Source organism: Pseudanabaena sp. UWO311 (assembly GCF_006937785.1).
GTDB lineage: Bacteria > Cyanobacteriota > Cyanobacteriia > Pseudanabaenales > Pseudanabaenaceae > Pseudanabaena.
Genome location: NZ_SJEE01000037.1, coordinates 1 through 53961 on the forward strand (window position 1 = coordinate 1; position 53961 = coordinate 53961).

Genomic DNA, 53961 nt, shown 5'->3' on the forward strand with positions numbered 1-53961 from the left:
CCATCCGAAATGGCTTTGCTGGCGCTCCTTGTCCTTCGCTAAATTGTTCTGCATATTCACTTTCAAATTGTTCCCACGGTACTAGTTCCGCTAATCTTACCCATCGATTTTCTCCTGACAATTTCCCGCCAAATGGTAAGTAGAAATTCTCGAATGATAGCTGTCCCATGGCAGATTGTCGGTACATGAAATTTTATTGGTGCAAGGGTTTTACTTGCTTTTCCTACTTTTCCTTGCATTTTATCAGTTTTCGATCTCCTTGGAAACCATTGCTTGTATGCTTTTCTTGCTTTTTCAGTAAGCCCTAATTAAGCAAAAACTATAAGTTTGTAAAAATTACGAGCGGAATGTGGGCTGTAACATAATCGTTTGCGCTGGTTAATTTGAGCGATCGCCAATCAATTGTAGCACTACAACTTTGTTGTGAGATTAGAGGCGATCACTAGATTTATCCTCCTTTTATCTATGGATACGCCAGTGTCTTAGAGCCAGTTACCTAGTAACACAAAAGGAGCCCAAAAATAAGGATGATTATATTTGCGATCTTTGAGTAAAGCCTGTTGTGCTGTTCTTAAAGAGGCGGCTCTAGTAACATTCGCAGAAGATAAACTTTGATAGAGTGCAATCATAAACTTTGAAGTAGCTGCATCATCAACTGACCATAGCGAAGCGATCGTACTTCTCGCGCCAGCCCTTACCGCCATTCCCGCTAAGCCTAGTGCAGCCCGTTTATCACCTACCGCAGTTTGACAAGCGCTCAAAATCAATAACTCCACAGGCTCAAGATTACTACGGTCAGTGGAGCGCAATAATTGATAGAGATTCTCAATCGTCAACTTACCATCGTAGGTAAGTAGATAGGTGTTTTCAGCTTCAGAACTGAAATTGCCATGAGTTGCAAGATGAATGATCGGAAAGGGAAGGGAGACAAGTGTTTGAGCGAGATTTTGTTTAGTAAAGTTAGCGTTAAGAAAAATAGAACTTAAGGGAACTTGGTTTTTGATTTCCTGTAACTCGCTTTTTACATTGGGTAGAGCCGAAAACCCTTGCCTTGACTCTGTCAAGCCTCCTATTAAAGCGGAAACTTTTTGTTTTGCGATCGGCTTCGGATCGATTAGCTGTAGGCTCGGCGTGAGAGCAATGTCGTAATTCTCGATTAGAAATTGCTTTCCATCATGTAAAACTGACATGGGAATATTTCTTAAAGAGCCATCTAAGACAAAGATAATGGTTTTGATTTGGCTTTGCGCGATCGCACTAGCCGCAGGGCGAATTAACCAATCATAAATGCGTAGAGCACTGGAGAGATAATCTTCAGAAGAGGCATCTTTAAGATTTACTCGCAAGTCGATCACCATATCGTCGATTTGGGCTGATGTGACTTTGCTAGCATAGTGACTGAGCGGTTGATTGGGTAAGCTGAGAATAACTTCTAAACGGTCTTCGAGAATAATCGGATAAATGACAGCAGCAGTTTTGTCTACTTGGCTAATATCAACTTGAGCAGCATTGAGACAATCGGAACGGAAGAAATTAACTAGTTCAGCAATTTGCAGCGATTCGATCGCCTCTTGAGCTTTGACTAGGTTTTTCTGCTTATCCCCTGCTTCGCCTTGGAGTAATAAGCTCACAAGTTGCCGATAGACAGGCTCAACGGTTTCTCGAAATGAAAACTGTACATTGGGGTTTACAAATACAAGATCACTGCGTAATTGCCGCAAACCATTGACAGCTTCTGTATAGGCGAGAATGGCATTTTTTGCATCCCCCTTTGCATTAAGCAGTCTACCTAGCTGCCATTGCCAACGATAAGCAATATCGGTCGCGTTGATGCTTTGAGCGATCGCTAAAGCCTGTTGAGTTAGATTTTGAGCTGATTCAATTTGCTTACTTTGTTCATAGGCATTTCCTAGAGCTCCAAGCGCATAGGAGAGAGTCCGACTATCGTTAATGGATTTAGCTTGTTGTGCGGAAATAGCTAATATTTTTGCCGCTTCAGCTAATAGATCATCAGCGACATTTTGACGGGTAACCTTAGCTAGTCGTAGTAAGCTCTCGCCATAATTGATTCGCGCAAAGATTTCCTCTCGACTGTTTTCTAACTTGGCTAACTCTAAAGCAATTTGCGATCGCATTTCTAGAGCCTCTGTCAAGTTCTCAGAAGAGCTATCAGCTTCAATTAGCAAACTAAATAAGTTCAATTGGGCTTGTAAATTTGTCAGTGACTGTCTTGCAACCTGTCCAGATTTTTTATAAAATTCGGCTGCATTTTCCGTTTTTCCTTCGAGCCTAGCCAGATTACCCATTCTTAATAGGACGATACTTTTTTGCTCTTTATTAGTTTGATCTTTATAAGAAAGGCGATTGAGAATTTCCAAACTTTTATCTAAAGGTTGATGTGCCAGTTTGAGATCTCCGACAGTGGTCAACATATCGCCGTAGTTATGAAGTGCGATCGCCGTCAGCAGCTCGTCAGATATTTTTGGCAATAATGATTGAATTGATTCTAAGGTTTTTAGCGATCGCCGATAAAAGCCTTGATTCTTGAGAGCTTGAGCTTGATTAAGAACATTGCGAATTTGAGGATCAAGATCGCCAAGTTTAGCGTGCAAAATGGCAGCTTCTTGCCAGACAATGACAGCATCCTCGATTTTCCCTAAACCTATATTCAAATTTCCTTGGGTATCTAGTGCTTGGGCGATCGCTCTTTGACTTGCGGGATTAACTTGCAGCGATCGCGAAATTTGTATGCTTTGGGCGCTCGTGCGATCGGCTTCTTGCCATTGTCCTAATTTTTGATGAGCTAGGGATAGATTGCTTAAAGTTATCGATAAATCCAAGGAATTATTTTGCTGTTGATAGATTTTTACAGCCTGCTCCCAAACTTTAATTGCTTCTTGCCATTGTCCTAATTGATAAAAAGACTTGCCGCGACTAAATAAAGTGTTTGATTGCTGAGAATTTGCTTGGACTATTTGAGAAACCTGCTGCGAAGTAATACTGGTTGCCAAGCTGGGTTGAACAAGTGCTGTCAGAAAAAACAACAGAAAAACTAAACCTAGATTTTTGATATAAGCTGAACGAAACTTTGCTTTTATCAGAAATCTAGTGATTTGCTTTTTTGTAAAACGTGATGGAAATCGTTTCATAGATTTATTGTCTCTACTGGTTAACGGCATTGTAGTTGTCTAGCCCAACTTGGCGCAGGTATTGCTTGAGGAATTTCAGCCACAAGAGAAACTTCGCCATAGGGATTAATTGTCCATCCTTGCGCCTCAACAATGCGATCGGGTAATGACTCATTAACTTGGTTAGATTGTATCTGCTTAGCCCAAGATGGAGTCGGCACAATATGGGAAGAGTCCCTTACCAATGCAACTTCACCATAAGGATTAACCGCTCTCGTAATCACCTCAGCAATCCGACCAGAATCATTCGTCACACCCAAATTCTCTTGGAACTTATTGCCACTAATCACATCAGCAGGACTGACAGGAATACCACCTCGACCAGAGATAATAAAGGCACTATCTTGGCGATCGGCTAAACATTTCTGAGCAACCAGTTTACTGGCATCACCAATATCAACAGGTAAATTAGTTAACCCTTTACTGGGATCAACCCCTGGAGTATTGATATTCACAGTTCCATTCACCCCAAATTGAGAACTAGCAGTAATATCACTCAACGATGTGAGGACAGGTCGAAATTCTAGACCAAAGATACCATTAGTAGTGAGATTGATATTGCCGCCATTACCAGTAAAGGCATTGGCAAAGATGTCACTATTTTCTTTAGGTAGAGCAACAATGAAACCAGCGGTAATATTTATATTTCCTCCGTTACCACCTGCAAGGGCTGTACCTGCGGTAGTACTGATCTGACTACCAGAGCGTAACAGCAAGATAGATGGAATGTTAAGGGTAATATTACCTCCATTAGCACTGGCTGTTTCGGCAGTAATTGAAGAACCATTGAGCAACGTTAGGAAGTTCGATATGAGAGTGATATTGCCACCAACACCAGCACCGAGACTACCAACAGCAATCTGCGCACCATCCCGAAGAGTAACAGATACAGGGTCAATAAAGATATCACCACCCCGTCCTGTGGAATTGGCTAAAGTATTCGCAAACAAGCCTGTTTTTGAGCCTGAGAGATTGAATTGATTCACTACCCTCACATCGATTGTGCCTGAGTCGCCAATACTAGATGTCGCAGTTTGGATCTGTGCGCCGTTGGAGATGGTAAAGTCATCGGCTCTCACGAAGATATCCCCTGCTTTACCTCTTCCAGATGTGGAAGCTGATACTAAAACTCCATCGCTGAGAGTAAGTTGTTTAGTTGTAAATGTGATATTTCCTGCTTTGCCTGCATTGTCCATCAGCCCTGTTGTTTCGACCGCGAGTTTTCCTTGTCCTGCGATCGCAATTGATTGGGGAGCAGTGACAAACAAGTCACCACCATTGCCAATGCTAGAAGTGGAAGCTGAGATTTGAGAATTAGGTGCTAAGGCAATGTTGAGATAGCCAAGATTGTTATAGGGATTGAGTCTTAAAGTTCCTGCGGGGGATATGCCTTGGGTTTCAGCAAATATGCCGACTGTGCCGAAAAGATTCATTTGGGAGGCATTGAGGGTAATACTACCGCCGCCGTCTAGATTGGTCGCAGTGGCGCTAGCAGTAGCAGTAATCCTTGCCCTATCTGTGAGGGTGAGGGTTGGTGTATTAATGATGATGCTCCCTGCTTTGCCTGCGCTATTAGTTTGGACTGAGAGGACTGGGAACGCATTAAGAATGCGTGTTAAATCAACTGATGTGGGAGCATTAATTGTAATATTGCCACCTGTTCCTGAGCCATTGGTTTCAGCTAATACTTTGGAATTGTCGTTAATTTTGACTATAGGAGCATTAATAGATATGTCTCCTGCTTTACCTTGAGCATTGGTTGTGGCAATGACATTACTATTGTTTTGGAAGGTTATCATCGTGGGGCTGGAGATGATGATGTTACCCGCAGGATCTTTACTTTGAGTGACGGTGTTGATCGTAGTTTGGTTAAAGGTGAGACTGCCTACTGAATTAGCGATCGCTACATCTCCCGATCTCCCACTTTTCCCAACTTCAAAGGTAATTCTTCCAGTAAAGGGAGCATCAAAACTTACATCCTGACTAGTACTAATCCGCACATTAGTAATAGCCAGATCTCCCAATCCATCAATTTTTACTGCACCTGCTTTTCCCGTAGAAGATTGAGTCAAGATTTCAAAATTACGGATTTGGTCTTTAGCTACTATTTCAATGTCACCACCAGATCCACTTTCTCCCAGTTCTGATATTGCGGTGGCAAGCAAGTAACGTGAAAAAGAACTATTTGTAACATGTGTGATGCTGCCATTGGATGCAGACAAAGAAATCTTTCCTGCATTTCCCACATTGCCATTAGTCGATTTGGTGAAGGAAAATAAGGATGATCTTGTAAGCGAGATATTACCGTTAGAGGTAAAGAAAGAAATTGCCCCTCCATTTCCCGCATTGCTAGTATCTGAGATCGAGTATGCAAATGATCCTGAGTTAAAGAGCGAGATATTACCGATAGAGGTATTAAAAGAAATCTTCCCCCCATTTCCTGCATTGCCAAACGATGATTGTGAGTCAGCTTGCGAGTATGAGCCTAGGGTGAGTGAAATATTACCGTTAGAAGTAACAAATGAGATTGCCCCAGCATTGCCTGCATTGCCAGAGTTAGATCTTGAATATGATGATGGGCTTGAACTTTCTAGTAAAATATTACCATTGGTGTTAGAGAAAGATATCGCACCACCATTTCCTGCATTGCCTGAGTCAGCTTGCGAGTATGAGGATATGGATATTGACCTATTGAGCGAAATATTACCATTGGTGTTAGAGAAGGATATCGCACCACCATTTCCTGCGTTGCCTGAGTTAGAGCTTGAATTTGATGACAACATAGAGTTATCAAGTGAGATATTACCGTTGGTGTTAGATAAAGAAATCGCACCTCCATTTCCAGAATTAGAAGAGGTCGAGTTAGTAGTCACCCCAGTAAGAGAGATATTACCATTAGAGTTAGTGAAAGAAATTGCTCCTCCATCTCCCCCATTGCTAGAGGTCGAATCAGAGCGTAAAATCAATCCAGAGAGTAGGATATTACCATTAGAGTTGGTGAAAGAAATCGATCCCCCATTATGACCGTCTGTGAACATCCCCGATCTAGTGAGCGAGATATTTCCGTCGGAGTTAGTGAAAGAGATTACTCCCCCATTTCCCGCATTACCTGAATTTGACTGCGAGATCGCTAATGATGTCGAATTATCAAGAGTAATATTGCCATTTGAGTTAAAGAAAGAAATTGCACCTCCGTTTCCCGCATCACCTGACCTAGACTGCGAGTTCGCAATCGATGTCGAATTATTAAATGTAATATTGCCGTTGGAGGATGAAAAAGAGATTGCACCAGCATTACTTGCTTTACCAGAGCCAACCTCAACAAGCGATTGAGTAATTGTTGTTGAATTAATTAGTGAGATATTACCATTGGTCGTAGCGAAGAAAACAACACCTCCATTCCCTGCGTTGCCTATTGTTGATCTTGAATATGAAGAAGGGTTGGAGTTGTTAAGCGATATGTTGCCGTTAGTAGCTGTTAAGGAGATCGCGCCTCCGTTGCCAGCATTGTCATAGATTGATTGTGCGTAAGATTTTAAATTAGAGTTAGTAAGGGAGATATTCCCGTTAGATGTGGATAAGGCGATCGCACCACCGACTTTAGTGCTGTTGCCGATGACTGAGGACGAGAATGAAGATAAGAATGAGTTAGTTAATGAGATATCACCATTTAAAGCGTAAAGGGAAATAGCTCCTCCATTTCCCGTATTGGAGTTGACAGATGAGTATGAATCCACGTTTGAGTTAGTTAGCGAAATATTGCCGTTAGAAGTAGAGAGATAGATAGCTCCACTATTTCCAGCATTAGCAAAAACCGAAGCGGACGATCGCAAAGTGGCATTATCAATTTCAATATCTCCCCGCCCATCCACACGAATATCACCACCATTTACCCCAGCCAAATTAGTACTAGTATCAATACCTATGGCTGAGATTATCCCCGTTAAGGTGTTCGGCAGAAATTGGTTAGTCAACAACACCAATCCATTGGGCTGTGATACCCGAATATTGCCATTTATCGTAATATTTGCATTACTAGGAGTCGCCGCATAAGTTGGGGCTGTATTTGGTAGCGCAAAAGTTCCCAGAACCTGACTAGTTGACAACCCTCCCAACTGTGCCCAATCTACTCCTGCCCGTACATCCAAAGTCGCCTGCTGACTACCATCAATTGTTATAGAAGGTACACCTAAAGCGCCCCCATAAGTTGCAAGATCTGCATAAGTATTCGTAGCATTAAATAGCGTTGTATTATTCGGATTAATTGTAGTCGCAACATTGCCAGTACTATCAATCGTGACATTACCAAGCGTAACACTTCCCCCTGCTAAAATATGTAGTGACGATCCTGTGTAGTCTCCTAAGGACACGTCACCATTTGCCAAAATCACTGGGTCGTTAGGACTAATTAAATTACCTAAACTTCCATTTAGCTTCTCGATCTTTAAGTTCTTACCTGCATAAAAATGAGTATCGCCAATCACTGGATTTTGCGATCGCAACAGCATATTTCCACCCGACCAAAAACCACTATTGCGATGGTTTAAAGTAAAGATATCGACCGATTGATTACCATGAATTAGTAAATCGCGCCCAGCAACAGCCAAAAAAGGAGTAGTAGAAGTATCACGAATCTTTACCACATCCTGAGCTTGAAGCGTTAAATCTCGCTGCGATCGCAAAGTCCCCTGTAAATCCAACTTATCGGCATTTAGAACTAAGTCCTGCCCTGCCGAGAGATTACTCAGATTACTAATCGTTGCTCCTGCGTTGCTATTGCCATACTGCAAACCTAGAGGAACATTTACATTCAATAAAGGCGGTGCTTGGGGATTAGTCGCACTAAATTCGCTACCGTCAGAAAATTTAATGCTATTGGCTGTACTAGCGCTAAATGAGCCAGCAATATCGAGCTTGGCATTTGCTCCAAAAATAATTCCATTAGGATTAACTAAATATAAATTCGTTGTTCCATTGGTTCTCAAGATCCCGTCAATATTAGAGACATTTGAGCCAGTTACCCGCCCGATCGCATTAACTATAGTTGGTGCAGTATCAAAATGCGCAGTATTACCAGTCGGCACTGAAAAATCTTGAAAGCTATGAAACTGATTTGCTCCAACCTGAGTACCACCTGTGATCGTGTAGGTCTTATTTGCGCTGTTGAAATTAACTGATGTGTTGACTGGGAGGGTATTGTCAGGCGCGATCGCATTTTGAGCAAAAATCGCTTGGGCGAAAAGATTAAAGCTCATCATTGAAAAAGCTGAAGCGATCGTCATGACTTTAAGCTTGTCTTTGCTCACGCTTTCTCTCCTACAATACGGTTGTTTTGGCTTTTGTTTTTGGGAGTATAACATTGGAGAATAATTAAAAAAGCCGCAAAATTACTAATATTGATTAATGACATTTTAATTATCTAGCCCAAGTTGGTGCAGGTGTTACTTGTGCTTAAGAATATAAGTTGAACGCAGAAATCAAAAACAACAAGTCCATCGTCAAATTCTTGACGATGGACTTGTTGAGAATAATTTGAACAACCTAATGATAGAGTCAAAAGCGAGACTAAGAAAACAATAAAGGACAGACAAGTGAATAGCCTGAGTATAAAGAGGTAACTTTACATAACTAAACTTGTGCTGGTTTATTGCAAGAGAATCAAGAATTGAGAACCTAGATTAGATATCACCCTTATTCTTTAGTTATCATTGATGTAAAGGATTATTGCCAGAAATACCAGCGCCTTGGTATAAAGGATTGCTCTGTACCATTACAACACCTCCTGTTCCGGCTGCTCCTACAGGCGCTGCAATGGGAGGATTACCACCAAAAAATGCGAGAAGCATAGAAATAATAAGCATTAGTTTAACCTCAAAAATAAGTGATATTTATTGTAAATTACAACAATACAAAAAAAGTAGTTTTAATTACATTTTCTATTCAGTTATGTCTCACTCAATAATTGAAATATCACTTGATTTCACGATAATTAAGCTGCTAAACCGCTAGCTAAGATAAGAAGTGTAACGCCTAGCAATCTTTTTAGCACAAGAAATGTGCAAGAATATTCTAATGTTGACAAAAAGTTGATTTTCATGTCAGCGCATAGTTCCATAACATCGCTGATATCGGATTATTTGCTAGAGATAGATAAGCATTTTGATTGAGATAATTAATTCTGTCTAATTTCTGAGTGCATTACGGAAGATATTTGCTGCTTCTAATCGTGAGTTTTGCGCCATTAAGACACAGCGAGTTAATAACTCTATGTCTAAGCCTGTAAGCTCTGGAATTTCACTATGGGAAATAGACTCATAGTTGCGATCGCGTAAATGATAGAGACTAAATACGCCATCTTGCCAAAAACACACCTCAGGAATCTCCAAAGCTTGATAACGTTGTAGTTTTTTTTGGCTGCCGCTAGTAAATACTACTTCAAATACTAAATCAGGAGTAGGCTTTGATGTACCAAAACAATATGACTCGTCTGGTTCAACAGAAACCTCGCCTTCACGCTGTTGAGTCATAGAACCTGTTGGCTCAAATTCGATATCGGTTTCTAAACAAAACAGTTCAATTAGAAAACCTATAATTGTTTTATAGAATTAGTGGGCGTATCCTAGCATGAGAATTTCGATTGTATCTTGGTAATAAAAAAGCCTGACTCTATTTGACTCGGCTAAACCTGCTTGGATTAGCTTAAACTGCTCCCAAGTAATACCCGAATACACTAGACGTTGATCTTTATCTTTCTCTTGTTTGCTAAAGATCTCTGTGCTAATTGGGGTTTGAGTCATAGTGACACCTTTATAACTCTCACTAACATGACATTACTATATCTTAAAACCCAGAAAAATTTTTGAAAGCGTCACTTAGCGACGCTTTCAAAAATTTTTCTAAAATAGGCTCTACACTTAGAAACCTGTGAAATTGAGGTTGAAATACAGACCATTTTCTTGGGCTGTATTTCGACTATTTGGCACAGAAATTAAAGGGATACCATAATCGAGCCGAAGATCTAAAGTATTGCCAACTCGCCAACGTAAGCCCAAGCCAGTACCTAACAATGTATTAGAACTAGAGTTTGCTTCTCCAGAACTTGTCCATACGGCAGCCGCATCAACGAATGGGACAAGCTGCAATAGTCCTTCCCATTCAGGAACACGCAAGATCGGTAATCGCAACTCTGCGGATAGATTTATCCCATTATCTCCTAGCAACACATCCTGACGATAGCCGCGTAGGGTATCTTGTCCTCCAAACCCAATTTGCTCTGAAGGTAGCAAAGCGCGATCGCCAAATTGTAGATCGCCTCGTAGTAACAGAAAAGTATCAGGTGCTAGTAGATTTACATACTGCGACTGTCCACGCCATGAAACAAAGCGGCTATCAGGAAAGCTAGTATTTATATTAGAACCTAATACACCACCTAGTCCTAGACTAAACTGCGATCGCAAGGAGAGCACCGACTGACTAGAGCGCTGTGTGAATTCTTGAAAAGCTCGTAAAACCGCAATCTTAGTCACTCCATTATCATCGGCTCCTGCGGACAATGGAAAGGGAATTTTTAACAAACTAGTTAGACTTTCGCGATAGGAAGCTGTGAAGCCTAGCGCCAATTCTTGACTAGGAGTTTGCTCAATTGGCTGCCGAAAAGTAAAGTCATAGGATGTGGAATTCGCATAGATATCCAATATATTAAAAGGTTTTTCTAGAACGTTGCTATTGCCATTGTTAAACGCAAATGCGATCGTGCCATTGTAAGGATTAATAGGCAATGTATAACTGAGATCATAGGAATTACTGCCATCAGTGTTGCTATATCCCACACTTAGGGTATCGCCCAATCCAGTTAAATTGGCTTCGCTAACTTGGACTTTGCGACGCAACGAACCAACACTAGGAGCACGGTTATTATCTAGCGATAGTTGCGCGTTCAAAGACTTTGCTTCTCGAATCCGCACTTCGAGAATATTTTGCCCAGCTCGCGTTCCTGCGGATAGCTCAGCGGATACACTCGCAATTAAGGGATTGATTTGGAGGACTTGTAAGGCTTGAATCAAGCGATCGCGGTTAAGTGGTGCGCCTGTAGCAATATTCATCCGCGATCGCACATAGTCTGGACTTAAACGCTCAACCCCAGTAATTTTTATTTCTTCCAGCCCACCTTCAATTACTTGGATTTTGACTACACCATTCTGCAAATCTTGGGTAGGAATAAATGCTCCAGAAGTAATATATCCTCTATTTACGTACAAATCTGTAATCAGCGATCGGGCTTTTAACAGTTCTGAAAAAGTGATTGGGCGTTTCGTAAAGGGAAGTAGCACTTGATCTAGTTCTACTTGAGAAAATGCTGTACTACCTAAAACCTCAAACTTATTAACCGTGATCGTTCCAGTTACAGGTGTTTCGTTTTGAGGAGCGCGAGGCTCACGTGATGGATTTAATAATTCATCAGGAGAAGGTAGTGGTTTTGGCGTTTGGACAGGAGGCTGTGTCGAAGGCGATCGCAACGATGGCGTAATAATTTGTGGTGTTAGGGTATTAGCTCTTGTTTGCGCCAATATTGGCAAAGTAAACCCAATATAGCTAGTCAAGCCAAAGCTTAAATTGACAATTAGCCCCGCGATTTTTAATCGTCCATAACTCTCCGACATAAACACATGTACCTACATAACTGCAATATTGATTTGCTGGACTGTAATTTACTCGGATTATGTCATTTGAGCAAGTATAAACCCAAGATAAAGAATAGCGGCGCAAAGCGCCGCTATTCTTTATCTTGGGTTTTATAGCCTTAGCCACTTTTATCAAGACAAATCAAAACCCAAATAGTGAGAGGCTGTGCTTCGCGCAGCCTCTCACTATTTGGGTTTTATGTCCTAACAAGAATGGCGACAGCTATATAAAGACGAGAGGCGGCGCGAAGCGCCACCTCTCATTTTTGGAGCTATGTTTGGCGAGTCATCAAATTAGTAAGACTTGCTAAAGCCTTGAAACCGCGTTTCATTTTTTGCTTACGCTGAATCTTACGAAGAATACTGACCACAGCCTCTAAGTCATGTTTATCGTCTGGAGGTTTCTTGGTACGAAGATGTTTGAAGGGGAGAATGACCCCAAAATGAACGGCAGCATTGCAAAAAGCATTGAGCATGGCTCGCTCAGGTGCATGAACGCCAATCGTAGAAGATCCTACTTGAATTAAACAGCCTTTATCACTACCTGTTGCCTCACGAGTAATATCACCAATAGTTAGGAAACAACGCATGGTGATGTAGTCCGATACTGCTACAGGTGAAGAAAAGCTAACCTGCCAATTTCCTTTGAGTGCATCTAGGCGCGAACAAAGCATTTGCCAAACAGCAAAGAACTCAGAAGAAGAGTTATCGCCAACAATATTTTCAGATATACCAAATGAACGAGCCTTGGAGGCAGATAAGGATAGGATCGGTGCAGAAGCGTCAGGAAGGCGATTCATAGACAAGACCAAAAACTCTTTGATTAATGTACGATAATCAAAGCCAAATGTCATCCCCCATTTATAGGCAAAATATTGGTTTAAACTACTTAAACAATATTTTTACTAGTTTTTGCTGCCTCTACATCTCTATAGCTTGTATTTTCACTAGAGGGCATGAATTACGTTTGTGACTACTCCCCAAATATGTAGCTCCACATTTTCGCCTATTTCAATGGGCTGAAAATTCGGATTTTCAGGCATTAGCCATAATTTGTTCCGATGTTTACGCAGACGTTTCACGGTTAACTCTCCATCGACTACGGCGATGACTACCTTGCCACTGATGGCTTCAAGGGAGCGATCGACTACAAGTAAGTCACGGGGATGGATACCCGCATCTTGCATTGATTCTCCGACTACGCGAACCAAAAAGGTGGAGTCAGGATGTTTCACAAGATGGCGATTGAGATCTATTTTGCCTTCTATATAATCCTCGGTTGGGGCAGGAAGTCCTGCGGCAACGGGATTGAGATAGAGTGGCACTCGACATTTTGTAAAGTTGTCTGTTTTAAAAATAGATGAGACAAGGGTTGCTGGTTCTACCTGTTGCGGATCTCTAGCGAGTGCTTCTAAAATTTCATCAGCAAGGCTAATTGGTAACCGCACAGCCTTTGTTGTTTCGTTGTATTTGCCAGTACCAGCAGGACGACCTGCTCCCTGACGTTTCCCACCACGCGGCATAGTATTCTCCAAAGGTTATTTACATGTGTACTGCGATCGCTACAGTTGCACGAATATTGTACGCTAATCATATGATTTAATCGCCTATATGTCATATGTAAATTAATTGTTGCTTGGGATCGCAAATTAAATAACTTGCAATACTCAAAACCCAATATTGATCAGGCGTGCAAAGCCCGCCTGATCAATATTGGGTTTTATTTAATTTGCGATCCTTAAACATCTAAATCCATTGATGAAGTATTAGTATATTTTTAAGTTCTTTTTCTAGTTCTCTGAAAGCCGATAAATTTCTTAATGGCTCAAAATCATCAATCTCCTCGGCTATTCTTACGCAATAGTTTGAAGGAATATTAACTTTTTTCCCACGTCTGCTTGGAAAACTTGCATTAATCAGACTCTCTTCAAGTCTTCTTTTAGGATCAACTATTTTTTCGATTTCAGAAATCTTTGGCAAACTTAAATCTTTTATACCACTAGGATTTCCTATCACTTTCCGAATAGCATCTTCATTAAAAAGAAGCCAAGATTCAATCATCTTGATGGGAATAACACAAACTATTGGAGGTAGCAACTTTCTTTTGACAAGTTTTTCTGCTTTGCGAATTTCCTTTGTGCGGGTTTTAATTGGGGTTTCATCGGATTCAGCATCTCGATGGATGAACAAAATGTCACATGGGAACAAATCTAACGCGATCGCAATTTTATCTTGCAATTTCTTGGGAGGAGTTCGCAAATTCCCTAAAATTGGCAATTGAGGTTCAGGTGTATTAACTCCTAAATTTATTAAAAGCCAAGTCAGGATTGGTATTAAAGCGTCATCTGTACGTCCATCGGCAATAAGTGTAAATTTAAAATCTTTCATGACTCTAGGATAGCCTCCATAAATCCAGTGATATATGGCTGTATATCTGGTCTGTCTACCACCCTAGATCTCTTCTTAGGCTTAATTTTCGAGCTTCCATTACTATAGCTGTCTATCTCTTCATTAGAAGCTACTGGATTGAGATAACCAAGCAATCTACCTTTTGCGACAATATTTGTCGTCTCATCTTGAGTCCGCCAAGTGCCATCTAAACAACTAAATCTAACCCCTTTATATCGTTTGCGATTATTAACTATCTCTTTTAACTCTGCAATAACAAGACTATCATCTGGAACTTGCAATACAACCGCAGGAGAATGAGTGTTAATGATGACTTGACGCAAAGGATTGTCGATGTCAACTGGCTCATTAACGTCTGTAGCAATACTCTGTAGAAGCTTTAAGATTGCAGGTATACGCTCAGGATGAATGCCATTTTCAGGCTCTTCTAAACAGAGTAAACCTTGAGTTTCATGATCGAGGTTTAGTACAGCTAATGCCAGAAACCTCAAAGTTCCGTCACTCAAAGCTCTAGCAGGATGGAAAGTGCCATCACGACCTTGAACCATTAAAGTCAAAAGCTGACGTTTTTCATCGCGATCAATACTTACACTTTTAACATCATTAATCAATTCAGCAAGCGTATTTGCAACTTGAGAATAAACTTGCTCTCCCGTATCATCGATAGATTCTTGGCTTAAGTTTTCCTGATCGTTAAACATAGCAAGTCGATATAGGGTAGCAGGTAGATGAGAGCCATCCATACCAAGTACTGAGTCAGACATAAACGCATCTGGTTTTCTTAAGGAAGCGGGTTCAAGTTGCAAAATGCGCCAAGACTGCATTTCTCTTTTTGCTAATAGTACGGTTGGACTCTCGACTGCATTTGACTCTGAGAGAGCAGTTCTTGGCAATGTTTTTGCTAAAAACCTCCTTGTTTTGCCAACAGCACCTCCTCCCCCTCTTCCGCTACTACCACTATCTTGATGAACTCTAATTTTTCTATTGTTATTATCATTCTCCTCCTGTTCCGTAGAGATATACTCTCCGCGAGATCGACGAATAAATAAAGAATCAATCCATTCTTCCGTATGTTGAAAAAGAAGATTTTCCGCAAGTTCTAATTTGTTGATTCGTATAAGTTCTTCTTTTATTATTTCCAATGTCCCTAAAGGTTTGAGGAAGTTCTGTTCAGGACGATAAGCAATGATCAAAGTATAACGAAGAAACGTGCTACTAGCCTTCGCTTCCTGTCCTAAATCATCTATACCATGACTAGATATAATCATTTCAGCTTCAAAGCTCATTTCTGTATCATAGTCATCTCCTACTCGATGAAAGAGGCTGCGTACATCAGTAGATCTTCCGCCTTCATCTCGGATTGAGCGAGCGGCTTCGATTAAAGATCGATCGCTTAGAGCACTTAAGAACTGAATAGCATCAAAAAGATTGGACTTCCCTACTCCATTAGCTCCCGCAATACAAGTAAATGGAGAAAAACGGATATCCACATCCATTAGATTTTTAAAGCCAGATACTTTTAAACGTGTAAGCATAATATCTTCCTAAATCTCATTAATCAATTGTAGCAACGCATCAGTCGTCACCTTGCCGCTCATATCCGTACCTTCCAGCAAGCTATCCGCCAGATCGCGCTTATGAGTATGCAGATCAACAATCTTCTCCTCGATCGTACCCTTAGCCACAAGGCGATAAATCGTCACAGGGCGCTTTTGACCGATGCGATGGGCGCGATCGCTAGCTTGATCTTCCACCGCAGGATTCCACCAAGGATCCATATGAATTACATAATCGGCAGCCGTGAGATTTAGCCCCGTACCGCCAGCTTTGAGGCTAATGAGGAAGACATCACCTTCACCTGCTTGGAAAGCTTCTACGCGCTTTTTGCGATCTTTTGCAGGAGTACTACCATCGAGATATTGATAGCTGATCTTTTGAGAATCTAGATAATCGCGAATGATATGTAGATGATCGACAAATTGGCTGAATACTAGCGCCTTGTGCTTATTATCCAGCAATTCACTGACCACTTCACCGAAAAGCTGAAGCTTAGAACTTGGTAGAGGAATATCGGGTCTGACCAGCTTGGTATTGCAACAGGCGCGACGCAATTTCATGATTTCCGCGAGAACTTGAAGATGCTTCTGTCCAGCATTTGCCTCAGTACTGGTTAATTTTGCAACTGCCTCACGACGGAGGGCTTCGTAAAAGGCGAGTTCCTCTTTAGTAAGTTCCACTTGTAGCGTTACTTCAGTGCGCGATGGGAGCTCTTGTAGTACTTGATTTTTAGTGCGGCGGAGAATGAAAGGCTGGATTAACTTTTTGAGTTGATTGCGGGCTTCTCTGTCCTGCGATCGCTCGATCGGGTTAGCATAGTTCGTATTGAAATTATCAAGGGAACCAAGTAGCCCTGGGTTAATAAACCGAAATAGATTCCAAAGTTCACCGAGATGGTTCTCGATTGGTGTGCCAGTGGTGATTAGTTTGAAACCGCTTTGGAGATTCATCGCTGCTTGCGATCGCTTAGTTGCTGTGTTTTTAATTGCTTGCGCCTCATCCAGCACGACCGTTTGCCATTCGACTTTAGCCAGCATTTCCCCAACTTCTTCTTGTTGGAGCAACCCGTAGCTGCAAATCACCATATCAAAGGGCTGGAGATTGTCTAATACCTTTTGGCGATCGCCTGTACCAAACACAATCACATTTAAGGTTGGCGCAAATTTGGCGGCTTCACCGATCCAGTTCATACAAACAGAAGTTGGCGCGACAATCATCGTTGGACCTTGCGGAGCGCGAGTGAGGATCAAGGCAAGAGATTGCAAGGTTTTACCTAAGCCCATGTCATCGGCTAAGCAAGCGCCAACACCCCAATGCGCCAGCCTTGCTAACCAAGCAAATCCATCGATTTGGTAATCTCGTAAATCTGCTAATAATGTCGATGGTAACTGCGGTTCAAAGTTCCGCATCTCCTTGATTCTTTTGACATGGGCTTTCCAATGCTTATCGGATTTAAGATCATCGATTTCATCCACAAAATCTTCTAACGCTAATGCGGCTAGAGGATGGAATCTTGTGCCTTTGCCATGTTTCTCAGATAGACGACGGAACTCATCGAGTCGATTGCGAAACTGCTGAGTTAAAGCAATAAATTGACCATCACCAAGGGGAATAAAACGGCTAGGGGTTTTATCTAGTAGCTCCAATAGGTGCTGCATATCTAGCACTTTGTCATCGCCCAAGCGTAATTCGCCTTCAGCCGAGAACCAATCACGGCTTTGATTGATCGACATCCTGAAATCACCAAAGCCAGCCCGATGACTAATTTTCATCTTCTCGCCTTCTGGCCATTCCAAGACAATGCGATCGCCTAATGCTTGCAGTTCCAGTAATAATTCCAAACAGAATTCAGGATCGTCAATTGTCCATTCACTCTCATGCTCTTCAAAATTTTCTAATGTCAGACAAGCTGCGATCGCTTCATTGGCAAGTTTTTTCTCTTCTTTTAAATTACGAGTTGCTTGCAAGCGCTTCCCATCGATTTCAGCTAGTACTGTTGCGCCACCTGCCCCTGGACGATAGTATGCCCCTGCATTAGCAAAGGGACGCGCTAATATAGCCACCTTCAATCCATTCCCCGCAGGCAAAATATGGACATGGGGCTTGCTATCCGATGGCACTTCCTCAGCGTCACTGACACCACCACCAATATCGGAATGCACAGTCACAATCGAAGAGATCCCATGAATTGCCGCAAGTACTTTATCTTTAGCAGCTACAGGAATTTCGAGGCGGTTTTTTCTGCCAATAATTTCGGTGATGCGGCGATGGGATTCATTCACCTGTGTCACTTTTAGGCGCGTGGGGCTTTCCTTGGTGACAACAAAATTTTGCCCATCCTTTAATTGTGGCGAAAATTCTAAAATTAGGCGATCGCCTTTTCCTGCCTTGACTAATAACTCTGGTTCACCCTTGGCAATATCGACACGAGTAGTTGGTGAATCTTCCCAAAATACTAAGGGATGCCCAACTAAGGCACAGATGGTATCTTCGTCAAATTCATATTGGCTCTGTCCATAATATCCGTGATAGGAATAGACCTGCACATGGGAACATACAGCAATATCCTGCAGAGTCATATAAGGGAACTCATGCACAGACTCTTTTAGCCGTTTCACTGCGATATTCCGCCCTGCACTCCATACGCCCTTAGCGTTGATTTTCTGTTCTCTCGGCTGGATCGTACATAAGCCCTTATTAAAGGTAATAAACCATACCAAACGCTGCGGTGAAGTATTGGCTGATTTTGTTTGTTCCTGTGGCGACTTGCTGAGATTCAGTAAAGCATTTAGGCTCAGTTCCCAAGTCTCTTGAGGACGAATCAAGTTGACAATAGTGGGGATTTGGTTCCCTTGTCGCAACTTTTGAGCATGTTTCTGATGAATAGAATTAGTTGCCAGTTCTCCAAGTAATTCTGCTGTTTCCATTGACAGCCAGTGATATCCAGCATTAACTGATTGCTTCAGCAATGGCTCAAGAATTTTTGGCAATTCAATTCTTGCTTTTTCAGGATTTACCCAATAGAGACAAAGTGCACTAAAGAATGCCTCTAAACAATGACTTTCGGTGTGATTATGGATATATTCACTGCTGAGCAAATCCTTCTGTGGGATATCGCCCAATTGGAACTTTAAAACCTTTTGCAATCTGCTATAGGAAACTTGTAACCAATGATTTGTCTGTTTTACCATAATTGCAGCATAGCCTTCAGCTTCCCGCATACTTTCGGCAGTACCTTCTTGAATTAATGCGAGTACAAAAAACAGCCCAGGTTCTCCACTGAAATAGATTTGACGTTTGCCTGTGGCTTTTCTAATCGTCTTCAGAGCTTGTCGAAACTGAGCAATCGCTAATTCGTGATCGCCCTTCAGGAAGTTTAGCCATGCTAACAGAGCATTTCCCGCTTCTTTGTAATCAACGGACAAGCGATCATAAGCTGCTTGAGTAGTCTCTAAATCCCCCCGTAAAAGTCCCTGTTCCATTAAGACTAAGAGCAAAGTATCGGCAAAGTTATACTCTCCCTCTTCTTCAATCTGAGATGGAACACTTTTCTGAATATTCTTAAGTATTAACGCCCAAGCTTCATCGGTCTGTTTTAGCTTGAGCATTCCATTATTCAAAATAGTAGCCAAAGCAATTTCATAAAATTCTGGCTTTAGCGTCTCGAACCACTCAGAATCAAAGGGATTATTACAGACCTGATACAAAATCATGTCTAGCGTGATTCTCTGTTGAGGATATCCATATCGATAAAAGTCTTCAAATTGCTTCGTGACAAATTTCATGTCTTGGCGATAAATGCCGATCCTAACTTCGCGAATAAACTGTGATTCACTACGAAAACTGCGCGAATCAACTCGACCGTATGATGGCACAGGAATTTGCAATTCGATCGCATTGACAATCTTCTCAAAATCCCCTGATTGCACAGCGTTACGTACAGCAATATCCATTAGATAGATATTGCATTGCATCCCTTGAGAGCGGTCTTGCGTAAGTAAATCTAATTTTAAAAAGCGATCAACATATCCCTTTAAACTAATGCCAGTAAAATGCTTGTTTTCTTTGTCTTTAAGTCCAATCTGAAGCAAACAATCAAAATATACGCTGCGATTGATTGGCTCATAGGCGATCGCAAATACTTGGATCATCTGTTGTTCTAATGCTGACAACTTACGGTAAATCCCTGTCAGAGGTTCATAGAGTTTAGCAGAATCAACTTGGAGAGCAGGCATATTTGAAGTTGGTGTTATGGGAATTGTTTCTACAGAAATTGTGAAACATTAATTGTAGCAAAGATCTTAGGTTTCACAATACAGCGATTGTAACAACAGATATTTTAGTTAATCCTAGTGGCAGTTTAATGCGTACAATACTAGATCTAGTATTAAACCAAGCATTACAAGATTTCGACTCATGGAAGATAAGTTGATGTTGATGATTCCAGGTCCAACACCTGTGCCTGAACAGGCGCTGTTGGCTCTGGCAAAAGCGCCCATCGGACACCGTAGCGGTGATTTTAGCAAGGTCATGGCAGATGTGACCGCCAAGCTCAAGTGGCTACACCAAACCACTAATGATGTGTTAATTCTCACCGTCAGCGGTACGGGGGCGATGGAGGCAGGCATCATTAATTTCCTAAGCAAAGGCGATCGCGTCCTTGTTGGTGATAATGGCAAGTTTGGCGAGCGCTGGGTCGAAGTCTGTCAAGCCTATGGTGTAAATGCCGAAGTAATTAAGGCTGAATGGGGTAAAGCCCTCGATCCTGAAGATTTTCGCGCTAAGTTAGAAGCGGATACAAATAAAGAGATTAAAGCGGTAATCATTACCCATAGCGAGACATCAACAGGTGTTCTCAACGATCTTGTCGCAATTAATCGCTATGTCAAAGCCCATGAGAAGGCTTTGATTATTGTTGATGCTGTCACCAGCTTGGGTGCGATGAATGTTCCTATTGATGAATTAGGCTTAGATGTTGTTGGTTCAGGTTCTCAAAAAGGCTATATGATCCCTCCTGGCTTAGGATTTGTAGCAGTCAGCCCTAAAGCATGGGAGACATATAAAACTGCAAATCTGCCTAGGTTCTATCTCGATTTGGGCAAGGCTCGTAAAGATGCTGCCAAAAATTCTACCCCTTTCACGACTTCAGTGAATATGGTAATGGCTTTGCAAGCTTCGCTAGAAATCATGCAACGTGAAGGGTTAGAGAATATCTTTTCTCGTCACTTGCGTCATCGTGAAGCAACTCGTGCCGCAGTCAAGGCTCTTAATCTGGGCTTGTTGGCTCCTGATGATGCAGCGAGTGCTTCGATTACCTCAGTAGTTCCACCTGAAGGTTTGGATGCGGAAAAAATTCGTGCCACGATCAAGAAGAAATTCGATATTGTCATGGCTGGTGGTCAAGATCATCTCAATGGCAAGATCTTCCGTATTGGACATCTTGGCTTTGTCGGCGATCGCGATATTCTCACCGCAATTGCCGCACTCGAAGCATCCATCTCGGCTCTGGGCTACACCAATTTCACTTACGGTGCTGGCGTAAAAGCTGCGATCGAAGTTTTAAACGGCTAATTTCTATAACATCCATAAAAGCAGGAATAATTTGCGAATTATTCCTGCTTTTATGTTTAAAATAAGTTCAGATCATGAAAAGTAAGTCAAGTAATCATGAATTTTTCGACAAGAAATTTATTGTTAGTAGTTCTTGGCACAATAGTTGGGATTATCATTAGTTCTGTTATAAGCTTTCTTTCAGGACTTACAGTCTTGACTATAGCTTTTTACGGCATAACAATTTTTGCCATACTTGGTCTATTGGAAATCTCTAGACGATTGCTCTTGGGGGTAGAAAAAAATCAAGGAAAAGAGCCTAAAAAACTAGAAACCAAGGAAAAAGTTAATAAGCTAGAGACTCGCAAAAGTGCTGAACAATTAGTAAATGATCCACACATAGAAATTAAATCAGAATTAAAAAGGCTAAAACGTCAGACCAGACTTCATAACAAGAAAAACAATCTATAAACACAAGTTTTTTCTGTTTTTTATCCTGCATTACTGTTGCTTATGGATTGATTGAAGTATAGGCATTTGGACATTTATAGCCTTCATCTTGATTTTGAGGCGCGGGTGGGATCTGTTTAGTAGGAATATTGCTTTCACATAGAAGTAACTTTGTGACTTTTTGATTAGTATCATCACTAGCGATCGCATAGACAATTCCCGTATAAGCTTTCAATCCGTCCTTTAAAGGAACTGCGCTATGCTGCGCCAGATTTCCTAAGTTAGTAACTTTGTAACTATAGAACTCTGAATTAAGGGATATTCGTATTGCTTTTAATTGATTGATATCGGTCGTGAATTGTCCTTGCGATTGGAATACTTGCTGCTGCGATCGCATAATTACGCGAATGGATGACTTACTCTCTGCTTCTCGAATTAAGGCTGAGGTTGCAATCAAATCAGGCGATCGCAAGATTTTGACATCACTAGCAATGCTTGTACTATCCGAAACTTTAGTTAATCGCTGCGGCTGAGCATCTAAAACTCTGGGACGAGCTTGTTCAGGAACTGCATTGGCGATTTTCAACTTGCCATCATTGTCGATTTCATAAATAGTTTTCGTGGTGAGATCGCCAAAAATAAGATCGAGCTGCGGCGGGTTTTTGATGGGATTAACTTTAAATTTGCCTGCGATCGCTGTTTTACCTAATGCCAAATCATTAGACAAAATATAAACATCACCATCAACATCATTTTGCGTTGCAAAAATTGCTGTGCCAGTTTTGACTCCATCTTGATTTTTGAATTCCCAAGTTCCCGCTAGTTTGTAATTGGTTGAGTTTTTAGCGCGATCGCCTGTATTATTACAACCGATCAATCCTATCGTGATACAGGGAATTGCGATCGCTTGACAAAATATTCTCAGCACAACAGTTTTGACATTTCTTTGGAAAATTATTCTTCGCATATTTACACCTGTCTAAACTATGCCTTTGCTAAGTAAAACTCAATAAAAATATTTAAGAATCACAATTAGAATAGAAGCGATCGCTGAGCAGATCAAAATAAGCTCAAATTTCTGAAAATGCTTACCTTTAATTGGTCTTAGATAACTAGATGGGAATATTGATTCATCTTCCTCATCAAACACCTGAACTTCGTATAGTCCCAAGGCTTTTTCAACACGCACCGAAATTCCCATTGTTTTGATATATCCTCTCCTAATATCGATTAAAATCAGTAAATTCCCAATTCCAAACATCACAATAATACAAATAAATAGAATTGTTTCGGGAAGTGACGGCTTTACTGAACGTTGTACAATCCAACCAATAAACACTGTAAAAAGAGTAATCGCAGTACTAACGATGCTGAAAACTCTAGCTCTCATTTCTCTTAGGCTTTCTTGAGCTGTACCACGTACTGCTAATAAGATTGACGTTTTTTCATTACTCATACAACAATTCTAAGTAAATAAGCGTAATTCAGAAGTTGGAGAATTCAGAAATAAATCTGCTCTTTGCAAGACGGATGCTGATATCTTAATCTGCTTGAGAGCTACCAAACCCTCATCTACAAATGATTTACATAGAGCTGCGTTATTACCTTTATTAAAAGTCGTCTCATAAAAAACTTCGCGAATACCCGCAGACACCACTAGCTTTAAGCAAGAAATACATGGTTCTAAAGTCACATAAATACTCGCGCCATCGGTGGAAATTCCATGTTTAGCTGCTTGCGCGATCGCATTGGCTTCCGCATGAACTGCCCTTGAGGGAAAATCTTTATTCACAGTGCAATCCTTCATATCTGGATAGCAATAACCTTGTGTAGTGCAATGTACTGAGCCTGAGGGTGAGCCATTGTAGCCTGTGGCAAGTACCTGCTTATCTTTAACAATCACTGCACCTACTGGGAAAGCTAGACAGGTTGATCGCATAGCAGCAAGCTTGGTTAGCAGCATAAAGTATTCATCCCATGTGGGGCGCTGCTGAAATGTGGCATTTTCGATCAATTCGGGCATAGGTAATAAAGAACTATTTGACTTTAGTTATAGCGCAAAGCGCTGTAGCTAAAATCAAAGCTGAGAATTCTGTCGAATTAAGGCTCTTCAGTTCTGGAGCTTTTTTTCTAATTTCTGACTAGCTTGAGACAGCGAGAAGCAGAACATCCAATAAATTGAAGCTACAAATAGATAAACTTCAGCGTAGCGACCAATAAACTCTGGCTGTGATAAGACAGTGCGGGAAACACCCATCAAATCCACTAGACCAACGATCGCAACTAGAGACGTATCTTTAAATAATCCAATGAATTGACCAACAATCGCAGGGATCGAAGCTTTGAGAGCTTGAGGTAAAACAATTAAAGTGATCGTTAAGGGGATATTTAATCCCAAGGCTCTGGCAGCTTCTGCTTGTCCTTTAGGAATTGACTGTAAGCCTCCACGCACATTTTCAGCAAGATAAGCGGCACTGAAAAAGACAAAAGCTGCGATCGCCCTCAAAACGCGATCTATTTCTAAACCTGCGGGTAAAAACAGAGGCAGCATGACTTGAGCCATAAATAGAATGCCAATAAGTGGCAATCCTCTTACAACTTCAATATAGAAGACACAAAACCATTTGATGAGGGGCAATGTACTCTGTCTTCCTAAAGCAAGCAAAACTCCTAATGGAAAAGAAAATATAATCCCTGAAATTGCCACAATCAGAGTCAAAACTAGTCCATTCCAAGCATTGACATCAACCGCAGTTAGTCCCAGACTCCCACCAATTAACCATATAGAAATTGGTAAAGATAAAAACCAAGCGATCGCCAAAATTGTAGAACTTGCTTCTAAGCGTTTAGATTGTTGACCAATCACGAAACCAATGGCGATCGCTGCACTAATCGCTAAAGTCAGAATTTTCGATATGCCATCCACTGGCAGCAGGATTGCAAGAGCTATAGATAATGAACTAATACCAATCGCTACCGTGCGACTAAATCTTCCCCATAGTCCCCATGAGATGCCTGAGAGACTTCCTGCGATCGCTAAAACTCCCCACAATCGCCAAAATTCTTCGACAGGATAAAGTCCAACTAAAAACAGTCGCAAATTACTACTCACCACCGACCATTGAGCTTGAGTCGTTGCCCAAAGCCAGACATTACTGACAAGCTGATAAAGCAAATATAGACAAGCAACTGTTAGTAAGCTATTAAACCAACTACTAAATAGATTTTTTTTTGCCCATTGCCATGGACTTTGCGAGCTTAGTGACGGAAGTGCAACTGGATTTTGCGTCATACGGGGGGCATCTATAAAAGAGCTTGAAAAACTTAAGGACGAAATGATCTACATATCGTCCTTAGATTATGCCCTTTTATCACAAAAAAGAAGTATTACAAAAAAGAAGAGAGGCGCAAATCGCCTCTCTTCTTTTTATCTAGAATTCTCAGAAGCAGGATCGCCCTTGTAAGGCTGCTCACCTGTAGCAGGAAAATCGTCTTTACTTGGGGTGAAAATTTTGGCGATCGCATCGCTTAAATATTCCACCGTATTCATGAATGTTTGTTTTAAGCCGTTCATAACTATCACCTTTAAGGAATATCTAGAGAACTTTATTTAGGATTATTTTCATATCCATATATATGTTAATACCTATATTGCTAGGGATCGCTGATTTTAAGCTGCCTTAATAATTATTTGAGTTTCGACATATATCGCTATGAAATTCATTAATTCTACTGGAACTGCGAGTATTCTGGGATACTCTACTGTGTTGCAAAATCATTGTAGATTCAACCATCTGGAGCAACCAAGCTATAAAGATATATTGACGTAAACATGAATCTATTAGAATTTACGATTCGACTAGTAGCAGCTTTTGTCTTAGGCTCTCTACTAGGATTAGAAAGGCAATGGCGGCAAAGAATGGCTGGACTGAGAACAAATACTCTTGTGGCAACTGGTGCAGCCATATTCGTGATGTTATCAGCATCCACCACGGGTGATTCTAGTCCTACGCGCATTGCGGCTCAGGTGGTCTCAGGAATTGGTTTTTTAGCAGGTGGCGTAATTTTACGGGAGGGTTTGACTGTACGCGGACTGAATACTGCGGCAACTCTCTGGTGCGCAGCAGCGATCGGTGCAACTTCTGGGGCAGGATTATTGATGCACGCTGTCATTGGCACAGGTATGGTATTACTTGCCAATGTTGTGCTACGACCCATAGGATATCGCATTAATCAACAACCCCTCAAAGGTACAGAGTTAGAACTTTGTTATCGCTGTGACGTTATCTGTCGTACCAATGATGAAGCACATGTTCGTGCTCTGTTATTACAGTCAATTGAAGGTAAAAAACTCAAGTTGCGATCTTTATTTAGTGAAGATATGGCTGAACAATCTGATCGTGTTAGTGTTGAAGCTGAAATGGTGACTCAGGAACGCAACGATTCACTATTAGAGCAGGTTGTTAGTCGCCTCAGTCTAGAATCAGGAGTGCTGTCTGTAAATTGGCGAATCATTGAGCAAGAATTTGGTTAAGCGATCGCAAATTGATTCAGGTGATACCAAATATTAAAATTTGTTATTATATTTGGACAGTTTTGAGGGAAAATATACCTGATTGAGTACAAAAATTTTTAAGCAATTGTAACTATGGTCGCTGCACCCTCGAAACCTCAAACCCTTGAGACACTCTGCATTAACTCCATCCGCTTTTTATCGATCGATGCGGTCGAAAAGGCAAAATCTGGTCACCCCGGTCTGCCGATGGGCGCAGCACCAATGGCTTTTGTGCTGTTTGATCAGTTTTTAAAATTTAATCCAAAAAGTCCTAAATGGGTTGATCGCGATCGTTTTGTCTTGTCCGCAGGACATGGCTGCATGTTGCAATACTCATTGCTTCATCTAACTGGTTATGACAGCGTATCTTTAGACGAAATCAAGCAATTCCGTCAGTTAGGGAGTGCTACCCCTGGCCACCCTGAAAACTTTGAAACAGCAGGCGTTGAAGTTACAACTGGTCCTCTCGGTCAAGGTGTAGGTAATGCTGTTGGTTTAGCGATCGCAGAAGCTCATTTGGCAGCTCGTTTTAACAAACCTGGTCACAATATTGTTGATCACTATACATATGTCATTCTTGGCGATGGCTGCAACATGGAAGGCATTGCTTCTGAAGCAGCTTCCTTGGGTGGTCACCTCAAGCTCGGCAAGCTGATCATGATGTACGACAGCAACAGTATCTCTATCGATGGCAGCACCGACCTCGCATTTACTGAAGATGTTGGTAAGCGCTACGAAGCTTATGGCTGGCATGTCACCTATGTTGCCGATGGTAACGAAGACTTAGATGCGATCGCTAAAGCGCTCGAAGAGTCCAAATCAGTCAAAGACAAGCCTAGCTTGATTGTTGTCACCACTACCATTGGTTTTGGTTCACCCAAAAAAGCTGGTACAGCTGGCGTTCATGGTGCGGCTCTTGGTACTGATGAGGTTGCTGCAACCCGTGCTAACCTCGGTTGGGAATACGAACCTTTTGAAGTTCCTGCTGATGCTCTGGCTCGTTTCCGTCAAGCGATCAATAAGGGTGCAAGTGCCGAAGCTGAATGGAATGAGCGCTTTGCTGCTTATGAAAAGGCTTATCCAGCAGAAGCTGCTGAATACAAGCGCATCATGGCTGGCGAATTACCTGAAGGCTGGGAAAAAGCCCTTGAGCCAGTTGCTGAAAAAGAAACTTCGACCCGTTTGCTTTCAGAAGCTTGCTTGAATGCGCTGTCTCCTGTATTGCCTGAATTCCTTGGTGGTTCTGCTGATTTGGCTCACTCCAACATGACCTATGTCAAAGGTTTGCCAGACTTCCAATATGGATCTTACGAAGGTCGTAACTTCCGCTTTGGTGTTCGTGAACACGCAATGGGCGCAATCATGAACGGCATGATCTTGCATGGCGGCACAATTCCTTACGGTGCAACCTTCCTCGTATTTGCTGACTATATGCGCGGCGCTATCCGCTTGTCGGCGCTGTCGGAAGTTGGTGTGCTATACATTATGACCCACGACTCCGTAATGCTTGGTGAAGATGGTCCCACGCACCAACCAGTCGAAACCCTCGCTTCGATGCGCGTAATTCCTAATTTGTTAGTATTGCGTCCTGCGGATGCTAAGGAAACCGTTGGGACTTATCAAGTTGCGATCGCTAACCGTAAGCGTCCATCATTGATGGCTTTCACTCGCCAAAACGTGAAGAATTTGGCTGGTACTTCCATCGAAGGAACCAAGAAAGGTGCTTATATCGTTGTTGATGCGCCAAACCCAGAGTTAATCTTCATTGCTACTGGTTCAGAACTTGAGTTGGCTGTTAAGGCTGCGGCTATCTTGGCTGGAGAAGGCAAGGCTGTTCGTGTTGTCTCTATGCCATCGATGGAACTCTACAACGAACAATCCGATGAGTACAAAGAATCTGTACTTCCAGTTGCAGTCAAGAAGCGTGTCAGTGTTGAAGCTGGTAGCACCTTTGGCTGGCACAAGTATGTCGGTTCTGAAGGCGCAGTTATTGGTATGGATAGCTTTGGTGTTTCGGCTCCAGGTCCTATCGGTTATGCGAAGTTCGGCTTCACCGTTGATAACGTCGTTGCAACTGCACGTAAGGTTCTCGGTTAATTAACCTCAAAAAAAAGCCTGCACCCAGTGCAGCCTTTTTTTATAAAAGAGAGTTGCGGCGCGAAGCGCCGCAACTCTCTTTTTGTTTTTACAGATCATGGGTTTCTAAATAGTCTTGAATCCAGTTGTTACCCAATTCCATCAGATGTGCCAGATCGAAATCCCATAAAATGATTTTTCCATTAACACTAGCGGAGGCAATTGTCTCACCATCAGCGCTAAAGCAAACACTCTTCACTGCTGATTGATGACCTTGAAGCGTTAATAGTTCTTTCCCATCAAGGCTCCAGATCTTGACAGTATTATCGCTACTCCCCGACGCTAAGGCATTACCATCAGGACTAAAGCAAACACTTCTAACTTCAGCATTATGTTCATTTAGAGTTTTCAGTAATTTGCCATCAAGGTTCCATAATTTCACACTACCATCTTTGCTACTACTAGCAACAGTCTGACTGTCTGGACTAAAGCAAACACTATAAACTTCTCCCGTATGACCATTCAAAGTATTCAATAAAGTTCCATCCCAATGCCATAGTTTCACAGTTTTATCTTGGCTCGCCGTGGCTAACATATTGCCGTCAGGACTAAAACAGACTTGATAAACTGCATTAGCATGACCGATTAATGTATGTATCCATTCTCCTTCCTTATTCCACAGCTTGACAGTACAATCAGCACTAGCAGAGGCAAATAGCTCACCGTCACTACGATAGGAGACACTATAAATCGCCGCCTCATGCTCGTTATATATACTTTTAAGCAAGACTCCTTTAGCATTCCAAATCTTGATGGCGCGATCGCTACCAACAGACAGTAAGAATCGATTGTCTGGACTGAAACAGACACTATTCACACACTCTTTATGCCCTTCAAGAGAGGTAATTAATTTAGCGTTATCAAGCCAAATTTTTATCGTAAAATCACTGCTAGCAGAAGCTATAAATCGACTGTCATTACTAAAAACAACACAGTTCACCTCATCAGTGTGTCCAATTAGACATGGTAAGGAGTTGCACTTGGTACGCCAAAATTTAATTATTGTATCTTGACTCCCTGTAATCATCGTACTGCCATTAATATTAAAGTTAATGCTATGGACTCCACCTTTATGTCCGTATATAGTTTGCAGTAAATTACCTTTGATGTCCCAAATTTTAATTGTACGATCGTTGCTAACTGAAGCCAAAGATTTGCCATTAGGGAGAAATCTTACTCCTAAAACCTTGTCAGTATGTCCTTCTAGAGAAGCAATTAGATTCCCTTCCATGTTCCAGAGTTTAATATCGTGATCACGGCTTACAGATGCAATAATGCGCCCAGATGGAGAAATATCGATATCTTCAATAAATCGATCGTGGGCTTTGATAGTTCTTATAATTGTTCCATTGACATTCCAGACAATCAGCAATTGATCCGCACTACCTGTAACTATTCGCTCTCCATCTGGGCTAAAACAGAGACAAGTTATCCATTTGCTATGCCCGCGAGTAAAGGTATTAAATGCAGTACCATCATCGCGCCATAATCTGATTTTGGCATCTTCGCCGCAAGAGGCAAATATGGCATCGGTGGGACTAAATTTCACTGCTAAGACTGGTGCTTCATGATCCTTTAGGATTTGAATCGGCTGATCGGCGTACAATTTCGTATATCGATCCATTTTCCAAAGCCTAATCGTGCCATCACGACTAGCCGAGGCAAGATGTTGTCCAGTACGACTGAAACTGAGGCTAGTAATCCAGTTTGTATGTCCATTTAGGGTTTGTTTTAGGTTTCCTTTCATATCCCAAATTTTTATCGTGCGATCGCTACTTCCTGATGCAATGAGATAGTCATTAGGCGCGATCGCAATGCAGGTAACAGTATTTAGATGCCCCGCAAGGTGATTGTATTCGCGAACATTGTAAACGGCTTGATGCAATGCGCTTATCCCATGCATTCGGAGACTGGCTCTTTCACCAGTGGAGTTTTCTAAGTCCTGTAATTGCTGACCTGCTTCCATGGACTCGATGAGCGCTTCAAATTGCTGATTGAGGATAAAAGTCGCCTTAGCGGAAGCACTTTTTAGAACAACTTCGGCTTGCGTTAAGCTAGCTTGTAGTCTTTGCTGCATCTCCACCAACCTAACCTTAGCTTCTTGCTCAGCCTCCAAAGTTTTTTCTAGTCGTTGTTTTGCTGCTGAAAGAATTTGATTTGCTTCGGCTTGGGCAAAGAGCGCTACTTCTACTTCTCTTTTTTCAAGGTCTTGACTAGCTGAAAAGAATTGGTAATCATGATTACTCAAATTCTTATCTGAAGCCCATGATAAAGCATCTTGTAATGCTTGTCCTCGCAACAATCGTGACTCATCTTGGTAGTCAGAATCTACCCACGCCTTAAATGATTCACCATAGGGACGTAAATTTGCTAAAGCTTGGTTTACCCAATTTTGATTAAAAATTGCTGCGTAAACTGGGTTATAGACTCTTAATCTTCCTTCACGTTTAACGACTAGTCCAGTAATCCTTAACTCAGTTTGTTCAGGAGTATCATCGGCAATTATTCCCCATTCGATTTTGTTCAAAGATGGCTCTGAAGCTAAAATTTGTTGGTACAAGCCGAGTAGCCTTCCTTGACGGTTTTCGCTGCTCCAGAGAATGCGATCGCGAATTGTTTTGAAATGTTCAGGCTGATCCTGTATTTCCCAGTTATCAACTAGACGCGATCGCACTAAATTATTTACCCAGACTAGTTCATGATTTAGCGGTATCAACTCTGGTGAATTTAGAATCATTTGACAAAGTTTCTGGGTGAGAAATGGTTGTCCACCTGTATAAGCAATGATTGCTTTGAGGACTGCGACGGGGTTCTGAGACTTTGTTAAGATGCCTCGCATTAGAGGTTTTGCTTCTTTTAGCTGAAAGCCCTTTAGCTCGATTGCTCGACCAATGTTAAAGGGAGTTCGTTGTTTATCACGGATCAGGTCAGCAGGGGTAGCTACTCCGAACAGAGCAAAGGTTAGACGATTATAGGCAATGCGATCGGCGCGACGATTAAATAATTCTCGAATCAATGCAAAAAAATCATCAACGGCAAAATTCAAACTGAGGATACTATCAATTTCATCCACAAATAGAATTACAGGCGAAGAGATTTTCTTGAGCAATCCTTCATCAAGGAATTTACCAAAGCGTTGCACTGGAGAAAGCAAGTGATTACGTTCCCACCACTCTTCCAAATCAAAGGAATCATAAAGCCCAAGGCTACTGATAATGCTATCAATCAGCCCTGCATACCACTGATCTGGTGTAATGTCAGATGTGCCGATCGCAGTAATATCAATCGCCGCACAGGTGTAATTTTCCTCTTGCAGTCGTTTCATCGTGCGGACTCTAAGGCTAGACTTCCCCATCTGCCGCGAATTGAGAACATAACAAAATTCTCCAGATTTCAAACTTTCATAGAGATCGCTATCAGCTTGCCTCGCTACATATGTAGGTGCATCAACAGATAGACTGCCACCAACTTGATATAGATAATTTGTAGTTCTTTCTGCAAGCATCTTTTACCTAACAAATTGTAGAGAGAATGCGGCGCTTAGCGCCGCATTCTCTACGGGTTTATTTTGGATTGTTGAAAAATTTGTTGAAAATATTGATAATACAAAGCACACATAGGAACTACATGATTACCAACTAGCTTCACTAAACCAATGCTTCTCAACTTAAAGGCTAATTGGCTATCTAACTGCAAAGGGCGAGAGCTGATAACCAACTCTTTGTATGCTTCTAGCAGTTCAGGATCTTCTCTTAAACTGCCAAGTTGACGACGAAGATGGTTGCCATAAATCCCTTCTTCAGTTGGAGAAGTTTTGAGTAAATTTCCCCAATCTATTCTTCCTCGCGCAATTTGATAAAGGGCTAGTCTAACCAAATAAGGATGTCCACCAGTAAGCATTAGCAATTGTTTTATCTGAGTTGGTTGCCAATCTAGTTGATGTCGCTGCACTAACTCCGCAATTTGCGCCAGAGTCAATTCAGGTAAATCAATCGGTAAACCAACATTAAAAGGTGACTGATTGATATTTAAAGGAATATAGACTTCTTTGGAATGAACAATTACTAATCTCAGCTTTTTCCAGATATCCTCATTTTTTGCCTTTTCATGCCAAGCTCTTAGTAAACCAAAAAAATCAGAGGCGATTTTAGGATATTGAAAGATTAAATCTACTTCATCCAGCCCTAACACTAAAGGGGTTTCCTTTGCGGCAAGTAAGTAACGCTGAAAATATTTTGTACACTTGTTTTTGCTACCTAGTACTCCTTGCCAATACTCCTCCAAATTATCCTCTAGCTCTAATTCCGAAGCAATACTCGCACAAAACCATTTTAGAAATAAATCTAGGTCATCAAATATATCGCTATCCGCTTGCTGAAAGTATAAATGCGCGACTTGATATCCCTTATGCTTAGCATAAGCTAGAGTGCGTGATAGCAAAGAGGACTTGCCCATTTGTCTAGGCGCTTTAATCCGAATTAGTGAACCTGCTCGCAGCATAGTTTCCAGACAGTCTTTTTCAATAGGAGGGCGCTGAATATAGAAACGAGAGCCTAATTCTATTTGTCCCTCAGGTTCTTCTAATTGAAGTTGCTGCGGTTGTTTTGGTGGAGGGTTAGAAATAGTTGTTGCCGCCTTAGCATTGCGAAGAAGATTCTCTAGTGCTAGCAGAGCATCTATCGCATCTTGATATCTTTGGCGATAGTCATATCGCACCATTTTGTCAATGATTGCCGCTAGTGCTGGATTAATCTTAATATTGACCTTAGCACCAGCTAAGGCGCAGGTATATTCATTGGTTAGCCGATCTTTTGGTAATTCTTTAAAAGAAAGTCCTGTGAAAGCCTGTAAGCACATTATCCCCAAGGCATAAACATCGCTGCAAAATTTGGGGTGACCCGCTAATTGCTCATTGGGCATATACATCAAGGAACCAACCACAACACTACGGGTCTGGTTTTCTTCTTCGATAAAGCGCTCTAATGAGTCTGGGCTTATAGCTTTGACGGCTCCAAAGTCAATCAGGACAATTTTGCGATCACTACGACGACGGATCAAATTAGCAGGTTTGATATCTCGATGAATTACTTGACAGCCATGGACAAAAGATAATACTTGCAAAATATCCCTTAAGCTAGAAATCAGCTTTATTTGATCCCATCTTTTGCCAGCACCAATCTCAGATTCTAAGGTATCACCTTCAATAAACTCTTGGACTAGATAGAATTCACCACCTTGCTCAAAGTGGGCAAATAGTCGTGGAATCTGATCGTGAACACCTAAATCATGTAAAGTGGCAGCCTCACTATCAAATAGGCGTTTAGCGATCGCTAGTTCTTGAGGTTTAAGTAATTGGAGCTTTAGTTGCTTAACCACACAAACTGGCTGATTTGGCAACTGTAAATCCCGCGCTAAAAAAGTCTGCCCAAAACCACCACCACCAAGAGGTTTTACAATTTTATATCTGCCTGCAAGAATTGCTTCAGAATAGGTCATGGTGGTTAAAATCAATCTAAATTTTTAAGTCATATTTATTTTCATAATACAACGAACCTTAATGTAATTAGAACTTCTTAAGCCATAGCCATCAAAATGACGTAGTCTTTTTGATGGCTATGGCTTAAGATTCTCTCTGGGCTTAATCTTTACCGTTTTAAAATGTGTTAATACTTTAGAGCGATAGTGTTATACCAAAACACAAAATGGTTAAGCAATTTTGCGTTTTTAAAACCTTTACAGGGTTTGGTTTTTAATTCACAAAAGTATCGTTACACTTTTGTGAATTGGGATTAAGGTGTGATTTCAAAAAACAAATTTTGTTGTTTTTAGCACCAAAGGTGCTAAAAACAACAAAATTTGTTTCACAATGAGAATTGCTGATAGATTCTATAGCAATGAAAGAGATGGCTAGGACAAATCAAAACCCAAATAAATGAAGGCGGCGCGAAGCGCCGCCTTCATTTATTTGGGTTTTATGTCCTAAGCAAAACTTTCATTGCTATAGAGGAGATTGATATTCTCTTGGATAGATGCTGCGGAAGCATGGAGTGAGGCAATTTCCTCATCTAGAAGTTGAAGTTCGATAACCTTTTCAACTCCTTGCCTTCCTAACTGTACAGGTACACCCATGAATATATCTTTTAAACCATATTCACCTGTGAGATGAGCTGCAGCAGGAAAAATTCGATGCCGATCGCTAATGATTGCTTCGACCATGACATAGGCGGCTGCCGATGGTGCAAAATATGCACTACCATTTTGTAGCAACTTGACGATTTCTGCGCCGCCATTGCGAGTTCGTTCCACTAGTCGGGAGATCGTCTCCTGTGACATTAGTTCTGTAATTGGAACACCATTTACTGTCGATAGGCGTGGCAAAGGAAGCATCAAATCTCCATGCCCACCCAACACGGTTGTATAGATATCCGCAGTGGATATGCCTAATTCCATCGCAATAAAAGTTTGAAATCTGGCGGCATCTAAAACTCCAGCCATGCCAACTACTCTTTGGGGTGGTAAACCACTGATTTGCCATGCTAAGTAAGTCATTACATCTAAAGGATTAGAGACAATGAGCAAAATTGCAGAAGGAGATAGAGCGATCGCCTTCTGTACGACATCCTTGACTATGCCTGCATTAATCCTGAGCAGATCATTGCGACTCATGCCCTCTTTGCGAGGTAAGCCTGCGGTAATGACAATCACATCCGAATCTTGGGTATCGCTGTAGTCATTGGTGCCGATAATTTGGCGATCGAGATTGGATATCGTATGCGCTTGGGCAAGATCGAGAGCAATTCCCTGCGGTTTCCCTTGGACAATATCGCATAAAACAACGTCCGCTAGATTTTGCTTGGCGATGCGTTGCGCTAACATACCGCCGACATTTCCTGCACCAATGACGGTGACTTTAGGCGATCGATAATCTTGTATTTGCATTGTCATAATTCCTTCTATTGGGAAACATGAAATTTACTGTAGTAATAAAGCAGTGCTTCTGCTCTTCCTTTTTTGGTTTTCATGTTACATGACTCTAGATAAGCATTAATTAGTTGTGGGTTTCGTCCATCATGGTAGAGATACACTTGATAATTCCCACTCTTCCAAACTGAAGGCTGACTATTTGGCAGATCTTTAGCTGTCAAACGTAAAACTGAACCTGTTTTCTTGTTTTTCTGAATCCAATATTTTTGTAATACATTTTTTTGATCTCGACAAATCATGACCAAAAAGCTGGTGCTCTCAGCAAAGTCTTGGAGATCAGATTTTACTGGACATGATGCGAAAAGGCTCTTCTTAGGTAAATCTTGAATTGGCTTACGGATTGTGACTTTCCCAGTTGCTGGTATCGGCGTTGAGAAGTCATAGTCACGTTTAAAAATATCATCAGCGATCGCGAATGGTTGATAACTCGCAACTAGCAAAGTGCCCAATAAAGTGCCAAAAATTAAATTAGAGCAGTTTTTTGTTTTCATACTTTTTCTCCTACAGCAATTACTGATCAAACGAGCCAATATAAACCCTAAAAATGTTTCAAAGCAACGCTTTTAGGGCTTGAGGCGCAAAGCGCAGTAATTTAAAGTCAGCACTTCACGCGATCTTAAAATTAAAACTTGATCGTGCGTCGATGCGCGGCAACAGACTCCGCCAAGCCGATCGCCATTAAATTAGCCAGTAAAGCTGATCGCCCATAACTGAGCCAAGGCAAAGGAATCCCTGTCACTGGCGCAACATTAATATTCATACCGATATTGACAAAGGTTTGAAATAGGACGAAAGAAAACACGCCGATCGCTAGTAGTGACCCGAAATTATCCCTCGCATTCACAGCAATCACCAGTAAGCGCCAGCAAATTCCTACAAACAATAACAAAACGCATATACAACCAAAAAAGCCAAACTCTTCGCCGATTGCTGAAAAAATGAAATCAGTATGCTGCTCAGGAATAAAATTTAACTGTGTTTGTGTACCCTTGAGCCAACCCTGACCAAATAGTTGCCCAGCTCCGATCGCAATTTTGGACTGAATGACGTGATATCCAGCACCAAGAGGATCTTGATTAGGATCGATGAATAGCAATAGGCGTTTTTTTTGATAATCATGGAGAATATTCCACAATAAAACTCCTGCTTGTCCAGACACCAAATTGACTACCACTGCAATTACGGTGCTGACAATGCGAAACCAAGGTAATGAGACCCAAGCCGCCACACCCATCAAGATCACCCATACAATCCATGCGGGTAAATAAATCGAAAACAGTACTGCCGAGACAATGGGAGAAAATATTAGTAATAGCCATCCCAAACTGGCTCCAGCCCAATAGAGCATTCCAATCGTGATCGCTGCAAATATCAGAGATGTGCCAAGGTTGGGTTGCAAAAAGATCAAAATCCAAGGTGGTACGGTTACCCAAGCGACTTTAAATGCATCAATCGGACTCTGAATCGGGCGATCGTGCATTACGGCTGCTAAGGAAATAATTATGCCTACCTTGGCAAATTCCGAAGGCTGAATATTAAAGCCACCGATCGTAATCCAGCGCTCAGCCCCAAGAGCCGTTGTCCCAATAAGTAGCACCAAAATCAAAGATATATTTGTGAGCGCGTAGGTAAACCAATGTAATCGCAATAATTGATCGTAATGAAAACGGGCGATCGCAAACATAGCTACCAAGCCTACGCCACCTGTCACCCAATGTTGCCACCATACTGCACTCTGAGAGCGAAAGTCAGAGCTGTAGATAGCAATGCCACCTAAAATCATCAATAGAATCGGGAAAATTAGCAATAACGGATCGGCATCGCGCCACTCACGTTTGATATTTTCCCAACTGGGTAGTTCTAAGCCTTTTACGATCATAAACGCAGATAATTTTGCATCAGTTCTTATTATGCATTATCTATCTTATTTGGGCTTTACGCAGTAGCCCTGCACTCAATTAGCCCTGCACTCAAGCACTCAAGTAGCCCTGCACTCAAGTGCGGGCTAAAAGCTCTAGTCCACTTCATTGGACTAATTGATATAGATGAACATAATGAATTAAAAAAACAAACCCATAAAGTTGCGCCCTGCGGGGCGCAACTTTATGGGTTTGGGCAAATCTCATTGTTCTGTAGTCCAATTCAGTGGACTTGAGCTTTTAGCCAAGAACTTGAGTTCTTGGCTGGTCTATTTGCATAAGCAATCTTTCGGTATTACGGGATGCTCTACTGAATAAACCTCCCCTTGATCGTCTATGCAATGGCATACTGAAGGTAACAAACAGGTATGCAAATCACTAATGCATCTGCGATAAACCTTGTAATAACCCTATCTACCTTTATTTCTAGGCAGGACGACCTAATCAATGCTGATGTATACAGTTGAAATCACCCTCAAAAACAACCCGATCGCTTTGTCTGTACAGCGCAAGGAGCAGGAAAATGCTGAGGCGCTATATCGTGAAATTGCTAGCGCGATCGCTGATGGTAATACCAAAATCTTGGAATTAACCTGCGAAAAACAAGAAGGCAAAAAAGTTTCAGTACTTGTTGGCGAGATCTCCGCCGTACAGGTTTCTGAGAAATCAGGGGCTTCTGCGAATATGGGCGCAGGCTTTATCCGTGGCTAATCATTAAATATTTTTGTCGCACGCTGCGCGTGCGACAAAAATGTTCGTATCTTCTGTAATTACCTGCAATTAATAATGCCCACTGATCAATCTGTAACCACCGCCATAAGTGTTCGCGATCTTAATTTTGCGTGGGCATCGGGCGAAACCGTCCTCGATCACTGCAATTTATCTGTCCCAAAAGGGGAATTTTGGATGCTGTTGGGTACTAACGGCAGTGGTAAATCAACTTTACTCAGGCTCCTAGCAGGCTTGCTCAAACCTAAGTCTGGCGATATTGAGATCGGTGCTCGCATTGGATTTGTATTCCAAAACCCCGATCATCAATTGGTCATGCCTACCGTTGGCGCAGATATTGCTTTTGGCTTAGCGTCAGAAAATCTTTCCTACATAGAAACTTTGCATCGAGTTAAAGAATCACTTAGCGCTGTTAACCTAGAGCAAATGATTCGCCGCCCCATCTACGCTCTTAGTGGAGGTCAAAAGCAGAGGGTTGCGATCGCAGGTGCGATCGCGCGTCATGCCGAAATTTTATTGTTAGATGAACCAACGGCTTTATTAGATGGCGAAAATCAGCTTGATCTCGTCGCCTCAGTCCGCGATCTCGTTAAGCAAAAAAATCTCACCGCTCTATGGGTAACTCATCGTTTGAACGAGCTTGATTATGCTGACGGTGCATTTTTACTTGAGCGTGGGCAAGTCATCGACAAAGGCGATCCGATGCGTCTAAAGCAAGTACTACTAGAAAAAAGTTAGATTTAATAATGAGTGCGAAGAAAGCATCATTGAATTTTGGCTTAATTTAATTTGCATTTTACAGAAAATAAAATGGAAGAACAGCAGAATTTTCTTTACGAATACACTAAGTTTTGCCTAGAGCAAGCTCAGCATGGAGTCGATACTTTGGGAACCAAGCTTTCAGGTGTCATGGAAATTAGTGCTTTGTTATTGTTGGGTCTGCGCGTTACTTCCACTTTTCAAATCTATGTTAAGCCAGAGCAGGCAAACCTGTACTTTGTCTATTTGAGTCTCAAGCTTTCAGCATGTGTGGCTCTAGCGATCGCGATCGCATTTTCGGTGCTTGGGCTATATCCGCGCAAAGTCGTGACGACGGGGCTTTCTCCTGAAGTCTTGATGCAAAAAAATGAAAGCTTGCAAACTGCGATTACGAATACATGGATGCAGCAAATTGAGGATTTACAAACTTATAAAACTGAGCGTACAGTCTTTTTGCGTAAGGCAATGATCTCACTAGGCATTGGAATTGCGATCGCCTCTCTTGCGACTACCGATGCTTTTATGATGGCGATAATCGCTAAATAGTAAAGCGCTTTATTACTCAGAAATATGTTGGCGCGATCGCACTAACATTCCATGCTTCGGCGCAAAAATCATCGCCGTTAGAAATAATAAGGTTTGCAAAACGACGATGCAGCCGCCCGTAGAGCCATCAATGTGATAACTGATGTAAGTTCCCATCACGCTGGAAAACATCCCCGATGCCATCGCAATCAACATCATGTGGTCAAAGCGATCGCTTAATAAATAGGCAGTTGCTCCAGGAGTGACTAACATAGCTACTACGAGAATAATGCCCACTGTCTGAAGTCCTGCAACCGCAGTGAGGGATAACAAAGACAGGAGAACGTAATAGAGAAATGTGGTATTTAAACCGATTGAACGAGCATGGGTGACATCAAAGCAAAACAGGACTAAATCTTTGCGTAAAAGCGCGAGTGTTACTAAGGTAATGACGCTAATGATTACGGTTTGCAGGATATCGCTATCACCGATTCCGAGAACATTGCCAAAGAGAATATGCCCTAAATCGACTGTGCTTTTAACTTTGGAAACCAGCACAATCCCGAAGGCAAATAGTCCTGTAAATACCAATCCAATTACTGTGTCTTCTTTAATGCGAGTGTTGGATTTAATAAATCCGATCGCCATGACCGAACCCACACCAAACACAAATGCACCAATCGCAAAGGGAATATTCATCACATAGGCAAGTACTACCCCTGGGAGGACTGCGTGGGAAACGGCATCTCCCATAAGCGCCCATCCCTTAAGGATCATGAAGCAAGATAGCGCTGAACAAACAATCCCGACCAAGGCACTCACCAAAATCGCTTTGACCATAAACCCATATTGCAAGGGTGCTGTAAACCAATTCACTAATTCCATTATGGCTACTCCTGATAGTTTCCCAACATAAACCACCCAAAGTTGTGATGTTGCGCCCCTGCGGGGCGCAACATCACAACTTTGGGTTTGTAATTATTTTTGAACGCGATAAATCGATAACAGAACCGCCAAAGGTGCGTGACAAGTTTTCTTCGGTAAATACTTCTGAAGTCTCGCCATAGGCGAGAATTGTGCGATTGATGAGGACTACTTGATCGCAAAATGTGGTGATCGAATCTAAGTCATGGGTGGAAATTAAAATCGTATAACCTGCGTCGCGGAGTTCCATAAGCAGATTTATCATCATCTTCTCGGTCTTGACATCCACTCCTGCAAAGGGCTCATCTAGCAACAAGACCTTAGCCTGTTGTGCCAAAGCTCTAGCAAAAAATGTGCGTTTCTTTTGACCGCCTGATAGCTCACCGATTTGGCGATCGCGCATTTCCCACATTTCGACTCGTCCCAAGCTATCACGCACTGCTTGTTTATCTTGAACACTTGGAATGCGCAAAAAGTTCATGTAGCCATAGCGTCCCATCATCACTACATCATGGACACTCACAGGGAAGTTCCAATCTACTTCTTCTGTTTGTGGTACATAGGCAACTAGATTGTTTCTTTGGACAAGGCGAATTGGTAACCCGTTAATTAATACTCTACCGCTTACAGGTTTTACAAAGCCCATCACCGCTTTAAATAGTGTGGACTTTCCTGCGCCATTCATTCCCACTAAACCGCAGATTGTCCCTGATTTGAGTTGGAGTGATGCACTATGTAGAGCGATTTTGCCATGATAGGCAACTGTTACATTCTCAATATCGATGCTAAATGTATTCATAATTTTTCTCCATTGATCTTGATTTAGTTCGTAGGGTGTGTTAGCGAAGCGTAACGCACTATTTGCGGCTATTGGGTGCGTTATGCGATCGCTAACGCACCCTACAAAACAAGAAATCTATTTATTACTTTTGCAAGCCTTTGATTAATGTATTAACGTTGTATTCCAAAAGCTTGAGGTAGGTTGGGGTGAGTCCATCGGGAGGAGATAGGGAATCCACATAAAAGACACCTCCATACTTTGCTCCAGTTTCATTTACTACTTGTTGCATTGCTTTATCACTGACTGTACTTTCGCAAAATACGGTTGGAATCTTTTTTGCTTTTACTGTTTCAATTACTTTTTCTACTTGCTTAGGAGTGGCTTGCTGCTCAGCATTTACTGGCCAAATGTAAACTTCCTTTAATCCATAATCACGGGCAAGATAGGAGAATGCGCCTTCACAACTGACTATATATCGCTGATCAGGAGGAATTGTCGAAATAGTTTGTTTGAGCTTGGTATCGATCGCTTGGATTTGCTGACTATAGGCTTTGGCATTCGCGGCATAGGTTGCGGCATTGACAGGATCAGCCTTACTCAGAGCTTTGCGTATATTTTCGACATAGATCAAGGCGTTTTGAGGCGACATCCAAGCATGAGGATTGGGTTTACCTTGATAGGAGTCTTCGGCGATGTTGATGGGTTGAATGCCTTTACTCAAGGTCAGGCGATCGACTTTAGGAAAACTATTATAAAAGCGATCGGCCCAGCGTTCTAAGTTCATGCCATTGTCAAGAATTAGATCGGCTGATTGACCGCGACGGAGATCGCTGGGCGTAGGCTCATATCCATGAATCTCAGCGCCCACCTTCGTAATTGACTCCACGATCGCTTTATCACCTGCGACGTTTTGTGTCATGTCAGCAAGCACAGTAAACGTGGTCAGAATAACTTTTTTGTCTTTGCGATTTGAAGTACTTGGGGCATTGGCGATATTACTAGTTTGTGGTGAGGTCGTCGAAAAGCTGCACCCACTCAGGCTAACTGCAAATACAAGAGTAGCAAGAATAGCTTGATAGCATTTAAAGGACATCAAACTTTGAATAAGACTGAGTTTAGACTCCATGATTACTTTTCATAATCGTTTCATTATTTAAAATATAGCATAATTTTAAATAATGAAACGATTATGAAAAAGAGTGACAATTCTGATTTTAAAAATTACAGTTTATAAAAGCTAGTCTAGAGCTAGATTTCATAAACTGTAATTTGAGGTTTTCCTTTGCCGCAGACGAGGCAAACTCCTGAATTGGTTTCATAATGAAAATTGCTGAAATTTGTTTTCTCGTAACTATTTCGAGCATTGCTATAAATTCTTGTTGTAATCTTGAAAATTATGCGTGTGTTTTCCGCGTCCTCAGTTGTTGCTAACGTGTCTGCTGGTATAACGACAGGATTGGTAAATCTTGTTTATGGGATTTCGTTTGCTGCAATAATTTTTTCTGGAGATCTCGCACGCTTTTTTCCTCAAGGCTTAAGTATTAGTTTAATTGGAGCAACAGTAACAGCAATTATTGTTGCTTGGCTGAGTTCGTTCCCTTTTGCTTTGGCTGGCTCTGATCCAAATTCTGCCGCCATTTTAGGGTTAGTTGCTGTAGAGATTGCACAATCACTTCCCAATGCTGAATCTGACGCATATCTATATCCAACTGTTTGGGCTACGATTATTTTCAGTACATTAGCTACAGGTTTATTGTTATTTATTTTAGGCTGGTTTCGATTAGGAAGATGGGTAAGATTTATTCCCTATCCAGTAATCGGTGGATTTCTAGCTGGAGCTGGTTGGTTAATTGCATCTAGTTCTTTCAAAGTAATGACAGGCTTTTCAGTCAGTTTAGAAACTCTACCCAAGTTTATCCAATTAGAAACTCTATCTCAGTGGTTACTAGGACTACTATTTACAGTAGTTCTCTTATTTATGGTAGAACGCTATAAGTATTTTTGGGTTTTGCCTAGTCTTTTATTTGTTGGAACAGTTTGCTTTGATGGTATGTGGGGGCTGATTTATACATTTTCTTCTCAGCTTAACTCTCAAGACTACTTTTTCAAGCCTTTTCCACGAGAACAACTTTGGCAAGCTTGGCAGTGGTCAACTTTTACCCATATCAATTGGTTCATCGTCATCCAGCAAAGTGGCACTGTAGCAGCGATGACAGTTATTGTAATGATCTCTATTCTTTTAAATGCCACGGGTATAGAATTAGCTACTTCTAGAAGTATTGATTTAAATCGTGAGCTTCGTGCTAATGGGATCGCTAACTTGATTAATGGATTTTGTGGTGGCGGGATAAGCTATCTCTCAATTCACCGTAGTCTTCTCAATCAGCAAGCTGGGGCGACTAGTTCTCTTGCGGCAATTATCGCAGGCGGATTTTGCGGAACAACGTTGATTTTTGGTTCTTCTTTTTTAGCCTATTTACCCAAGACGATTTTGGGCGGTTTGCTCTTATATCTTGGTTTGCGGTTGTTGATACGATGGGTTTACGAGGCTTGGTTCCAATTGCCGCTAGTAGATTACTTGCTCATTATTGTAATTTTAATAATTATTGCAATTTGGGGATTTTTGGAGGGCGTAGGTGCGGGTATCTTAATTGCTTGCTTTTTCTTTATTTTTAATTATGGTCGAATTTCGGGCATCAAATATTCTTTGTCGGGCGCAACATATCGGAGTAATGTGCAGCGCTCTTTCCCGCAAAGAATGTGTTTACATGATGAAGCTGGCTGTATCTATATCCTTGTCCTGCATGGCTTTATATTTTTTGGTACAGCAAATGATTTACTTGACGAAATTAGCGATCGCCTCAACAATCCCGATTTACCTCAGTTGCAATTTGTTGTTTTTGATTTCCGTTTAGTCAATGGTATAGACTCTTCGGCAGTTCTGAGCTTTATGAAGTTAAAACAATTAGCAAAAAATCTACACTTAAATTTAGTATTTACACAACTTCAACCAGCGATCGCAGAACAATTAAATCAAGGCGGATTAATTCTGGACAAGTCAAATATTTGCTTTGTGTTTGACGATTTAGATCGAGGGATTGAATGGTGTGAAAATCGTGTTTTGGAAAACAAACACATGTATGATGATGAATCTATTCCTTTTCAAGAGCAACTTCAAGAATTCATTCCTGATGATGAATCGGTGATCAAGCTAATGGGTTATCTCGAAATGTTGGAGGTTCCTGAAGGAAAGTTTCTATTTCGTCAAGGTGATTTATCGAATGGGCTGTATTTTTTAGCTTCAGGTCAAGTCAGTGTGGTTCTTGAACTATCTAATGACCAAACAAAACGACTGCGAACATACAATCATGGAACGATTTTGGGAGAGATGGGCTTATATACTCATGCACCTCGTTCTGCGTCTGTTGTCGCCGATCGCTTAAGTTATCTCTATTATCTTTCGACGCAAGCCTTTGAAAAAATCGAAATTGAAGATCCTCAATTGGCATCCGCAGTTCATAAGTTTATTGTGAGTTTGTTAGTAGAACGATTGAAACGTTGTGAGAAAGAACTGAAAGATCTACTTCAATAAGAAAAAGTAAGACTGAATAGTACTTTAGAAATTATAAAGTACTTAAGCAACGCCGTAGTTGGTGTAGGGGCGCTTGTATGGGGGATGTAAGCCTAACACAATATCTGAAGCTGGTACGCCTTTTTCAACTAGCTCTTGACCAAGATCGGCTTCGGTCATGTTGTGCTGAATCCAGATTTTGCTGTCTTTAATGTCTAAATGGATGTAACAGGCATAAATGCGGTTTAGCCCTTGCCAGCCAAGATCGAGTAATTGATAGTGATCGTGTTCGGTGTCAAAGATGAGTTGACATTCGATGTTTGGCTCGTTGGTAGTAGCATGGGCAATTAATAATTCGCGAACAATTTGGCGATATTTGGCTATCTTTTCCATTGAATTATCTCCTCTGTATTTGGTTCGTAGGCTAGGATTTTCAGATCGTACTGGACAATTGCAGCTTGGGTAAAACGCTCTTGGAAGAAAGTGCTGAAAATATCAATAGGCACGGCTAGGTAAAGAATTCGATTAGCTTCTGTCATTTGTAGGGCAAGGCGATAACTGAGAAATTGACCTAACGCATTGTGAAAGTCACTGATATTTGAGGGATTAATAAAACTCTTAACTTCTACTGCTATTTTCTGTCCGTCTTTTTCAGCAGCAAATACTTTCTCTGCTCCAAGATCTATTTCTAGTTTAACGCGATCTATCCGAATGGTTAATGGATCGCTGGTAATTGTCCATCCATCTTTGATGAGGGCTTGTTTGACTGCTTGATGAAATAGGTCTTTAGCCATAATTTAGTGCAAGCTGAAATTTTTTTTATAAAAAGAGAAAGAAGAAAGACTAAATATTCTTCAACAGCTTTTTTCGTTTTTCTTCGTAATGTTCGTAAGTGATAATACCATCATCATAAAGTCTTCTAAGATCACCTAGGGCATTGATAGCTTGATCATCTAAATTCAATAGCTTCAACAGCTGTTTTCGTTTTCCTTCGTAATGTTCGTAAGTGATATTACCATCATCATAAAGTCTTCTAAGATCACCTAGGGCATTGATAGCTTGGTCTTCTAAATTCAATGGCTTTTTAGTCGCCAGCTTTTTTTGTTTTTCTTCGTCCTCTTCGATAGTGATAATGTCATATTCTAAAGTCTTTGACAGATTACCAATAGCTGTTTCGGAGGATATTTGGAGATCTGTGGTAGATCCGAACGATGTGGTGATTTGGCTAGAAACAGATATCAATCCACACTTGCGATCAATATCCGCAACATCCTCATCGCGCAATCGCAAATGATCTTTCTGAAAATCGCGCAAATCTTTTAACTCTTGAGTCGTTGGAGGATTTCTTTCGGCAAGCATCTCCTTTAGCAGTTCCTCGTACTCCTCTAACTTCCGCACCTTAGCCAATATCGGCTTCAACACATCCGCCTTAATTTGTTCAGCATCCCCTTCCGACAATTCCAACCTAGTTCGCAAAGAATCTAACAAACGTCTAGCAGCAATCGACCACTTCCCATCCACGATTCGACTCTCTAACTCGCGCCGATAGACCAGTAGCGGATCGTCCTTCGCTTGAGCAACCTTCGCAATATAAATCTTCCCACCCTGCTCCACTGGATAAAACGCAGGAGTCATATTTGGTGACTCTAGCGACACCTTCAGCGCCGCATATTCATGCAACTCATCAATAGAGATTTTTCTGTCTCCATCTCGATCCGCCGCCCCCGTCTCAATTCCTTCCACCAAATAGCGCGTATAGATCGACATCTCCCCATCAGGCTGAAATGAAAACTGTGTCGAACTCGAAGAAGTCAAAATCGCCCGTCCTTTACCGCCTAACTGATTTTTGAGGTTCACCGAACCATCATCCATCACCGTCAGCCCCTGAGCAAACGCACCACTAAAGCAACAGTTAAAAATCAAAACCTGATGCTGTGACTTGCTATCATTCATCGCATCATGCAAATAACTTGCTGCCACAGTCGTAGGTCTAACGATTTTGTCTCCCTCCTTGCGGGTGCTAGGCGTACCCAAAAATAGCCTGTTTGCCTCATCAACGATCCCATGTCCCGAAAAATAAAACAGCACCAGATCGTCTTTTTGGCGATCGCGCCCATTAAACAAATTGTGAATCGCATCCTCGATCGCCTGTCTCGAAGCATTTTTTAAAACTACAACGTCCTCTGAGGCAAATTCACCATTTGCCACCAACACGCGCTGCATCGCATCCACATCCAGCAATGAGCCATACAAAGGTGAAAGTTTTTCACATTCAGGATATTCACTTGTGCCAACCAACAAAGCCAAACGTTTCATGCAGACTTAATTTCCTTACTGACCTTTAGAGAAGTTACCAAGAACTAAAGTTCTTGGCTAAAAGCTAAAACCCGTTTCAACGGGTTGAATCGAATTTAAACCGTTTCAACGGGTTTAGGCTTTTAGCCCGCAATTTATTGCAGGGTATTCGGCTGACTTGCCCATTTTGCAATTTGTTCGTCTGCTTTAGCGATCGCATAATCAAACTCAGCTTGACTACTAGCCTCAATCGCTAATTCCTTACCGTAAGCCTTAATTGACACTTTCAAGGTTTTACCAATGATCCGATCCTTGAGAAATCCGCCCAGCTTTTGCAAATTCGCGGCACTAACCTCGGCAGTCAGCAATCCAACTACAAATCCACCCAAAGCCATCGCACCTTCAGGAACATCAGTTACAGCAACGAGATCAGCTTCTTCGACACCATCGACTGCCCGAACCTGTTTCAGCAAATTACGCGCCGCCAATTGCAAATCCTCTGCATCTAGGGAGGAATCCACTAATTCCAAGTTGACGAAAACGTTAGTAGTCATAAGTTCACCGATATTTCGATCTCAGGTTAGCTTATCACTTTTCTTGCTTTGGTCTTGATTTATGCGCTTAAAATGGTTGTTTTGCGATCGCAAATGGATAAGTAAAAGACTACATCTCATAGTCGCCACCCGAACCGTAGTACCATGCGTCAATCTGGCGTTGCCATTGATATTTTTGCTCAGGTAAGAGATTTGCGATCGCAGGATTTACTCTCTGGCCAATTTGATTTAAGAAGCTATATGCACCTAGCCCAAGATAATGCTTGAGCCAATCTAGTAAAGTCGGAATTCCCACCTGTTGCATAATCTTCAGGACTAAGACAGGATCGGCGATAGACATCGCCAGCATCGTTCGGGCTAGTGGAATGAACTGCACCACATCTTGCAAGAATGGATAGAGAACCCGATCTCCTAATTTCTCCATTGAGTTAAAAGTTACACCTAACAGATAATTAATGCGATCGCTTTCGATTTGCTGATTGACCGCTACACTCATCGATTTTTGGAATAGCCAAGTTACAGATAGATTTGGTTGATAGGGCTGTAGCGATCGCAGATTTTCTTTGGCTAATAGGTCACTGCGTAAAGCCGTATCAATCCCATCGGTCAAACGTGGCAAATGTCTCACCATCGCACCAAATCCGCCAAAGCTAAGCGGCGATTGCATTCCTGAGCTGTCACCAACCTGCAAAATCCGATCCCAAGGCGTTTGCAAAGGATTTTGCTTGTAAGAAGGGAAAAAGCCAAAGAGAACTCGTTGAAATTCTAGTTGAGACAGTTCTATCTCTTGATACTTGGGCAACCAAAATAGATAGTCTTCCATTAGCACCGCAAAGCTGGGACGCTGTGGATCGGCATCTACATAGGTAAACATATAGGTAGTTCTGCCATCTTTAGCAGGAAATGCTTCCCAAAAATATTGACATTGTTTTTGTATAGGCGTAAAGCTATAAATCAAGTCGCCATAAAATTTTTCAGGCATTCCCTTCGCACAACTTCCCACCACCATACAAACGCCATCGGGCTTGATATTTCCCTGTACTTGCGATCGCGCTTGTTTTGCGATCGGCGAGAAATGTCCCATCACATCCAATAATAATCGCCCCGTAATCCTCTTATTCCCCTCTCCTACGGGAGAGGGGCTAGGGGTGAGGGCAACTTCCACAGCAACACCATCAGCATAGGCGATCGCCTGTTTAAAAGCAGTTTGTTCTAATAATATTCCCCCAGCATCTAAAAACTTCTGTTTCAGAACTTCTAATAAATAAACAGGATCAACACCAATATTGAGAATGTCACGCACCCATAAATCTTTACCACCCTGAAAGCCAACTCTAGCAGGATTGTATATAGTTGCGATCGCAGTTTCTAGTTCCGCTTCAGTTAATAAATCTAATTCAAAAAATGCATTTAACTCCTTGCGAGAAATATTCCATTCCTGCGCTCTACCTCGCAATATACCCTGTTCAATAATCGCCACGTGCCAGCCTCGACGCTGCAATGCAGAGGCGATAAATATGCCCAATGTGCCACCACAAACGATCGCATCAAAATCTTTGTCGCCTAACTTCTCTGAAGTTGTCTGAACGACCTTAGCGATTTTCTGATTGTTTTGGCGATAGCTTGTCCAGAAAGCATCCATGCGTTCTAATTGCGATGGAATTTCCGCAGGCATTTGCGATCGCACAGATTCAAATAAAGACATAATTTTCTACTATCCTAACGCTGATAACGAGGATCGCAATAATCTCGCAACCACTTATTTGTCGCATCTGCGATCGCTGCATCACTCACATCTACAGGCGGTGCTTGACCAATCCGCATAAAGGCCATCGATAGCCGCCAACCATTTGAGGTGGGAACCACAAATAACCAGTAAGCCCGCTGCGATGTCTCAGTTTTACCAGTTTGTCGCTCTAATATTGATAAGAATACCTGTTGGGGGAGGCGATCGCGAGCTTGATCGGGAGCTAGAGGTAAAGGCTCCATCTCTGGCTGACTAATAGTCATCACCTCACGTTTAATCCGCAAACGGCTATAGACACGGTTGAGATAGTCTGGCAAATCCTTAGCCAATGCTGCGCTTAAGCTCGGAAAATCCGCAGGGCAAGTGCGGTTATTAATGTATGTTTCGGCTTTTACAGAATTAGGTATATCAATACAAGTAGTTAGGGCGATCGCTGCCACAAGCTTGGACAATGCTCCGATGCAATGCATTGATGGGTTAGGCGATCGGTAATTTGTCATAAATTATGATAAACATTAACAAATAAAGTAAATTGAGCTGGATTAAGGGATTTTCGATTACATTTTATATTGTACTCAATCAATTCATTCAGGAAATAAACCAACTGTCTGACAAAGTAATGAGATGAGTCAGATTTTTGCTCATATCGATAAATCCACATAAAAATAGTCAATTAGCCCTAGGTAAAATAATTGACCGCGTATTTTGCAGATTTACTAGTTTTTTAAGAGAAATAATAATGACAAATAAAACTTCTCTTCGCAAACTGTAACTCGGCAAGTAGTAGGGCGAATTTTCGGCTAATTCTTAAGTGGAGATCGCGGACGTTATGTTGATCAAAACAGAATCTAGTTAACTGATGTTAAATGGAAGAACTTCCTGCGATAGCGAAAATCTATGGCTGGCACGGGGGGACAGCCCCTACAGAATCTAAATTATTTGTGTAGAGGCAATCCTCCGTGATTACCCTGCTTCGCTAATAGCAGGAGATCTGTCATCTACGTTCCACAGAACATCAGTAGTTAAAATAGTGAAGGAACTCTATATGAAAACGGATTACTTGATTGTTGGTAGTGGTTTGTCGGCATTGACCTTTGGTGCACTGATGGCACATTCAGGCAAGACAGTCCAAATCCTCGAAGCTCACGAGCATCCTGGTGGCTTTGGGCATACGTTTACGATGGCAAAAAAATATAAGTTTAACGCTCAATTTCACTATGTCTGGGACTGTGGCGAAGGTCAAACTGTGAATCGAGTGCTAAAAAAACTGGGGCTAGAGCAGGAAGTCACCTTTGAACGTTACGATCCCAAAGGCTTTGACCATATGCGAATGCCAGACTATGCAGTTGATATTCCCTCAGATCCAGAGGAACTAGTTCAGCGATTGTCTGCGCTATTCCCAGCAGCTAGCGATCGCCTTCGCCAATTCGTCAATGCAGTGGAAAAAACTGGCAAGGGGCTAAAAAAGCTGTCTCCGCCCATCAATCCGATGGAATTATTAAAACATCCAATTGAGGTGGTCTCTACAGTTCAATATCTCAATAGTACGCTTCAGGATGTATTTGACAAATTCCAACTGCCCCAAGCTGCTCAAACGCTCTTAGCGCTGCAATGGCCAGATTTTTTATTACCGCCTAATCAACTTTCATTCTATGCGTGGGTAGTGCTATTCCGAGGTTATCAAGCAGGGGCATATTACCCCACCCAGCATTTTGAACATGTAATTAACTCATTAGTTAAGGTGATCGAATCTAATGGGGGAAAAGTGCTGCTCAATTATGAAGTTACAAATTTTAAAGTTATCGATAGAACGGTTATGGGAGTTCAAGCGATGAATCTCATTAGCCATGAAACCGATGAGTTTACAGGCGACAGAGTGATTTGTAATATTGACCCCAAAAAAGCCGCGAAGATGATCGGAGAGTCTCAGTTTTCTAAAACAGTACGCCGAAAACTCGACTATGAGTATTCGGTGTCTAACTATATGGCTTACTGCGTCGTTAAAGATCTCGACCTTCGAGACTACGGCTTTGGTAAATGGAATCTCTTTCATACTGGACATCAAAATCTCAATGAAGCCTTTACGCAGATGTACGATCGCAATGACTACTCTAATCCAAGTTTTGCGATCACCACGCCTACATTGCTTACAGAATCAAGTCAAGATAGCCCAGATGACTGCCAAATTGTCGAATTTCTCACCGTGGCAAATTATGACTACTTTAAGCAGTTAGAGAAGAGCGATCGCAAGACTTATAACCATCGAAAACAGGAGATTCTTGATTCGATTCTCGATGTTGTGGAAGCAAAGTATGTACCAAATTTTAGAAAACATATGGTTTTCCATATTACGGGCAGCCCCACGACTAATGAGCGGTTTTGCTGGTGTCCCAATGGGAATTCCTATGGCTCTAGCTTAACACCGCGCAATATGGGGCTAGGAAGGTTGAATCACGAAACTTCACTCAATCATTTCTATTTTTGTAACGCCTCTTCTGGCTATCCGGGCTTTGCGCCCACCATTTGGACAGGTGCGTTGTTATATCAAAGATTATCGGGTGATGTGATTTTAGGAGGAGGTCAATCATGAAAATCGCAATTATTGGCGGTGGCGCTAGTGGCATGGTCACAGCCTACCTCCTCGATAAGCAGGGGCATCAAGTCACGGTGTTTGAGCGGCAACCTAGTTTAGGCGGACATATTCGGACATTAAACAAAAATGTACAGCCAAGCCAATCCGATTGCCAAGAGATTCTTGAATGTGGAGTGATTGAATTCCCAACGGTTTTCCACAGTTTCATCACACTTATGCAAGAACTAGGCGTAGAACTAGAACCCGTCAGTGTTGGTTCCGCGATGTATTTTAAAAATGGTAGCCACTATCTATCGGGAGTCACAATTCAGAAAAACTTTAAAGGTATCCGTCGTCTCATCGAATATTTACGTCTTGACACTCTTTATGCTCGTTCCGCAGGACTATGGCTGAGAATGAAATTTGCGGATATGAAAGATTTCTATAATCATCCTCTTTCCTATTATTTGAAACGTCCTTGCACTCGCAATACTTGGCTAAAGCTATTAGTCATGTATAGCTACTCCATGCCCTTGGAAGCAATTGATGATTTTCCAGCAGAATTAGCGATGCCTGTTTTACGAGACGATGTTGCGGTCAAATGGGTCAGAGTTAAAGGTGGCGTGTATTCCTATATTGAAAAAATCTTGGCAAAATTCACGGGAGAGATTTTACTAAATGTGGAGATAGACCATATTTTTAGAAGTGAGAATGTTGTCAAAATTGTGCGATCGACAGGTAAAGTTGAGGAGTTTGATAAGGTCGTGTTTGCTACGCCGCCAGATCAAGTGATGACGCTGTTAGCTGACCCAACGGAGAAAGAAACTAAACGGTTTTCCCATTGGCAAGCGAATCATATAGATAGTATTGTTCATAGGGATAGTTCTATGTACGATCGCTATGGGATTAAATACGCATCAGAATTTGATTTTTTTCAAACTGATAGTCGCTGGGGCTATAACAGTTGCCTAAATCAGCTTTGTGATATCTCGTCGCCAGAGCGCTATTTCCTATCATATCAATTGGAGGAGTTGATTGCTCGCGATCGCTACATTCATATCCAAAAGCATCACACTCCGTTATATACCACGGAGTCTTTCCGATACCGCGATGAAGTGGTAGCAACTAATGGTGAAAATCATACTTACTATGCAGGAGCCTATCTTGGTGATGGATTGCATGAAGGCGCGATCGCCTCAGCTTTTCGGGTTGCTCAACTGTTAAAAGCAGAAGGAGTTCTTGCGATCGTAAGAGTCTAGTGCTGGCACTCAACAAAAACATAAAAAACAGCGCTTCGCGCCGTTTTTATGTTTTTGTTGAGTGCTTCGCCAAGATTTCTGTAGTCCGCAATCCTTGTTTTACGCAAGGTTCTATCTGTTGAACTTTGCTAGTTACCCCAACCAAAAAGCGCGTGTAGCTATCCTGATTAGCAGTATCCCCAACAGAATCACCATCTTGAGATGACCAGTCAGTAGCACAAGCACGAATATCCTTACCTGCCCAGCGAGAAAACCATGCGGCAATAAATCCTGCCTGTAACTGATGCCAAGGCAAATTTCCTGACTTCTAGCCAATTCTGTGAATTAAAAATCAAACCCAGTAAGGGTTTTAAAAACACAAAATGGCTACGCCATTTTGTGTTTTGGTATAATTTCTTGTTTCGGACGGTCTCGAAATATTGCCCTAACACCAAGACTGCTCATCAGCAGGATTGTGCAACAACTCCCGAATATTTGCCTCAATTACCCGATAACCAACATTCCCATTCAATCTTTGTCGCCCCTCATTAAAAATTAAGGTTGGACTAACGGATACCGTATGCTCCTTCACTAAGTCAAAATCCTTAGACAGCAACGCGTACGTCTCACCGCTATCAATTTGAGCTTGGATCACTTTGCTTTTTAGTCCTAGTTTTTTAACGATCGCGAACTGTACCTTGCGATCGCTAATATCCTCTAGATTCGTAAAAAAGGCCTCCCGAAAAGCCCAAATTGCTCTTTCAAATACTTGTTCGGATTTAGGAATTATCCCTTTGATTTCTAATAGTTGAATCGCATGGAGAAACAAATGGCAGG

The 53961-nt window shown here is 41.7% G+C and carries 40 protein-coding genes and 2 pseudogenes; 10 read left to right on the plus strand and 32 right to left on the minus strand.

Going from position 1 to position 53961, the window contains the following annotated elements; translation table 11 throughout:
- The 11 genes and pseudogenes from PseudUWO311_RS20625 to PseudUWO311_RS20670 form a co-directional block, all read right to left on the minus strand.
- Positions 1-187, minus strand: a pseudogene (locus PseudUWO311_RS20625) (IS5 family transposase); the annotation flags it as partial.
- A 295-nt stretch (positions 188-482) separates the two neighbouring features.
- Positions 483-3149: a CHAT domain-containing protein gene (locus tag PseudUWO311_RS20630; RefSeq protein WP_190303592.1), complete on the minus strand. Its 2667-nt coding sequence runs from the start codon at positions 3147-3149 to the stop codon at positions 483-485.
- Positions 3150-3169: 20 nt separating this feature from the next.
- Positions 3170-8494 carry a beta strand repeat-containing protein gene (locus tag PseudUWO311_RS20635; protein WP_190303593.1) on the minus strand — a complete coding sequence of 1775 codons (5325 nt, stop codon included), beginning with the start codon at positions 8492-8494 and terminating at the stop codon, positions 3170-3172.
- Positions 8495-8893: 399 nt separating this feature from the next.
- Positions 8894-9034, minus strand: coding sequence for a hypothetical protein (locus PseudUWO311_RS24195; protein WP_190303594.1), 141 nt, complete (start codon positions 9032-9034; stop codon positions 8894-8896).
- 336 nt (positions 9035-9370) lie between these two features.
- Positions 9371-9985: pseudogene (locus tag PseudUWO311_RS24970) on the minus strand (Uma2 family endonuclease).
- Between the two features lie 117 nt (positions 9986-10102).
- Positions 10103-11848, minus strand: coding sequence for a ShlB/FhaC/HecB family hemolysin secretion/activation protein (locus PseudUWO311_RS20645; protein ID WP_142657123.1), 1746 nt, complete (start codon positions 11846-11848; stop codon positions 10103-10105).
- A gap of 293 nt (positions 11849-12141) precedes the next feature.
- Entirely contained in the window at positions 12142-12723 is a 582-nt protein-coding gene (locus PseudUWO311_RS20650) for a hypothetical protein (protein ID WP_142657124.1), read from the minus strand.
- A 93-nt stretch (positions 12724-12816) separates the two neighbouring features.
- Positions 12817-13392: a LexA family protein gene (locus PseudUWO311_RS20655; RefSeq protein ID WP_142657125.1), complete on the minus strand. Its 576-nt coding sequence runs from the start codon at positions 13390-13392 to the stop codon at positions 12817-12819.
- Between the two features lie 223 nt (positions 13393-13615).
- The gene (locus PseudUWO311_RS20660) at positions 13616-14257 is read right to left on the minus strand and encodes a hypothetical protein (RefSeq protein WP_142657126.1); all 642 of its coding nucleotides are present in this window, start codon (positions 14255-14257) and stop codon (positions 13616-13618) included.
- On the minus strand, positions 14254-15813 hold the full coding sequence (locus tag PseudUWO311_RS20665; RefSeq protein WP_142657127.1) for an AAA family ATPase: 1560 nt from the start codon (positions 15811-15813) through the stop codon (positions 14254-14256). Before PseudUWO311_RS20665 ends, PseudUWO311_RS20660 begins: the two co-directional genes overlap by 4 nt.
- Before the next feature lie 9 nt (positions 15814-15822).
- Positions 15823-20070, minus strand: coding sequence for a DEAD/DEAH box helicase (locus PseudUWO311_RS20670; RefSeq protein WP_142657128.1), 4248 nt, complete (start codon positions 20068-20070; stop codon positions 15823-15825).
- A 181-nt stretch (positions 20071-20251) separates the two neighbouring features.
- Here PseudUWO311_RS20670 and PseudUWO311_RS20675 point away from each other — a divergent pair, with 181 nt between their 5' ends.
- Together PseudUWO311_RS20675 and PseudUWO311_RS20680 are read left to right on the plus strand one after the other, a co-directional pair.
- Positions 20252-21406, plus strand: a complete 1155-nt coding sequence (locus PseudUWO311_RS20675; protein ID WP_142657129.1) for a pyridoxal-phosphate-dependent aminotransferase family protein — start codon at positions 20252-20254, stop codon at positions 21404-21406.
- Between the two features lie 96 nt (positions 21407-21502).
- Positions 21503-21856 (plus strand): hypothetical protein, encoded by a 354-nt coding sequence (locus tag PseudUWO311_RS20680; RefSeq protein ID WP_142657130.1) that lies wholly within the window; start codon positions 21503-21505, stop codon positions 21854-21856.
- A gap of 40 nt (positions 21857-21896) precedes the next feature.
- On the opposite strand, the gene PseudUWO311_RS20685 is transcribed toward PseudUWO311_RS20680, so the two are convergent.
- From PseudUWO311_RS20685 to PseudUWO311_RS24200, 5 genes are all read right to left on the minus strand, one after another.
- On the minus strand, positions 21897-22802 hold the full coding sequence (locus PseudUWO311_RS20685) for a type IV pilin-like G/H family protein (RefSeq protein WP_142657131.1): 906 nt from the start codon (positions 22800-22802) through the stop codon (positions 21897-21899).
- A gap of 39 nt (positions 22803-22841) precedes the next feature.
- Complete coding sequence (locus tag PseudUWO311_RS20690; RefSeq protein ID WP_142657132.1) at positions 22842-23291, minus strand: hypothetical protein; 450 nt, start codon at positions 23289-23291, stop codon at positions 22842-22844.
- Positions 23292-23300: 9 nt separating this feature from the next.
- Entirely contained in the window at positions 23301-23858 is a 558-nt protein-coding gene (locus tag PseudUWO311_RS20695) for a deoxycytidylate deaminase (protein ID WP_142657133.1), read from the minus strand.
- Between the two features lie 87 nt (positions 23859-23945).
- Positions 23946-25127 (minus strand): amino acid ABC transporter permease, encoded by a 1182-nt coding sequence (locus tag PseudUWO311_RS20700; protein WP_142657134.1) that lies wholly within the window; start codon positions 25125-25127, stop codon positions 23946-23948.
- A 135-nt stretch (positions 25128-25262) separates the two neighbouring features.
- Positions 25263-25409, minus strand: a complete 147-nt coding sequence (locus tag PseudUWO311_RS24200; protein ID WP_190303595.1) for a hypothetical protein — start codon at positions 25407-25409, stop codon at positions 25263-25265.
- Between the two features lie 258 nt (positions 25410-25667).
- Here PseudUWO311_RS24200 and PseudUWO311_RS20705 point away from each other — a divergent pair, with 258 nt between their 5' ends.
- Both PseudUWO311_RS20705 and tkt read left to right on the plus strand, forming a co-directional pair.
- Entirely contained in the window at positions 25668-26369 is a 702-nt protein-coding gene (locus PseudUWO311_RS20705) for an MgtC/SapB family protein (protein ID WP_142657135.1), read from the plus strand.
- Between the two features lie 114 nt (positions 26370-26483).
- Complete coding sequence (gene tkt, locus PseudUWO311_RS20710; RefSeq protein WP_142657136.1) at positions 26484-28487, plus strand: transketolase; 2004 nt, start codon at positions 26484-26486, stop codon at positions 28485-28487.
- A gap of 88 nt (positions 28488-28575) precedes the next feature.
- On the opposite strand, the gene PseudUWO311_RS20715 is transcribed toward tkt, so the two are convergent.
- The 5 genes from PseudUWO311_RS20715 to rodA form a co-directional block, all read right to left on the minus strand.
- Complete coding sequence (locus PseudUWO311_RS20715; protein WP_142657137.1) at positions 28576-32031, minus strand: AAA-like domain-containing protein; 3456 nt, start codon at positions 32029-32031, stop codon at positions 28576-28578.
- A gap of 50 nt (positions 32032-32081) precedes the next feature.
- Positions 32082-34022 carry an AAA-like domain-containing protein gene (locus PseudUWO311_RS20720; RefSeq protein ID WP_142657138.1) on the minus strand — a complete coding sequence of 647 codons (1941 nt, stop codon included), beginning with the start codon at positions 34020-34022 and terminating at the stop codon, positions 32082-32084.
- A 483-nt stretch (positions 34023-34505) separates the two neighbouring features.
- On the minus strand, positions 34506-35471 hold the full coding sequence (gene mdh, locus PseudUWO311_RS20725) for a malate dehydrogenase (RefSeq protein ID WP_142657139.1): 966 nt from the start codon (positions 35469-35471) through the stop codon (positions 34506-34508).
- A gap of 8 nt (positions 35472-35479) precedes the next feature.
- Complete coding sequence (locus tag PseudUWO311_RS20730) at positions 35480-36001, minus strand: hypothetical protein (RefSeq protein ID WP_142657140.1); 522 nt, start codon at positions 35999-36001, stop codon at positions 35480-35482.
- 131 nt (positions 36002-36132) lie between these two features.
- Complete coding sequence (gene rodA / locus PseudUWO311_RS20735) at positions 36133-37389, minus strand: rod shape-determining protein RodA (RefSeq protein WP_142657141.1); 1257 nt, start codon at positions 37387-37389, stop codon at positions 36133-36135.
- A 493-nt stretch (positions 37390-37882) separates the two neighbouring features.
- Between rodA and PseudUWO311_RS20740 the strand changes: the two genes are divergently transcribed.
- The 3 genes from PseudUWO311_RS20740 (at position 37883) to PseudUWO311_RS20750 (ending at position 39463) form a co-directional block, all read left to right on the plus strand.
- The gene (locus PseudUWO311_RS20740) at positions 37883-38140 is read left to right on the plus strand and encodes a hypothetical protein (protein ID WP_103666355.1); all 258 of its coding nucleotides are present in this window, start codon (positions 37883-37885) and stop codon (positions 38138-38140) included.
- Between the two features lie 75 nt (positions 38141-38215).
- Entirely contained in the window at positions 38216-38896 is a 681-nt protein-coding gene (locus PseudUWO311_RS20745; RefSeq protein ID WP_103666354.1) for an ABC transporter ATP-binding protein, read from the plus strand.
- A 72-nt stretch (positions 38897-38968) separates the two neighbouring features.
- The gene (locus PseudUWO311_RS20750; RefSeq protein WP_142657142.1) at positions 38969-39463 is read left to right on the plus strand and encodes a hypothetical protein; all 495 of its coding nucleotides are present in this window, start codon (positions 38969-38971) and stop codon (positions 39461-39463) included.
- Between the two features lie 12 nt (positions 39464-39475).
- Here PseudUWO311_RS20750 and PseudUWO311_RS20755 read toward each other — a convergent pair whose 3' ends face one another.
- The 3 genes from PseudUWO311_RS20755 to PseudUWO311_RS20765 form a co-directional block, all read right to left on the minus strand.
- Positions 39476-40327 carry a metal ABC transporter permease gene (locus PseudUWO311_RS20755; protein WP_190303596.1) on the minus strand — a complete coding sequence of 284 codons (852 nt, stop codon included), beginning with the start codon at positions 40325-40327 and terminating at the stop codon, positions 39476-39478.
- Between the two features lie 73 nt (positions 40328-40400).
- A complete protein-coding gene (locus PseudUWO311_RS20760) occupies positions 40401-41165 on the minus strand; it encodes a metal ABC transporter ATP-binding protein (RefSeq protein ID WP_142657143.1) in 765 nt (254 codons plus the stop codon).
- Positions 41166-41289: 124 nt separating this feature from the next.
- The gene (locus tag PseudUWO311_RS20765; RefSeq protein ID WP_223807660.1) at positions 41290-42273 is read right to left on the minus strand and encodes a metal ABC transporter substrate-binding protein; all 984 of its coding nucleotides are present in this window, start codon (positions 42271-42273) and stop codon (positions 41290-41292) included.
- Between the two features lie 276 nt (positions 42274-42549).
- On the opposite strand from PseudUWO311_RS20765, the gene PseudUWO311_RS20770 reads away from it, so the two are divergent.
- The gene (locus tag PseudUWO311_RS20770; RefSeq protein ID WP_190303597.1) at positions 42550-44739 is read left to right on the plus strand and encodes an SLC26A/SulP transporter family protein; all 2190 of its coding nucleotides are present in this window, start codon (positions 42550-42552) and stop codon (positions 44737-44739) included.
- A 42-nt stretch (positions 44740-44781) separates the two neighbouring features.
- Here PseudUWO311_RS20770 and PseudUWO311_RS20775 read toward each other — a convergent pair whose 3' ends face one another.
- The 6 genes from PseudUWO311_RS20775 to PseudUWO311_RS20800 all read right to left on the minus strand — a co-directional run bounded on the left by PseudUWO311_RS20775 (position 44782) and on the right by PseudUWO311_RS20800 (position 49814).
- Positions 44782-45111, minus strand: a complete 330-nt coding sequence (locus PseudUWO311_RS20775) for a XisI protein (protein WP_142657145.1) — start codon at positions 45109-45111, stop codon at positions 44782-44784.
- Positions 45099-45512 carry an element excision factor XisH family protein gene (locus tag PseudUWO311_RS20780; RefSeq protein ID WP_190303598.1) on the minus strand — a complete coding sequence of 138 codons (414 nt, stop codon included), beginning with the start codon at positions 45510-45512 and terminating at the stop codon, positions 45099-45101. The genes PseudUWO311_RS20775 and PseudUWO311_RS20780 overlap by 13 nt, the downstream gene beginning before the upstream one ends.
- Before the next feature lie 49 nt (positions 45513-45561).
- Positions 45562-47034 (minus strand): caspase, EACC1-associated type, encoded by a 1473-nt coding sequence (locus PseudUWO311_RS20785; RefSeq protein WP_142657147.1) that lies wholly within the window; start codon positions 47032-47034, stop codon positions 45562-45564.
- Between the two features lie 134 nt (positions 47035-47168).
- Positions 47169-47567 (minus strand): sugar ABC transporter permease, encoded by a 399-nt coding sequence (locus PseudUWO311_RS20790; RefSeq protein ID WP_142657148.1) that lies wholly within the window; start codon positions 47565-47567, stop codon positions 47169-47171.
- A 109-nt stretch (positions 47568-47676) separates the two neighbouring features.
- Complete coding sequence (locus PseudUWO311_RS20795; RefSeq protein ID WP_142657149.1) at positions 47677-49272, minus strand: FAD-binding oxidoreductase; 1596 nt, start codon at positions 49270-49272, stop codon at positions 47677-47679.
- 14 nt (positions 49273-49286) lie between these two features.
- Positions 49287-49814: a hypothetical protein gene (locus PseudUWO311_RS20800; RefSeq protein ID WP_223807661.1), complete on the minus strand. Its 528-nt coding sequence runs from the start codon at positions 49812-49814 to the stop codon at positions 49287-49289.
- A 545-nt stretch (positions 49815-50359) separates the two neighbouring features.
- Here PseudUWO311_RS20800 and PseudUWO311_RS20805 point away from each other — a divergent pair.
- Positions 50360-51904: a phytoene desaturase family protein gene (locus tag PseudUWO311_RS20805; RefSeq protein WP_142657150.1), complete on the plus strand. Its 1545-nt coding sequence runs from the start codon at positions 50360-50362 to the stop codon at positions 51902-51904.
- Entirely contained in the window at positions 51901-53145 is a 1245-nt protein-coding gene (locus tag PseudUWO311_RS20810; RefSeq protein WP_142657151.1) for an FAD-dependent oxidoreductase, read from the plus strand. The genes PseudUWO311_RS20805 and PseudUWO311_RS20810 overlap by 4 nt, the downstream gene beginning before the upstream one ends.
- A gap of 46 nt (positions 53146-53191) precedes the next feature.
- Here the strand turns inward: PseudUWO311_RS20810 and PseudUWO311_RS20815 are convergent, their stop codons facing one another.
- Both PseudUWO311_RS20815 and PseudUWO311_RS20820 read right to left on the minus strand, forming a co-directional pair.
- Positions 53192-53440, minus strand: a complete 249-nt coding sequence (locus tag PseudUWO311_RS20815; protein WP_142657152.1) for a hypothetical protein — start codon at positions 53438-53440, stop codon at positions 53192-53194.
- Positions 53441-53569: 129 nt separating this feature from the next.
- Positions 53570-53961 (minus strand): DsbA family protein (locus PseudUWO311_RS20820; RefSeq protein ID WP_411730197.1); only part of this gene is annotated, 392 nt, incomplete at its 5' end.

Bases quoted from the DNA above. Each gene is read 5' to 3' on its own strand.
- PseudUWO311_RS20630 (WP_190303592.1), bottom strand. From the start codon at position 3,149: ATGAAACGATTTCCATCACGTTTTACAAAAAAGCAAATCACTAGATTT.
- PseudUWO311_RS24195 (WP_190303594.1), bottom strand. From the start codon at position 9,034: ATGCTTCTCGCATTTTTTGGTGGTAATCCTCCCATTGCAGCGCCTGTA.
- PseudUWO311_RS20645 (WP_142657123.1), bottom strand. From the start codon at position 11,848: ATGTCGGAGAGTTATGGACGATTAAAAATCGCGGGGCTAATTGTCAAT.
- PseudUWO311_RS20650 (WP_142657124.1), bottom strand. From the start codon at position 12,723: ATGACATTTGGCTTTGATTATCGTACATTAATCAAAGAGTTTTTGGTC.
- PseudUWO311_RS20655 (WP_142657125.1), bottom strand. From the start codon at position 13,392: ATGCCGCGTGGTGGGAAACGTCAGGGAGCAGGTCGTCCTGCTGGTACT.
- PseudUWO311_RS20660 (WP_142657126.1), bottom strand. From the start codon at position 14,257: ATGAAAGATTTTAAATTTACACTTATTGCCGATGGACGTACAGATGAC.
- PseudUWO311_RS20665 (WP_142657127.1), bottom strand. From the start codon at position 15,813: ATGCTTACACGTTTAAAAGTATCTGGCTTTAAAAATCTAATGGATGTG.
- PseudUWO311_RS20670 (WP_142657128.1), bottom strand. From the start codon at position 20,070: ATGCCTGCTCTCCAAGTTGATTCTGCTAAACTCTATGAACCTCTGACA.
- PseudUWO311_RS20675 (WP_142657129.1), top strand. From the start codon at position 20,252: ATGGAAGATAAGTTGATGTTGATGATTCCAGGTCCAACACCTGTGCCT.
- PseudUWO311_RS20680 (WP_142657130.1), top strand. From the start codon at position 21,503: ATGAATTTTTCGACAAGAAATTTATTGTTAGTAGTTCTTGGCACAATA.
- PseudUWO311_RS20685 (WP_142657131.1), bottom strand. From the start codon at position 22,802: ATGCGAAGAATAATTTTCCAAAGAAATGTCAAAACTGTTGTGCTGAGA.
- PseudUWO311_RS20690 (WP_142657132.1), bottom strand. From the start codon at position 23,291: ATGAGTAATGAAAAAACGTCAATCTTATTAGCAGTACGTGGTACAGCT.
- PseudUWO311_RS20695 (WP_142657133.1), bottom strand. From the start codon at position 23,858: ATGCCCGAATTGATCGAAAATGCCACATTTCAGCAGCGCCCCACATGG.
- PseudUWO311_RS20700 (WP_142657134.1), bottom strand. From the start codon at position 25,127: ATGACGCAAAATCCAGTTGCACTTCCGTCACTAAGCTCGCAAAGTCCA.
- PseudUWO311_RS24200 (WP_190303595.1), bottom strand. From the start codon at position 25,409: ATGAACGGCTTAAAACAAACATTCATGAATACGGTGGAATATTTAAGC.
- PseudUWO311_RS20705 (WP_142657135.1), top strand. From the start codon at position 25,668: ATGAATCTATTAGAATTTACGATTCGACTAGTAGCAGCTTTTGTCTTA.
- tkt (WP_142657136.1), top strand. From the start codon at position 26,484: ATGGTCGCTGCACCCTCGAAACCTCAAACCCTTGAGACACTCTGCATT.
- PseudUWO311_RS20715 (WP_142657137.1), bottom strand. From the start codon at position 32,031: ATGCTTGCAGAAAGAACTACAAATTATCTATATCAAGTTGGTGGCAGT.
- PseudUWO311_RS20720 (WP_142657138.1), bottom strand. From the start codon at position 34,022: ATGACCTATTCTGAAGCAATTCTTGCAGGCAGATATAAAATTGTAAAA.
- mdh (WP_142657139.1), bottom strand. From the start codon at position 35,471: ATGACAATGCAAATACAAGATTATCGATCGCCTAAAGTCACCGTCATT.
- PseudUWO311_RS20730 (WP_142657140.1), bottom strand. From the start codon at position 36,001: ATGAAAACAAAAAACTGCTCTAATTTAATTTTTGGCACTTTATTGGGC.
- rodA (WP_142657141.1), bottom strand. From the start codon at position 37,389: ATGATCGTAAAAGGCTTAGAACTACCCAGTTGGGAAAATATCAAACGT.
- PseudUWO311_RS20740 (WP_103666355.1), top strand. From the start codon at position 37,883: ATGTATACAGTTGAAATCACCCTCAAAAACAACCCGATCGCTTTGTCT.
- PseudUWO311_RS20745 (WP_103666354.1), top strand. From the start codon at position 38,216: ATGCCCACTGATCAATCTGTAACCACCGCCATAAGTGTTCGCGATCTT.
- PseudUWO311_RS20750 (WP_142657142.1), top strand. From the start codon at position 38,969: ATGGAAGAACAGCAGAATTTTCTTTACGAATACACTAAGTTTTGCCTA.
- PseudUWO311_RS20755 (WP_190303596.1), bottom strand. From the start codon at position 40,327: ATGGAATTAGTGAATTGGTTTACAGCACCCTTGCAATATGGGTTTATG.
- PseudUWO311_RS20760 (WP_142657143.1), bottom strand. From the start codon at position 41,165: ATGAATACATTTAGCATCGATATTGAGAATGTAACAGTTGCCTATCAT.
- PseudUWO311_RS20765 (WP_223807660.1), bottom strand. From the start codon at position 42,273: ATGGAGTCTAAACTCAGTCTTATTCAAAGTTTGATGTCCTTTAAATGC.
- PseudUWO311_RS20775 (WP_142657145.1), bottom strand. From the start codon at position 45,111: ATGGAAAAGATAGCCAAATATCGCCAAATTGTTCGCGAATTATTAATT.
- PseudUWO311_RS20780 (WP_190303598.1), bottom strand. From the start codon at position 45,512: ATGGCTAAAGACCTATTTCATCAAGCAGTCAAACAAGCCCTCATCAAA.
- PseudUWO311_RS20785 (WP_142657147.1), bottom strand. From the start codon at position 47,034: ATGAAACGTTTGGCTTTGTTGGTTGGCACAAGTGAATATCCTGAATGT.
- PseudUWO311_RS20790 (WP_142657148.1), bottom strand. From the start codon at position 47,567: ATGACTACTAACGTTTTCGTCAACTTGGAATTAGTGGATTCCTCCCTA.
- PseudUWO311_RS20795 (WP_142657149.1), bottom strand. From the start codon at position 49,272: ATGTCTTTATTTGAATCTGTGCGATCGCAAATGCCTGCGGAAATTCCA.
- PseudUWO311_RS20800 (WP_223807661.1), bottom strand. From the start codon at position 49,814: ATGACAAATTACCGATCGCCTAACCCATCAATGCATTGCATCGGAGCA.
- PseudUWO311_RS20805 (WP_142657150.1), top strand. From the start codon at position 50,360: ATGAAAACGGATTACTTGATTGTTGGTAGTGGTTTGTCGGCATTGACC.
- PseudUWO311_RS20810 (WP_142657151.1), top strand. From the start codon at position 51,901: ATGAAAATCGCAATTATTGGCGGTGGCGCTAGTGGCATGGTCACAGCC.